The 55,649-nt window shown below is 41.7% G+C and carries 59 protein-coding genes and 1 pseudogene (1 of these 60 running past the window's edge); 47 read left to right on the forward strand and 13 right to left on the reverse strand.

Translation table 11 applies throughout. The annotated features are described in order from the left end of the window. Window positions 1-239 precede the first annotated feature (239 nt). The 18 genes from GMD4S_RS02305 to GMD4S_RS02390 all read left to right on the forward strand — a co-directional run bounded on the left by GMD4S_RS02305 (window position 240) and on the right by GMD4S_RS02390 (window position 14,628). The gene (locus GMD4S_RS02305) at window positions 240-1,475 is read left to right on the forward strand and encodes a carbohydrate-binding domain-containing protein (RefSeq protein ID WP_000837416.1); all 1,236 of its coding nucleotides are present in this window, start codon (window positions 240-242) and stop codon (window positions 1,473-1,475) included. 419 nt (window positions 1,476-1,894) lie between these two features. Beyond that, window positions 1,895-2,611 carry an ABC transporter ATP-binding protein gene (locus GMD4S_RS02310; RefSeq protein WP_000854375.1) on the forward strand — a complete coding sequence of 239 codons (717 nt, stop codon included), beginning with the start codon at window positions 1,895-1,897 and terminating at the stop codon, window positions 2,609-2,611. A gap of 1 nt (window position 2,612) precedes the next feature. Then, window positions 2,613-3,695 carry an ABC transporter permease gene (locus tag GMD4S_RS02315; protein ID WP_001259044.1) on the forward strand — a complete coding sequence of 361 codons (1,083 nt, stop codon included), beginning with the start codon at window positions 2,613-2,615 and terminating at the stop codon, window positions 3,693-3,695. Window positions 3,696-3,734: 39 nt separating this feature from the next. After that, window positions 3,735-4,358 (forward strand): TetR/AcrR family transcriptional regulator, encoded by a 624-nt coding sequence (locus GMD4S_RS02320; RefSeq protein WP_000361926.1) that lies wholly within the window; start codon window positions 3,735-3,737, stop codon window positions 4,356-4,358. Window positions 4,359-4,391: 33 nt separating this feature from the next. Further along, on the forward strand, window positions 4,392-4,619 hold the full coding sequence (locus GMD4S_RS02325) for a hypothetical protein (protein WP_000262211.1): 228 nt from the start codon (window positions 4,392-4,394) through the stop codon (window positions 4,617-4,619). Window positions 4,620-4,642: 23 nt separating this feature from the next. Next, window positions 4,643-5,407, forward strand: coding sequence for a nucleoside phosphorylase (locus GMD4S_RS02330; RefSeq protein WP_000615020.1), 765 nt, complete (start codon window positions 4,643-4,645; stop codon window positions 5,405-5,407). A 33-nt stretch (window positions 5,408-5,440) separates the two neighbouring features. Further along, on the forward strand, window positions 5,441-6,820 hold the full coding sequence (locus GMD4S_RS02335) for a TrkH family potassium uptake protein (protein WP_000897922.1): 1,380 nt from the start codon (window positions 5,441-5,443) through the stop codon (window positions 6,818-6,820). A 13-nt stretch (window positions 6,821-6,833) separates the two neighbouring features. Further along, complete coding sequence (locus GMD4S_RS02340; RefSeq protein WP_001283881.1) at window positions 6,834-7,499, forward strand: potassium channel family protein; 666 nt, start codon at window positions 6,834-6,836, stop codon at window positions 7,497-7,499. A 155-nt stretch (window positions 7,500-7,654) separates the two neighbouring features. Continuing rightward, window positions 7,655-9,742, forward strand: coding sequence for a YSIRK signal domain/LPXTG anchor domain surface protein (locus tag GMD4S_RS02345; protein WP_000671339.1), 2,088 nt, complete (start codon window positions 7,655-7,657; stop codon window positions 9,740-9,742). A gap of 80 nt (window positions 9,743-9,822) precedes the next feature. Further along, window positions 9,823-10,521, forward strand: coding sequence for a response regulator transcription factor (locus GMD4S_RS02350; RefSeq protein WP_000751224.1), 699 nt, complete (start codon window positions 9,823-9,825; stop codon window positions 10,519-10,521). Then, window positions 10,518-11,552, forward strand: a complete 1,035-nt coding sequence (locus GMD4S_RS02355; protein WP_000769387.1) for a sensor histidine kinase — start codon at window positions 10,518-10,520, stop codon at window positions 11,550-11,552. The genes GMD4S_RS02350 and GMD4S_RS02355 overlap by 4 nt, the downstream gene beginning before the upstream one ends. Window positions 11,553-11,753: 201 nt before the next feature. After that, window positions 11,754-12,365 (forward strand): 30S ribosomal protein S4, encoded by a 612-nt coding sequence (gene rpsD, locus GMD4S_RS02360; protein WP_000092756.1) that lies wholly within the window; start codon window positions 11,754-11,756, stop codon window positions 12,363-12,365. 617 nt (window positions 12,366-12,982) lie between these two features. Continuing rightward, window positions 12,983-13,165 carry a hypothetical protein gene (locus GMD4S_RS02365; protein WP_000780387.1) on the forward strand — a complete coding sequence of 61 codons (183 nt, stop codon included), beginning with the start codon at window positions 12,983-12,985 and terminating at the stop codon, window positions 13,163-13,165. Between the two features lie 75 nt (window positions 13,166-13,240). Beyond that, entirely contained in the window at window positions 13,241-13,456 is a 216-nt protein-coding gene (locus tag GMD4S_RS02370; RefSeq protein ID WP_000043341.1) for a hypothetical protein, read from the forward strand. Window positions 13,457-13,528: 72 nt separating this feature from the next. After that, the gene (locus GMD4S_RS02375) at window positions 13,529-13,756 is read left to right on the forward strand and encodes a hypothetical protein (protein WP_009013763.1); all 228 of its coding nucleotides are present in this window, start codon (window positions 13,529-13,531) and stop codon (window positions 13,754-13,756) included. Between the two features lie 113 nt (window positions 13,757-13,869). Beyond that, complete coding sequence (locus tag GMD4S_RS02380; RefSeq protein ID WP_000542381.1) at window positions 13,870-14,157, forward strand: hypothetical protein; 288 nt, start codon at window positions 13,870-13,872, stop codon at window positions 14,155-14,157. After that, complete coding sequence (locus tag GMD4S_RS02385) at window positions 14,158-14,349, forward strand: hypothetical protein (protein WP_000177340.1); 192 nt, start codon at window positions 14,158-14,160, stop codon at window positions 14,347-14,349. 66 nt (window positions 14,350-14,415) lie between these two features. After that, window positions 14,416-14,628, forward strand: coding sequence for a hypothetical protein (locus GMD4S_RS02390; protein ID WP_000710706.1), 213 nt, complete (start codon window positions 14,416-14,418; stop codon window positions 14,626-14,628). Between the two features lie 286 nt (window positions 14,629-14,914). On the opposite strand, the gene GMD4S_RS13905 is transcribed toward GMD4S_RS02390, so the two are convergent. After that, window positions 14,915-15,100 carry a hypothetical protein gene (locus GMD4S_RS13905; RefSeq protein ID WP_009013804.1) on the reverse strand — a complete coding sequence of 62 codons (186 nt, stop codon included), beginning with the start codon at window positions 15,098-15,100 and terminating at the stop codon, window positions 14,915-14,917. A 28-nt stretch (window positions 15,101-15,128) separates the two neighbouring features. Here GMD4S_RS13905 and GMD4S_RS02395 point away from each other — a divergent pair, with 28 nt between their 5' ends. From GMD4S_RS02395 to GMD4S_RS02415, 6 genes and pseudogenes are all read left to right on the forward strand, one after another. Then, entirely contained in the window at window positions 15,129-15,743 is a 615-nt protein-coding gene (locus tag GMD4S_RS02395) for a CadD family cadmium resistance transporter (RefSeq protein WP_000250556.1), read from the forward strand. Between the two features lie 11 nt (window positions 15,744-15,754). Then, complete coding sequence (cadX, locus tag GMD4S_RS02400) at window positions 15,755-16,093, forward strand: Cd(II)/Zn(II)-sensing metalloregulatory transcriptional regulator CadX (protein ID WP_000711083.1); 339 nt, start codon at window positions 15,755-15,757, stop codon at window positions 16,091-16,093. A gap of 398 nt (window positions 16,094-16,491) precedes the next feature. Next, window positions 16,492-16,737, forward strand: a pseudogene (locus GMD4S_RS12775) (TMEM175 family protein); the annotation flags it as partial. Then, complete coding sequence (locus tag GMD4S_RS02405; protein WP_000397556.1) at window positions 16,719-17,060, forward strand: hypothetical protein; 342 nt, start codon at window positions 16,719-16,721, stop codon at window positions 17,058-17,060. The pseudogene GMD4S_RS12775 and the gene GMD4S_RS02405, both read left to right, overlap by 19 nt. Before the next feature lie 13 nt (window positions 17,061-17,073). Further along, window positions 17,074-17,397 carry a potassium channel family protein gene (locus tag GMD4S_RS02410; protein WP_001253404.1) on the forward strand — a complete coding sequence of 108 codons (324 nt, stop codon included), beginning with the start codon at window positions 17,074-17,076 and terminating at the stop codon, window positions 17,395-17,397. Continuing rightward, complete coding sequence (locus tag GMD4S_RS02415) at window positions 17,394-18,443, forward strand: DUF389 domain-containing protein (protein WP_000126416.1); 1,050 nt, start codon at window positions 17,394-17,396, stop codon at window positions 18,441-18,443. Before GMD4S_RS02410 ends, GMD4S_RS02415 begins: the two co-directional genes overlap by 4 nt. Window positions 18,444-18,891: 448 nt before the next feature. Here the strand turns inward: GMD4S_RS02415 and rpmG are convergent, their stop codons facing one another. Together rpmG and rpmF are read right to left on the reverse strand one after the other, a co-directional pair. Continuing rightward, complete coding sequence (rpmG, locus tag GMD4S_RS02420) at window positions 18,892-19,041, reverse strand: 50S ribosomal protein L33 (RefSeq protein ID WP_001265622.1); 150 nt, start codon at window positions 19,039-19,041, stop codon at window positions 18,892-18,894. A gap of 15 nt (window positions 19,042-19,056) precedes the next feature. Next, window positions 19,057-19,239, reverse strand: coding sequence for a 50S ribosomal protein L32 (gene rpmF / locus GMD4S_RS02425; RefSeq protein ID WP_000290417.1), 183 nt, complete (start codon window positions 19,237-19,239; stop codon window positions 19,057-19,059). Window positions 19,240-19,459: 220 nt separating this feature from the next. Here rpmF and ilvD point away from each other — a divergent pair, with 220 nt between their 5' ends. Continuing rightward, on the forward strand, window positions 19,460-21,163 hold the full coding sequence (gene ilvD / locus GMD4S_RS02430) for a dihydroxy-acid dehydratase (protein ID WP_000137380.1): 1,704 nt from the start codon (window positions 19,460-19,462) through the stop codon (window positions 21,161-21,163). A gap of 176 nt (window positions 21,164-21,339) precedes the next feature. Here the strand turns inward: ilvD and GMD4S_RS02435 are convergent, their stop codons facing one another. After that, window positions 21,340-21,681: a metal-sulfur cluster assembly factor gene (locus GMD4S_RS02435; protein WP_001204052.1), complete on the reverse strand. Its 342-nt coding sequence runs from the start codon at window positions 21,679-21,681 to the stop codon at window positions 21,340-21,342. 167 nt (window positions 21,682-21,848) lie between these two features. On the opposite strand from GMD4S_RS02435, the gene hisS reads away from it, so the two are divergent. The 9 genes from hisS (at window position 21,849) to GMD4S_RS02480 (ending at window position 28,495) form a co-directional block, all read left to right on the forward strand. Next, window positions 21,849-23,129, forward strand: coding sequence for a histidine--tRNA ligase (gene hisS, locus GMD4S_RS02440; RefSeq protein ID WP_000775880.1), 1,281 nt, complete (start codon window positions 21,849-21,851; stop codon window positions 23,127-23,129). Window positions 23,130-23,272: 143 nt separating this feature from the next. Next, on the forward strand, window positions 23,273-23,479 hold the full coding sequence (locus GMD4S_RS02445) for a helix-turn-helix transcriptional regulator (RefSeq protein WP_000916943.1): 207 nt from the start codon (window positions 23,273-23,275) through the stop codon (window positions 23,477-23,479). Beyond that, window positions 23,476-23,673, forward strand: coding sequence for a hypothetical protein (locus tag GMD4S_RS02450; protein WP_001046146.1), 198 nt, complete (start codon window positions 23,476-23,478; stop codon window positions 23,671-23,673). Before GMD4S_RS02445 ends, GMD4S_RS02450 begins: the two co-directional genes overlap by 4 nt. Before the next feature lie 2 nt (window positions 23,674-23,675). Further along, window positions 23,676-24,026: a PspC domain-containing protein gene (locus GMD4S_RS02455; protein ID WP_000657658.1), complete on the forward strand. Its 351-nt coding sequence runs from the start codon at window positions 23,676-23,678 to the stop codon at window positions 24,024-24,026. Between the two features lie 13 nt (window positions 24,027-24,039). After that, window positions 24,040-24,774, forward strand: coding sequence for a DUF3169 family protein (locus tag GMD4S_RS02460; protein WP_000730198.1), 735 nt, complete (start codon window positions 24,040-24,042; stop codon window positions 24,772-24,774). Window positions 24,775-24,783: 9 nt separating this feature from the next. Further along, window positions 24,784-25,425 (forward strand): CPBP family intramembrane glutamic endopeptidase, encoded by a 642-nt coding sequence (locus tag GMD4S_RS02465; protein ID WP_000771227.1) that lies wholly within the window; start codon window positions 24,784-24,786, stop codon window positions 25,423-25,425. A 17-nt stretch (window positions 25,426-25,442) separates the two neighbouring features. Further along, a complete protein-coding gene (locus GMD4S_RS02470) occupies window positions 25,443-25,661 on the forward strand; it encodes a hypothetical protein (protein ID WP_000832178.1) in 219 nt (72 codons plus the stop codon). Window positions 25,662-25,812: 151 nt separating this feature from the next. Next, on the forward strand, window positions 25,813-27,576 hold the full coding sequence (aspS, locus tag GMD4S_RS02475) for an aspartate--tRNA ligase (RefSeq protein ID WP_000830905.1): 1,764 nt from the start codon (window positions 25,813-25,815) through the stop codon (window positions 27,574-27,576). Beyond that, the gene (locus GMD4S_RS02480) at window positions 27,554-28,495 is read left to right on the forward strand and encodes a YitT family protein (protein WP_000806300.1); all 942 of its coding nucleotides are present in this window, start codon (window positions 27,554-27,556) and stop codon (window positions 28,493-28,495) included. Before aspS ends, GMD4S_RS02480 begins: the two co-directional genes overlap by 23 nt. Before the next feature lie 33 nt (window positions 28,496-28,528). On the opposite strand, the gene GMD4S_RS02485 is transcribed toward GMD4S_RS02480, so the two are convergent. From GMD4S_RS02485 to GMD4S_RS02510, 5 genes are all read right to left on the reverse strand, one after another. Then, the gene (locus tag GMD4S_RS02485; RefSeq protein WP_001145416.1) at window positions 28,529-29,515 is read right to left on the reverse strand and encodes a LacI family DNA-binding transcriptional regulator; all 987 of its coding nucleotides are present in this window, start codon (window positions 29,513-29,515) and stop codon (window positions 28,529-28,531) included. A gap of 9 nt (window positions 29,516-29,524) precedes the next feature. After that, window positions 29,525-30,325: a DUF1189 domain-containing protein gene (locus GMD4S_RS02490; protein WP_000938240.1), complete on the reverse strand. Its 801-nt coding sequence runs from the start codon at window positions 30,323-30,325 to the stop codon at window positions 29,525-29,527. 298 nt (window positions 30,326-30,623) lie between these two features. Next, on the reverse strand, window positions 30,624-31,466 hold the full coding sequence (locus GMD4S_RS02500) for a sugar ABC transporter permease (protein ID WP_001065656.1): 843 nt from the start codon (window positions 31,464-31,466) through the stop codon (window positions 30,624-30,626). Window position 31,467: 1 nt separating this feature from the next. After that, window positions 31,468-32,760, reverse strand: coding sequence for a carbohydrate ABC transporter permease (locus tag GMD4S_RS02505; RefSeq protein ID WP_000431414.1), 1,293 nt, complete (start codon window positions 32,758-32,760; stop codon window positions 31,468-31,470). 126 nt (window positions 32,761-32,886) lie between these two features. Next, the gene (locus GMD4S_RS02510; RefSeq protein ID WP_000095461.1) at window positions 32,887-34,158 is read right to left on the reverse strand and encodes an extracellular solute-binding protein; all 1,272 of its coding nucleotides are present in this window, start codon (window positions 34,156-34,158) and stop codon (window positions 32,887-32,889) included. A 474-nt stretch (window positions 34,159-34,632) separates the two neighbouring features. Between GMD4S_RS02510 and malQ the strand changes: the two genes are divergently transcribed. The 3 genes from malQ to GMD4S_RS13720 all read left to right on the forward strand — a co-directional run bounded on the left by malQ (window position 34,633) and on the right by GMD4S_RS13720 (window position 38,890). Beyond that, the gene (gene malQ, locus GMD4S_RS02515) at window positions 34,633-36,150 is read left to right on the forward strand and encodes a 4-alpha-glucanotransferase (protein WP_000747317.1); all 1,518 of its coding nucleotides are present in this window, start codon (window positions 34,633-34,635) and stop codon (window positions 36,148-36,150) included. A 24-nt stretch (window positions 36,151-36,174) separates the two neighbouring features. Beyond that, window positions 36,175-38,433, forward strand: a complete 2,259-nt coding sequence (gene glgP / locus GMD4S_RS02520; protein WP_000937158.1) for a glycogen/starch/alpha-glucan family phosphorylase — start codon at window positions 36,175-36,177, stop codon at window positions 38,431-38,433. A 250-nt stretch (window positions 38,434-38,683) separates the two neighbouring features. Continuing rightward, complete coding sequence (locus tag GMD4S_RS13720; protein WP_009013759.1) at window positions 38,684-38,890, forward strand: hypothetical protein; 207 nt, start codon at window positions 38,684-38,686, stop codon at window positions 38,888-38,890. A 110-nt stretch (window positions 38,891-39,000) separates the two neighbouring features. Here GMD4S_RS13720 and GMD4S_RS02530 read toward each other — a convergent pair whose 3' ends face one another. Beyond that, the gene (locus tag GMD4S_RS02530) at window positions 39,001-39,849 is read right to left on the reverse strand and encodes a putative RNA methyltransferase (protein WP_001095535.1); all 849 of its coding nucleotides are present in this window, start codon (window positions 39,847-39,849) and stop codon (window positions 39,001-39,003) included. A 151-nt stretch (window positions 39,850-40,000) separates the two neighbouring features. Here GMD4S_RS02530 and GMD4S_RS02535 point away from each other — a divergent pair, with 151 nt between their 5' ends. Together GMD4S_RS02535 and GMD4S_RS02540 are read left to right on the forward strand one after the other, a co-directional pair. Next, on the forward strand, window positions 40,001-40,279 hold the full coding sequence (locus tag GMD4S_RS02535) for a DUF6110 family protein (protein WP_000910910.1): 279 nt from the start codon (window positions 40,001-40,003) through the stop codon (window positions 40,277-40,279). A gap of 1 nt (window position 40,280) precedes the next feature. Beyond that, window positions 40,281-42,341: a heavy metal translocating P-type ATPase gene (locus GMD4S_RS02540; RefSeq protein WP_000008775.1), complete on the forward strand. Its 2,061-nt coding sequence runs from the start codon at window positions 40,281-40,283 to the stop codon at window positions 42,339-42,341. Between the two features lie 77 nt (window positions 42,342-42,418). Here GMD4S_RS02540 and tyrS read toward each other — a convergent pair whose 3' ends face one another. Next, window positions 42,419-43,675 carry a tyrosine--tRNA ligase gene (gene tyrS, locus GMD4S_RS02545; protein ID WP_000546903.1) on the reverse strand — a complete coding sequence of 419 codons (1,257 nt, stop codon included), beginning with the start codon at window positions 43,673-43,675 and terminating at the stop codon, window positions 42,419-42,421. Between the two features lie 140 nt (window positions 43,676-43,815). On the opposite strand from tyrS, the gene pbp1b reads away from it, so the two are divergent. The 6 genes from pbp1b (at window position 43,816) to GMD4S_RS02575 (ending at window position 50,502) form a co-directional block, all read left to right on the forward strand. Next, window positions 43,816-46,323 (forward strand): penicillin-binding protein PBP1B, encoded by a 2,508-nt coding sequence (gene pbp1b, locus GMD4S_RS02550; protein WP_000664444.1) that lies wholly within the window; start codon window positions 43,816-43,818, stop codon window positions 46,321-46,323. 77 nt (window positions 46,324-46,400) lie between these two features. After that, complete coding sequence (locus GMD4S_RS02555) at window positions 46,401-47,312, forward strand: DMT family transporter (RefSeq protein WP_008284424.1); 912 nt, start codon at window positions 46,401-46,403, stop codon at window positions 47,310-47,312. 84 nt (window positions 47,313-47,396) lie between these two features. After that, window positions 47,397-48,095 carry a 2,3,4,5-tetrahydropyridine-2,6-dicarboxylate N-acetyltransferase gene (gene dapD / locus GMD4S_RS02560; protein WP_000127448.1) on the forward strand — a complete coding sequence of 233 codons (699 nt, stop codon included), beginning with the start codon at window positions 47,397-47,399 and terminating at the stop codon, window positions 48,093-48,095. Window positions 48,096-48,156: 61 nt separating this feature from the next. Beyond that, window positions 48,157-49,287, forward strand: coding sequence for an N-acetyldiaminopimelate deacetylase (locus tag GMD4S_RS02565; RefSeq protein ID WP_000885096.1), 1,131 nt, complete (start codon window positions 48,157-48,159; stop codon window positions 49,285-49,287). An 11-nt stretch (window positions 49,288-49,298) separates the two neighbouring features. Further along, entirely contained in the window at window positions 49,299-49,838 is a 540-nt protein-coding gene (locus GMD4S_RS02570) for a 5-formyltetrahydrofolate cyclo-ligase (protein WP_000642760.1), read from the forward strand. Further along, on the forward strand, window positions 49,822-50,502 hold the full coding sequence (locus tag GMD4S_RS02575) for a rhomboid family intramembrane serine protease (protein ID WP_000658477.1): 681 nt from the start codon (window positions 49,822-49,824) through the stop codon (window positions 50,500-50,502). The genes GMD4S_RS02570 and GMD4S_RS02575 overlap by 17 nt, the downstream gene beginning before the upstream one ends. A gap of 118 nt (window positions 50,503-50,620) precedes the next feature. Here the strand turns inward: GMD4S_RS02575 and galU are convergent, their stop codons facing one another. After that, a complete protein-coding gene (galU, locus tag GMD4S_RS02580) occupies window positions 50,621-51,520 on the reverse strand; it encodes a UTP--glucose-1-phosphate uridylyltransferase GalU (protein WP_000811022.1) in 900 nt (299 codons plus the stop codon). Between the two features lie 21 nt (window positions 51,521-51,541). Next, window positions 51,542-52,558, reverse strand: coding sequence for an NAD(P)H-dependent glycerol-3-phosphate dehydrogenase (locus GMD4S_RS02585; RefSeq protein ID WP_000745029.1), 1,017 nt, complete (start codon window positions 52,556-52,558; stop codon window positions 51,542-51,544). A 206-nt stretch (window positions 52,559-52,764) separates the two neighbouring features. Between GMD4S_RS02585 and GMD4S_RS02590 the strand changes: the two genes are divergently transcribed. Both GMD4S_RS02590 and GMD4S_RS02595 read left to right on the forward strand, forming a co-directional pair. Continuing rightward, window positions 52,765-54,471 (forward strand): ABC transporter ATP-binding protein, encoded by a 1,707-nt coding sequence (locus tag GMD4S_RS02590; protein ID WP_000905730.1) that lies wholly within the window; start codon window positions 52,765-52,767, stop codon window positions 54,469-54,471. Window position 54,472: 1 nt separating this feature from the next. Continuing rightward, on the forward strand, window positions 54,473-55,649 hold the 5' portion of the coding sequence (locus GMD4S_RS02595; protein ID WP_000859993.1) for an ABC transporter ATP-binding protein. It continues 590 nt past the right edge of the window; the window shows 1,177 of its 1,767 coding nt (coding positions 1-1,177); the start codon lies at window positions 54,473-54,475; its stop codon lies beyond the right edge, outside the window.

Genomic DNA, 55,649 nt, shown 5'->3' on the forward strand with positions numbered 1-55,649 from the left:
TTAGTCTTATAGATTTTTCTTCTTTTTGGCTTTTTGGGTTAGAGTGATATCGCACTTGGGAATGTTGCTTTTAAAAACTATTAAATGCATTTTAGTACTCTCAAATTGTTTCTAGTAGCCCTTTCAAAAGAATACTGAGCGAAACTGAATTTAAGGAAACTTTCAGAAAAGTTTTAGTTTTGTTTCAGGAATCTTCTGTAGACTGTCTAGCTATATCATACGAAGGAGAGGAAAAAGCTATGAAATCAAAAAAATGGACCCTACTCGCAACGAGTTTAACGGCAATAGTGCTGATGGCAGCATGTGCCCAGTCAACAACTACATCCAATACCAATGCAACGACAAATAGTGCCACAACAACTGCAACAAAGACAAACCAATCATCCTATTTTACAGAGAAGGACAATGATACTTCTTATGACGAAAGCACAGCTTCTAAGATTGAGTTATCTGGCTCATCAGCAAACGTCTTTGGGGATGGCGTGACAGTCTCTGAATCAACAGTGACCATCACAAAATCTGGGACCTATGTGATTTCAGGTCAGTCTGACGGAGTGCAGATCAAGATCGAGGCAGATAAGTCTGCAGATGTTCATCTAGTCCTAAAAGGCGCGACCATGACCAATACCAATGCAGCGATATCTGCGACATCAGCTGGTCATGTCTACTTGACTCTAGCAGAGGGAACCACCAACAGTCTCTCTGACTCAAGCTCTAACAGTGACGAAAAAGCAGACGCAGCTCTCTTTTCTAAGGTGGATTTGACCATCAACGGGAAAGGAACTCTCAATGTAGATGGCAAGAAGAACAATGGTATCAAGGCCAACGACACCCTCCACATCACGGGTGGAACCTATAACATCACAGCAGTTGGCGATGCCTTCAATGTCAATGATGAACTCAACATCACTGGTACGACCATGACCATCGATGCCAAAGAGGATGGGGTCAAGGTGGACAATGACGAGGATACTTCAGTTGGGACCATGTACCTATCCAACAACAACATCACCGTCACAGCAGGAGATGATGGCATCCACGCATCTGGAGACCTCGTCATCGATAGTGGTACCTACACCGTCAAGAATTCGACAGAAGGACTTGAAGGTAAGTCAATCACTATCAACGGTGGGGATATTAGCATCTACTCAACAGATGATGGAGTCAACGCAGCTAACAAAAACGCCCAACAGAATGAAATCTTCTTCACTATGAACGGCGGGAATCTGACTGTAGAAGTCGGCCAAGGAGACACAGACCCAATCGACTCAAACGGCAATATTACGGTCACAGGTGGGACCATTAAAATGACTGGTCAAACAGGTTTTGACTTTGATGGAACAGCGACCTACACAGGTGGAGATATCTATCTCAACGGTGAAAAACAAACGGAAATCGTCAATTCTATACCTGGAGGCGGTGGACCAAATGGAGGCCCTCAAGGCGACGGTCCAGCCCCTGGCGGACAAGGATAAAAAAGAATCTCCTTTCTCGAAAGAGAAGGGAGAGTTTTATGTAGGAAGGATTTTCTAGAATAAATACCAATCCGGAGTTGAGAACTTCTTGGTCTGTTTCATATAAAAACGGATAAAGTGAATTTCCATAGCTAAGGTTATCAAGGTTGCTATTGTGATGACAGTAGTAGGATTGGCTGAGAAAAGTAGAGGAAGAATAGGCCTTTAAAAAGTGGACAGGAAAGACCATTTCGGAGTATCGTGAAGAGATTTAGAAACAGCTCTAAAAGCAATAGCTATCCATTATAAACATCAGATACGAATCTGGTGTTTTATTTTTTTAAAGAATTTAACCCTTTCTCTTGACAAGTGAGTGATTACTCACTATAATAGCTTCGGTGATTTAAAAAGTGAGTATTAACTCACCAAGGAGGAAGTAAATGAAAACATTACTACATTTACAAGATTTAGTAAAATCTTTTGACCATCAAATAGTTCTGAATCATGTCAGCTTTGAATTGCAGCCAGGAGAAATTATAGGATTAATTGGTCCGTCTGGTGCTGGTAAATCAACTATGATTAAGACTACGTTAGGAATGGAAAAGGCTGATGGAGGCGTAGCTTTAGTGTTAAATCACACTATGCCCAATCGCCATATTTTAGGAGATATTGGCTATATGGCCCAATCAGATGCTTTATACGAGTCCTTGTCAGGCCAAGAAAATCTGGAATTTTTTGGTCAGCTAAAGGGGCTTTCTAAAAAAGACCTAAAGGCGGAAATTGCTTATATAGCTCAAGTAGTAGATCTGACAGACTACTTAAACAAGGCGGTATCTGGTTATTCTGGAGGAATGAAACGGCGTTTGTCACTGGCTATCGCGCTTTTAGGAAATCCTCAACTCTTGATTTTGGACGAACCGACAGTTGGAATCGACCCTTCTCTTCGAAAGAAAATCTGGAAAGAATTATTCGCGCTTAGAGACAATGGGGTTGGGATATTAGTTACTACCCATGTTATGGATGAAGCAGAGTTGACGGATAAGGTCGGCTTATTATTAGGCGGAAAAATCATTGCTTTTGATACACCGCAACACTTAAAAGAAAGTTATCAAGTTTCAAGTATTGAAGAAGTATTTTTAAAAGCAGAAGGTGAGTAAAATGAGAACAATAGCGATTGCAAAAAAAGTCATCAAAGAATTACTTCGCGACAAACGAACTCTAGCTCTGATGTTTATAGCACCTGTTTTTATCATGTGGTTGATGAACCTCATGTTTTCAGCTAGTACAACCGTGGATGTCAAGTTAGCAACACAGGATCTACCAACTGGTTTGGTAACGAAAATGGATGAGCTCGATCATGTGGACGTCGAGACTTATCAAGACTTAGATCAAGCCAAAGAAGCGCTAGCAAATGAAAAAGTCGATGCTGTGATTTCTTATAAAGACGGTGAGTACCAGGTCGACTACGCAAATACGGATGCTTCTAAAACAACTATGACACGACAAGTGTTACGAACGAGTATCGCCAGTGAAGGCACCGATCAGTTAGTATCTCGTGTTAAACAAGCTCTTCCACAATTGGACTCGGACGCAAAAACACCAGAAATCAAGGAGTCTTACCAGTATGGAGATGAAAATACAAGCTTCTTTACCAGCATGATTCCGGTTTTGATAGGTTTTGTAGTTTTCTTCTTTGTCTTTTTGATTTCAGGTATGGCGCTTTTGAAAGAGCGCACCAGTGGAACACTAGAACGTTTGTTAGCAACACCAGTGAAACGATCTGAAATCGTCTATGGCTATATGTTGTCTTACGGTATTATTGCGATTTTTCAAACGGCAGTTGTCGTTTTAGCAGCAATTTGGCTACTAGATGTAGAAGTTGTAGGAAGTATTTTAAATGTTATAATAGTTAATGTGGTACTGGCTCTTGTAGCACTAGCTTTTGGAATTCTCTTGTCTACTCTAGCAAAATCAGAATTCCAAATGATGCAATTTATTCCTCTCGTGATTATGCCCCAACTTTTTTTCTCAGGAATTATTCCATTGTCATCCATGGGAGAATGGGCTCCAACTGTGGGGAAATTTTTGCCATTAACCTATTCTGGTGATGCAATAAGCCAGATTATTCTTTACGGGCACAATCTTGGTGATATTTTGTCAAATCTTGGTGTTTTAATGGTTTTCTTGATCATTTTAACAATTCTTAATATTGTTGGATTGCGTCGTTATCGTAAAGTTTAGAAATCAACATAAATAATGCTAAAAAGGTGTGAAGATTAGATGGATAAGACTGTTTTTGAATCGTTTGAAGATTACTTAGAAGAAGCGAATTACCCTCAAGGAAAGAAAAAAATCATGCAGGCAGCAGTGGATCTCATATCAACCAGGAGTTACCATGGGACCTCAACTCTTCACATAGCTGAGCGTGCTGGACTAAGCCAAGCAACTTTGTTTAAGTATTTTAAGACGAAGGATGATTTACTGACGGCTATTTTACATCCTGTAGTCCCAGGCATTTTCGGCAGTTTTTTTGAGGAACTCTTAGCTTTTGAAACGACAGAAGAGAGGGTTCGTTATCTCGTCCATGATCGTATGAGCTATCTCAAAAAAAATCGTGCTTTGATGAAAATCATTCTGCAGGAGAGTTTTTCAAATAAAAAACTAAAAAATGAACAGATTTTTATCTGGAGTGCTATTCAAGATAAACTTCGAGTGCTTCATAAGGAATTGCTAGCAGATCCACGTGTAAATCCAGAGTTAACGATTCCTCAAATGGTTCGTATTTGTGTTGGTCCATTGTTGGCTTACTTCGCTCAGCTTTATATCGTTAGTGACAACGGAGAAATAAAGGAAGAAGACCTAGACTTATTAGAAAAACAGATTTTAGGTGGTTTGTGGAAATAGAGTAGGCCTAGACAAAATGGAGGCTAGATTCTATTGGTTTGGCTTCTTGTACAAGATAATATAAAAGGGTATACATTACCTGATGCAGATTTGTGCTTTTTTATTGTTGAATTTGGTATTTTGGTGATAGTCCTCAATCACTTTACTAAAACAGAAACCGACTTCTCCAGCGGTGCAACGATTTCTCAGGTGTATGGAAGAGGAGATTTCTGGCTTGCTAAAGACAACTCCTTGACACTCCGTCAGTTTTTGATACAATAGTACAAAATTAGAGGAGGTGGGCGATGATTCAGAAGCATGCGATTCCCATTTTAGAGTTTGATGATAACCCCCAAGCGGTCCTTATGCCAACACATGAGGGGTTAGACTTGAAGTTGCCAAAGAAGTGTATCTATGCATTTTTGGAGGAGGAGATTGACCGCTATGCTCAGGAAGTAGGGGCGGACTGTGTTGGTGAGTTCGTTTCTGCCACCAAAACCTATCCAGTATATGTCATCAACTACAAGGACGAGGAGATCTGTCTAGCCCAGGCGCCCGTGGGCTCTGCCCCAGCGGCCCAGTTTATGGATTGGTTGATTGGCTATGGTGTGGAGCAAATCATTTCCACTGGAACCTGTGGCGTCCTAGCCGATATAGAGGAAAATGCCTTTCTCGTCCCTGTTCGCGCTCTGCGAGATGAGGGGACCAGCTACCATTATGTAGCGCCTTCTCGTTATATGGAGATGCAGATTGAGGCTGTCTCTGCCATTGAGCAAGTTTTGGAGCAAAGAGGCATTCCTTATGAGGAAGTTATGACCTGGACGACAGATGGTTTTTACCGAGAGACGGCTGAAAAGGTTGCCTATCGCAAGGAAGAAGGCTGCGCTGTTGTGGAAATGGAGTGCTCGGCTCTTGCGGCAGTGGCTCAGCTACGTGGTGTTGTCTGGGGAGAATTGCTCTTTACTGCAGATTCCTTAGCGGATCTGGACAACTACGACAGTCGTGACTGGGGCTCAGAAGCTTTTGATAAGGCACTCGAACTCTGTCTTGCCATTGTGCACCACATGTGAGTGTTCTGACTGTTTTTATGGTAGAATGTAGTTATGTTATTCAAATCTTTTTTGGAAAAAATCAAGACGATACTGGGACGCTTGTCGCCAGCCCGTCGCATCTTTTTAAGTTTTGCCCTAGTAATCTTCTTGGGTTCTCTCCTTTTAAGTCTCCCCTTTGTGCAAGCAGAAACGTCACAAGCGACCTACTTTGACCATCTCTTTACGACCGTGTCCATGGTCTGTGTGACAGGGCTTTTCACTCTGCCAGTGGCTTCGACTTATAATATCTGGGGCCAGTTGATCTGTATGATTTTGATCCAGATTGGTGGTTTGGGGCTCATGACCTTTATCGGAATCTTTTATATCCAAGGCAAGCAAAAGCTCAGCCTTCGTGGTCGTGAGACTATTCAAGAAAGTTTCAGTTATGGAGAAACCCAGTCTCTAAAGGACTTCATCCGCTCAATCTTTCTGACGACTTTTTTGGTGGAAGGGATCGGTGCCTTTCTCTTGAGTTTCCGCTTTATTCCTGAATTTGGCTGGGGGCGAGGGATTCTAACCTCTATCTTTTTGGCTGTTTCAGCTTTCTGCAATGCTGGATTTGATAATTTTGGAAGTACGAGTTTGGTAGCCTTTCAAACGGATCCCTTGATCAATCTAGTGATCGCAGGATTGATTATCACGGGGGGGCTAGGATTTATGGTCTGGTTTGACCTAGCGACCCAGTTTGGGAAAAAGAAAAAACGCCGTCTGCGTTTCCATACCAAGTTGGTTCTCTTTTTAACGGCGGGAATTCTGCTCTTTGGAACCGTATCGACTTTGTTCATTGAGTGGAACAATCCTGGAACGATTGGAAATCTCAGCGCTCCAGAGAAATTGCTGGTTAGTTTCTTTCAGACCGTCAGCATGAGAACGGCAGGTTTTGCTTCCATTGACTACACCCAGGCTCGACCAGTTACCTTGTTCATCTATATCCTACAGATGTTTCTAGGAGGGGCGCCTGGAGGGACAGCAGGGGGGCTCAAGATTACGACCTTCTTTGTCTTGTTGGTCTTCGCTCGTAGCGAACTATTGGGCTTGCCTCATGCCAATGTGGCTCGGAGGACTATTGAACCCCGAACCGTGCAAAAATCTTTCAGTGTCTTTATTATCTTCTTGCTAACATTCTTGCTGGGCTTGATTCTGCTAGGGGTAACCGCAGAAGGAAATCCGCGCTTTATCTACCTCATGTTTGAGACCATTTCAGCCCTTGCGACAGTTGGGGTGACGGCAAATTTAACACCAGAGCTAGGCAAGATAGCCCTCAGTATCGTTATGTTGTTGATGTTTATCGGCCGTATTGGTCCCTTGACACTACTGGTCAGTGTAGCGGAATACCAGCCAGACAAGAAAGATACGATTCACTATATGAAAGCAGATATCACTATTGGATAAGAAAGGAAGAACGATGTCAGATCGGACAATTGGAATTTTAGGCTTGGGAATTTTTGGGAGCAGTGTTTTGGCTGCTCTAGCCAAGCATGACATGAATATCATTGCTATTGATGACCACGAGGAACGCATTAATCAATTTGAACCTGTGCTGGCGCGTGGGGTAGTTGGAGATATCACGGATGAAGAACTCCTTCTATCAGCGGGGATTGACACCTGTGATACCGTAGTTGTCGCAACGGGTGAAAATCTAGAATCCAGTGTTCTCGCGGTCATGCACTGCAAGAGTCTAGGGGTGCCGACCGTTATTGCCAAGGTCAAAAGTCATACAGCTAAAAAGGTGTTAGAAAAAATTGGCGCGGACGCAGTCATCTCACCAGAGTTTGAAATGGGGCGCTCATTGGCACAGACCATCCTCTTTCATAACAGTGTAGACGTCTTTCAGCTGGACAAGAATGTATCGATTGTCGAGATGAAAATCCCCCAATCATGGGTAGATAAAAGCCTCAGTCAGTTGGATTTGCGTGGGCGATACAACCTCAACGTACTTGGCTTTCGTGCCTACGAAAATGCTCCTCTGGATGTCCAATTCGGACCCAATGACCTCTTGCAGGCAGATGCCTACATCATGGCCGTCATTAATAACCAACATCTGGACACCCTAGCTGAACTGAGTGAGTAGGAGAGGAAGGGTACTCTCTTTCCAAATAATTAACGAGTCAATATAAGTATTTTATAAGAGGGATTTAAGAAAAATTTTAACTTTTTCTTAATCCTTTTTAATTTTAGGAGATTATACTAGAGTCATCAAAAAAAGAAAACTCTAAGGAGAATCCTATGAAATTCAATCCAAATCAGAGATATACTCGTTGGTCTATTCGCCGTCTCAGTGTCGGTGTTGCTTCAGTTGTTGTGGCTAGTGGCTTCTTTGTCCTAGTTGGTCAACCAAGTTCTGCACGCGCTGATGTCGTCAATCCGACTCCTGCCCAAGTCGTGCCAGACGCTGCTTCGGTGAGTGAAAAAAGCGACTTACCAGCAGAGGTTCTCAAAAAAGCAGTCGATGTAGCTCTTCCTTCAGAACAAGCAGACTCAGCACCTAAAGCAAGCTTGGATACTACAAGCTCTTCAGAAAAAGCGGATGCAACTGCTAAAGAGCCTGCAGTAGCGCCAAAAGAAGAAGTACAAGCACAACCTGACTCTAAGAAACAAACAGAAGATGCAGTTAAACCTGTGGAAAGTCCTGCGTCTACAGTTTCTGGACAAGACCGTGAAGCCAGTGAAGCGCAACCAGCGACCACCCCAGCTGAAGTGCAAAAAGGCGTGGCTGACAACACCAAAGATACAGTAGATGTTCCGGCTAGCTACCTTGACAAAGCCAATTTCCCAGGTCCATTTACAGCTGGTGTCAACCAAGTCATTCCATACGAATTCTTCGCTGGTGACGGCATGTTGACTCGTCTTATCTTGAAAGCATCCGACAAGGCTCCATGGTCAGACAACGGAACAGCTAAAAATCCCGCTCTCCCACCGGTAGAGAAATTGGGCAAAGGCCTTTACTTCTACGAAGTAGACTTGGCCGGAACCCAAGGCAAATCTGACAAAGAGTTGCTTGATCTCTTGAAACAAAATGGTACTCAAAGCTATAAAGCTACTATCAAGGTGTACGGTGCGAAAGACGGCAAGCCTGACTTAACTAACCTCGTAGCAACTAAAGATTTGACTGTTAATTTGAATGGCTTGACCACTCCAGCTGAAGTCCAAAAAGGTGTGGCTGACAATACCAAAGATACAGTAGATGTCCCAGCCACTTACTTGGACAAGGCTAACTTCCCAGGACCATTTACAGCTGGTGTCAATCAAGTCATTCCATATGAATTCTTCGCTGGAGACGGCATGTTAACTCGTCTTATCTTGAAAGCATCCGATAAGGCTCCATGGTCAGACAACGGAACAGCTAAAAATCCTGCTCTCCCACCAGTAGAGAAATTGGGCAAAGGTCTTTACTTCTATGAAGTAGACTTGGCAGGCACCCAAGGAAAATCAGATAAAGAGCTGCTTGACCTCTTGAAACAAAATGGTACTCAAAGCTATAAAGCTACTATCAAGGTGTACGGTGCGAAAGACGGCAAGCCTGACTTGACTAATCTGGTAGCGACTAAAGATTTGACTGTTAATTTGAATGGTTTGACCACACCAAATCAGGTTAAAGAGTCTGTTGTTAACAATGTCAAAGACATGATTGATGTTCCAGCTAGCTACCTTGATAAGGCTAAGGTTCCTGGACCTTTCTTGGCTGGTGTCAACCAAGTTATTCCGTATGAAGCTTTTGGTGGAGATGGTATGTTGACTCGCCTCTTGTTAAAAGCTTCAGACAAAGCTCCATGGTCAGACAACGGAACAGCTAAAAATCCTGCCCTATTGCCACTTGAAGGCTTGGCTAAAGGTCAATATTTCTACGAAGTGGATTTGAATGGCAATACGGTTGGCAAAGATGGTCAGGCCTTGCTGGATCAACTTCGAGCTAACGGAACCCATACATATCTAGCTACTGTTAAAGTCTATGGATCTAAAGATGGCAAACCTGATTTGACCAATCTGATTGCTACTCGTCAAGTAACGATTCAGCTTCGTGGAAAAGAAATGGCGACAATACCATCTCAACAAGGTCAGATGAATACGAAGCCTTCTGAAACAGGCTCTACAGGTACGACTAAGGGTATGATGGGTACAAATCACCATATGTCAGATATGAAAGTAGATCAACCAGCTTCTAGCCCAATGGCTAATATGATGAAAAAAGATGATAAAGCGATGTTACCAAATACTGGGGAAGCTCAAACAGCTACAGCTGGCCTTGGTATAGTTGGTCTAGCCTTGGCAGGGCTTGTTGGACTTTTGGGTTTGACAACCAAACGAGAAGATTAAGATTCAAATCACTTAAACATTAGAGAAAATAGTGTTATACTAAAGCAAGTATAACACTGTTTTTATCGAAGGAGTGTCAGATGAAAAAGACAATTTTGCTGGTTGATGATGAAATAGATATTCTAGATATTCAAAACCGCTATCTTATACAGGCAGGTTACGATGTTTTGGTCGCCCATGATGGTAAGGAGGGATTAGAGCTTTTCAGAAAAAAATCTATCGACCTCATTATCACAGATATCATGATGCCCAATATGGACGGGTATGATTTTATCAGTGAAGTTCAGTATATCGCTCCGGATCAACCCTTCCTCTTTACAACTGCTAAGACAAGCGAACAGGATAAGATTTATGGATTAAGTTTGGGGGCAGATGATTTTATAGTCAAACCCTTTAGCCCACGCGAATTGGTTTTAAGAGTGAATAATATCTTGCGTCGCCTTAGCCGTGGAGGAGAGACAGAACAGATCGAGTTTGGTGACTTGGTAATCAACCATGTGACTCATGAGGTTCGCATTGGGGAGCAACCTTTGGAATTGACAGTAAAATCCTTTGAACTTCTATGGATATTAGCCAGCAATCCCGAGAGAGTCTTTTCAAAGACGGAACTTTACGAGAAGGTATGGCAAGAGGACTATGTAGATGATACCAATACACTCAATGTTCATATCCATGCTTTGAGGCAAGAGTTGACCAAGTATACAAATTCAAATGCTCCTGCTATCAAAACTGTCTGGGGTTTGGGTTATAAGATGGAAAGACCAAGAGGTAGAACATGAAATTAAAAAACTATATTTTAGTGGGGTATCTAGTGTCGACTCTACTAACGATTTTGGTCGTTTTCTGGGCAGTCCAACGGATGTTGATCGAGAAAAGTGAAGTTTACTTTCTCGTTGGAATGACCTTGATTGCTAGTTTCATTGGCGCTGCAGTGAGCATCTTTCTTTTGTCGCCAGTGTTCTCTTCTCTGAAACATTTGAAAAAACAAGCTCAGGATATAGCAAGCAAGGATTTCAGCACAGAAATTGAAACCAAGGGACCATTAGAATTTCAAGAGCTGGGCCAGGCTTTTAATGACATGTCCCACAATTTGCAAGCCACCTTTCAATCACTTGATGAGAGCGAGCAAGAAAAGAGAATGATGATTGCGCAGCTCTCTCACGATATTAAAACTCCCATTACCTCCATTCAGGTTACTGTGGAGGGAATTCTAGATGGAGTGATTAAGGAAGAGGAGCGACTCCACTACTTAGCCACGATTGGTCGGCAAACCGAGCGTCTAAACAAGCTAGTGGAGGAATTGGATGTTCTGACTCTTAACACCCAACCTCAAGATACTGCTGATGAAGAAGTCGAAGAGGTCTTTTTAGATCAGCTGTTGATTGAGTCAATGAGTGAATTTCAACTCCAGATTGAACAAGAGGAGCGAGATGTTTACATTCAAGTATCACCTGAGTCGGCGAAAATCAAGAGCCATTCTGACAAACTTTCTCGCATTCTGGTCAATTTGTTAAACAATGCCTTTAAATATTCAGAACCAGGAACCAGAATCGAGGTTCTTGCCCAATTAACAGAACAAGAGCTGAGAATCAGTGTGAAAGACGAGGGTCAGGGAATCCTTCCTGAGGATTTGGAAAAGATCTTTAAACGACTTTATCGTGTAGAAACTTCGCGCAATATGAAGACAGGTGGACATGGATTAGGACTTGCGATTGCACGCGAACTAGCCCATCAGCTTGGTGGCGAAATCACAGCAGAAAGTCAATATGGCTTAGGAAGCAAATTTACATTCAGCCTCAATTTGAAATAAAGCTGTAAAATCCCTTTACATATCTAGCTTTTCATGGTATAATAGCCTTTGTGTGAAATAGCAGCAGGAAAGCATGAAGCTCGTCAACAGGTGTCTTATGACAAGTAACCTTGGCTGTTTAGGCGAAGGGCATCTGCACGAATCAGGGCTTTCTAAGTGACTATTTCCGCCAAATATTATTTATATCAGGAGGACATACATATGTCACGTTATACAGGACCATCTTGGAAACAAGCTCGTCGCCTTGGCCTTTCACTTACAGGTACAGGTAAAGAATTGGCACGTCGTAACTACGTACCAGGACAACACGGACCAAACAACCGTTCTAAATTGTCAGAATACGGTTTGCAATTGGCTGAAAAACAAAAACTTCGTTTCACTTACGGTGTAGGTGAAAAACAATTCCGTAACTTGTTCGTACAAGCTACAAAAATCAAAGGCGGAATCCTAGGTTTCAACTTCATGCTTCTTTTGGAACGTCGTTTGGATAACGTTGTTTACCGTCTTGGTCTTGCGACTACTCGTCGTCAAGCTCGTCAATTCGTAAACCACGGTCACATCCTTGTTGACGGAAAACGCGTTGATATCCCATCATACCGTGTAACTCCAGGTCAAGTAATCTCAGTTCGTGAAAAATCATTGAAAGTTCCAGCAATCCTTGAAGCAGTAGAAGCTACTCTTGGACGTCCAGCATTCGTATCATTCGATGCTGAAAAATTGGAAGGTTCATTGACTCGCTTGCCAGAACGCGACGAAATCAACCCAGAAATCAACGAAGCACTTGTCGTTGAATTCTACAACAAGATGCTTTAATTTTAAGAAATATCTTACAGAAAGCCTACAACAGTGGGCTTTTTGCTTTGTCTTAAAAGGTTGATTTCTGGGTTTGCTTAGATATTTGCTAGATTGATTTCATTGCTGCTTCAAAGAATGAGACGGCTTTTTTTGCGTTCTCTTTTGAGAGGTAAAAAGAAGCGTGACCCTCCCACAGCTATAGAGCTTTTAGGCGGGAAAACCACACTTCTTTCTTGAATTAATTTTACATCATTTTGACTTAAAAAACAAATAGAGGCGTCCCACCTCCTACCGCAGAAAGATCTGTTTCAAGGGGAGATGGAAAACCTCTATTCGTTAATTTAATTATAGCCTAAAAAACTTTTAAATACAAGGCTATTGAGATAGTAAGGGGGAAAAAAGAAGTAACCATCATTCCGACCACATAGTAGACAGGGGGGAACAAGATTACTTCCTTTATTTACTTAAGTATACAACATTTTTACAAGAAAGCAAAGTAGCAGGTTAGTCTAATGGGGTGCTTGTTGTACTTTAGCAAGTAAGGTGTGCTATAATGCTTTTAACAGGAACTAAAAGCCATTAGTAAATAACTAATATTGGGTCATATTGTTCCGATGTTAGAGAGAAGGAACTTAATGAAATTATGGGAATATGTTGATAAAAATGTTCGCCTTATTTTAGAAGATGGGACCTCCATCAAGGGTAGGGTGGTTGATTGGTTTGACGGTTATGATTTAGATGGTCCTGACGAAATAGTTATAGGTGATCGCTCATATCCTGAAGATATTATCAAGAAAATCAAAATTATTAGTGCTTAGTTCAACCTAGGCGATTTTATCGACTAACTATAAAAAGTATAAGAACTATCGAAAAAATAGCAGAGAGGAAAATAAATGAGTAAACAGCTTTGGAAGTATCTTCGATCAAGGGTTCAGATAGTCACTAATTGCGATAAGATAATCAAGGGACGTGTCATAGACTTTGTTGACGAAATGGACAATGATGAGCAAGATGAAATCACTATTCTCATTGCTAATCCTAGTCCAGATGAAGCTACTGAAATTTCTCTCTTTGAGAGTGAGATTGTCTCGATTAAAACAATCTCATAGGACTTAGAACAATCTAGGTGCTTTTACCTGCCTTATTTGAAAGAAAACACTATGGAAAAGGATTTAGTTTATATGGCAATATTAGATGATTTACAAGAGTTATATGACAATGGTTGGGATGCCTCTTTTGATTATAATGGTCAAGTATGTGGGATTTTTCCTAATTCTGTTCATGATATTGTAGTGGTGATTGGAGATAAGGAATACCAGGTATCATCATTCATTGATCTGATTTCTCTAAAAATTGACGATAACACTTTAGTAGAAATTATGGATGGAATTGAAGTGCAGTATTATTAAAATAAAAATCATCTTTGATGAATGAACTGCACCCCAAAAATTAGATTTTGTCTGTTAAATTTTTGGAACGTAGCTCAATATGCTACAACGTTCTTATTAGGAGGGGAAGGGTAATGGGTTATAGTCAACAAGTATTAGACATGCTCCAGCAAACAGTCAGTGGTCAGATTGATAATTTTTGGGATTTTTCCTTTACGTTTAACGCTCTTTTTGGAGAAGATGCGGAATTTTCCGAGGCTTGGGATAATGAAAACTCTGAAATGTTTGACGCTCTCAATGACTTTGAGTTGATGATATTTTTAGAGGAACATGATCCAAGCGACAAACAAGGTTTTATCGATTTCTTAACACCTTACTACGAAAAAGCAAAGCAATTAGCCAATATTGAAAGGAATATTTAAATGACACTCTGGAAATTTAACCGTACAGATGTAATTATCACGTTAAAAAATGGCGCGGTAGTTAGAGGATTTGTAGAAGACTATTGTGACGCCTCTGACAATGACGAGGAGATTGACTCCTTGCTGGTAGATGTTGATGGAACTCTTTATGAATATTTTGAAGATGAAATCGTCAGCATCATAGAAAGCTAGTAGTGGGAATAGAATCTAAGGAAAAAATCTTGTTTGTTGAGATTGTTTTAGTTGGGATGGTCCTATATGAAAAAGGATGAAATTAAAAAATATTTAGACAAAGATCTTGAATTTAATTATAATAGCCGAGGTGCTTGCTTTTTATCGAGTATATGTGTAGTTGGTTATGATTATGAAGGTCAGCAGTTTGATACAATTGATGAAGCTATGGAAGCTAAAGTATTTGACGGGAAAAGCTTAGTAGATATATGGGATGAAGTTTTTCCACAAGTTTTTTAAAATGAAAAGCACCTTTGATGAACTGCACCCCAAAAGTTAGATTTTTTCTGTCTAACTTTTGGGGTGCAGTTCAAATGTATGAGATATTTTTAGTTTTGATTTAATTTCGATATTTTTCCGGAAAATACTTATTTTTCGGAAAGTCAAGATTTTGTTATTATTTATGATATACTGGTACCGTAATTATATCCTTACAGAGGTTAAGTAAGGGTTTCAGTACACGTCAATAGATGTCAAAATATTGATTTTAAGCGATTTTTGATTTTTGGAAACTCATTATATCGCACTACAAATCAATAAAAACTCTACCTTTTACTCTACCTTTTTTAGATAAATATATCATCTGGATATTGAAGTTAAGCCCTGCTATCATTTCGATGGCAGGGCTTTTTAATGTTTGGGACACTACCTTCTTATCTATATTTTGATGGAGCTGAAGTTGACATCTACAAAGTTTAATGTTAAAATACATTCAAAAATATATTTGAATGAGGTGCTTTATGGTTCAAAATGTTGTTACTTCAATAATCCTGTATTCTGGGACAGCCGTAGACTTACTTATTATCCTAATGTTATTTTTTGCCAAAAGAAAAAGCAGAAAAGACATCATTAACATCTATTTAGGACAATTTCTAGGCTCTGTTAGTCTAATATTGCTAAGTTTACTTTTTGCATTTGTCTTAAATTATATTCCTAGTAAAGAGATTTTAGGTTTGCTCGGTTTGATTCCAATTTTCCTAGGACTCAAAGTTTTGCTTTTAGGAGATTCTGATGGAGAAGCTATTGCAAAAGATGGTTTGCGCAAAGATAATAAAAACCTGATTTTTCTAGTCGCTATGATTACTTTTGCAAGTTGTGGTGCTGACAATATTGGTGTTTTTGTCCCATATTTTATTACCTTAAATTTAGCGAATTTGATAGTGGCTTTACTTACCTTTCTAGTCATGATTTATCTCTTGGTTTTTTCTGCCCAAAAATTGGCACAAGTCCCTTCTGTTGGAGAAACTTTGGAAAAATATAGCAGATGGTTTATTGCCGTTGTTTATTTAGGACTGGGGATGTATATCCTGATTGAAAACAACAGCTTTAACATGCTAAGGACTGTGTTCGGCTAGGAGAAAAAATTATGAAAAAAGATAGTATCTGCCAAGTGAATATTATAAATCAGCAAAATGTTACAACCGCAACGAACTACCTTGAAAAGGAAAAAGTCCAAAAATCACTTCGTATTTTATCAAAGTTTACCGATAATAAACAGATAAATATCATCTTTTATCTCCTTGCTGTTGAAGAACTCTGTGTCTGTGATATAGCCTGTTTACTAAATCTCAGTATGGCATCTGCCTCCCACCATCTTCGTAAACTAGCCAATCAAAACATCTTGGATACTAGAAGAGAGGGGAAAATTATATATTATTTTATAAAAGATGAGGAAATCAAAGACTTTTTTAATCAACTAGGATAACAACTATTTTTACTACTTTATCATGATTATATATAGGACTTATCTATGAAATTTTTTGATAAAAATTACTCACATGAAAGACTACTCGTAGCAAATCTTTAAGAAAAAAGTATAATTTAAAGCAAAGCGACCTAGGTAATGCAGGTCAAGTTAGCCAAGTTTAAAAGGGAGAAATCTGAAAGAAAATGTATCTTTGATAGTAGTCATTTATTGTGAAATATGATATATTTATTGATTAGATGGATGAATATTTCTAAAGTTAAATAAAATATGACAGATACATGCTTTTTAGTGTATCTTGTTTGTACTCAAAATATGAAGTGACTATCCAATATTTAAGATTAATAAATATTATACGATGAGATAGAATACTACAAAATGAAAGGCAACGTAATCTGATGAAGAAAGATAGATTAATTGCATTGACAGATGCTGTTCTAGCAATTATTATGACCATTTTGATTTTAGAGTTAGAAAAACCAACGACACCAAGTCTTCAAGCTTTTTGGGATTTACGGCAAAATTTCTTTGCTTATTTTCTTTCCTTTTTCTGGTTGGGATCGTTATGGATGGCACTAAACACATTATGGGAAAAGGTTGAGAAAATTTCCTCAGAAATTATTTGGTGGAATTTGTTTCTACTCTTGGAGCGGCAGGAGTTCTCTTTGGAGAATTTCATGCCATCCAAGATACCAGTCTGAATGATGTGGTGGACCGGATCTATATAAATGTCAAGGATTTACCGTTTCAGTCCTTGGGAGCTTTAGCTAATATCCTGTCTGATGTTAAGAAGGGACTGATTCAAGACAGTCATATCTGGTCTTTCTTCCAGTCATTTTTCAAACAATATCAGTTGATAATCAGCTTAAATCAGATCTATCAGTTTGTCTATCTTTCTCTGATGGAGATCATGTCCTATCTTCACTTTGATTATTGGAAAAAACGGCTCGGTCAGGAGCTAGTATGAATAAGGAGAACAAATGAGACGTTTAAAAATGTTATGGCATATTATACAGGTTACGGGTTTTACTCGGTTTGCTCTGAGTTTTGTGACCTTTGTTTTTGGGTCAGGAGGCGTGCTTTTCCTAGTTGAACCTGCTATCACAAATTACGGAGACGGTCTTTGGTATGCTTTTGTGACTTCGACGACTGTCGGCTACGGGGATCTCCTAGCTGTGACCTTGATTGGAAGGATTACCAGTGTCTTCTTGACGATTTATGGGCTCATATTTTTTGGCTGTTTATCAGCTGTTATTATTAATTATTATACCGATTTAAATAAGGAAAGAGGAGAGGACAAATGACTGCCAATTATTCAACACGGGAATACCGTGAGAAATTATACGATGACCTTCATGTTCGATTGAGAGATACAGCGATTTTGATGTGTGCAATTTTTATTGCCTCTATCGGTCTAAATATGAATTCAACAGCTGTTATTATTGGAGCCATGTTAATTTCACCTCTCATGACACCGATTGTTGGACTGGGATTCGGTTTAGCTATTTTTGATACGCGTTTAATCAAGCAATCTCTAGAGGTTTTATTGACTCAAGTGTTGGTCAGTTTGCTTGTCTCGACTCTGTATTTCTGGATTTCTCCCTTGTCTTATGCAAGTAGCGAGTTGATCGCACGAACCTCTCCAACCATTTGGGATGTTCTCATTGCTATTGCTGGTGGGATTGCTGGTGTGATCGGTTCAAGGAAAAAAGAAGCAAACAATATCGTGCCAGGAGTAGCCATTGCTACAGCTTTGATGCCGCCTATCTGTACTGCTGGCTATGGTTTAGCTAATGGGAATGTACGATTTTTATTGGGGGCTCTCTATCTTTTCTTGATCAACTGTGTCTTTATCATGCTAGCCAACATTGTTGGAACAAGAATTTTGATGAGAAAATCTCCTTTAACTTCATTTAAAGAGCTGAGCATTAAAATGAGAATTGGCTTGATTTCTTTGATTGTATTGTTGATTCTTCCAGCTAGCTATTCGGCAGTTACTCTGACAATAGAACAAGCGCGCAAAGAAGGGATCAAACAGTTTGTAGGAAAAGAGTTCGCCAATTATACGGTTATTAATCAAGTCTACAAGTCAAGTAACAATGAATTGGTCTTGACGGTTGTTGGAGATCCGATTTCAGAAGAAGAATTAGAAACACTCCACCAAAAACAAGCCTCTTACGGTATTCAATCTGTTCAATTGAAAGTGAATCAAGTTCAGAACTCGCCAACATTAGATAGTGAAGCGACCAAGGAATTTTATGAAAACATTGACAAGTATATTGATCAAAAACTCTCTGAAAAAGATTCACAAAACGATCTCGTAAAAGAAAATGAAGCAGACAAGGATTGAGGACAATGAACTGAATCGGTTTTTACGCCGTGTTTTTCTTGTATCTTCCTCTTTCTTACTTATAGCAGGTTGTTTTTGCTTGAATAAGAAATAAATTAGAAGTTCTATCATCTAAGAAAAATGATGAAAAAAATCATTTAACTAATGGTGTGAACGTTTAGTGTTTATCAGCTCCATTCTCTGTAATTTTGGGGGTAAAATCCACACCATTTAGATAAAATTAGTTGAATTTGATTGGAAAAACGCTTTTATAAAAGCGGAGAAAAGTCTTGATATTACGCTGTTTTTAGTCCAACTGAAATTCATACTTTCCAAACCAGGTCTTAAGAAAAAAGGTAGAGAAAAAGGTAGAGTTTGGATTGAAATACAGTGCAATATATCGCATTTGGCAAAAAGAAAAAACGCTTTAAATCAGCGTTTTTCTTATGTATTGATTCGTATTGAACCCCTACTTAACTTCTGTAAACACTACGTGCTTGCGAAGTTTTGGTGAGTATTTCTTCAATTGAAGACGGTCTGGAGTGTTACGTTTGTTTTTAGAAGTAAGGTACAAGCGTTCACCAGATTCTTTGTGTTCAAGTGTGATATTTACGCGCATGGTATCTCCCTTCTATTATTCAGCTGATGCAGCTTTAGCGATTTTACGTCCTTTGTAGTATCCTTTAAGTGATACGCGGTGAGAACGTGAGTAATCTCCAGTAGTTTCGTCAAAGTTTACAGATGGAGCTGTTACTTTGTAGTGTGTACGACGTTTGTTTTTCTTCGCTTTTGAGGTGCGACGTGCAGGTACTGCCATTTTCTTTTCTCCTTTAGGTATTTAAATTCGATTCAATCTAGTGATTTTCATCAACCATACTAGGATAACACATTTTTTTTGTAAAGTAAAGTTACTTGACAAAAAAAGATAAAAAAATTAGAAGCTAGTAATCGAAATTTTCTGAAAATTCAAGAATTTTATTCTGTTCTTCATGCGGAAATTGTGCTATAATGGTAAAAACTGAAATGGGAGGGAACAAATGACAGAATTAGATACACGTCACCGCAGTAGCGTTTATGACAGTATGGTGAAATCACCAAACCGTGCCATGCTTCGTGCCACTGGAATGACAGATAAGGACTTTGAAACACCGATTGTGGGAGTGATTTCAACTTGGGCGGAAAATACACCATGTAACATTCACTTGCATGATTTTGGGAAATTGGCTAAAGAAGGTGTCAAATCTGCGGGCGCTTGGCCTGTTCAGTTTGGAACCATTACCGTAGCAGACGGGATCGCCATGGGAACGCCTGGTATGCGTTTCTCTCTAACATCTCGTGACATCATCGCGGACTCTATTGAGGCTGCGATGGGTGGTCACAACGTGGATGCCTTTGTCGCTATCGGTGGCTGTGACAAGAACATGCCTGGTTCTATGATTGCCATTGCCAATATGGATATTCCAGCTATTTTCGCCTATGGTGGTACTATTGCACCGGGAAATCTTGATGGCAAAGACATTGACTTGGTTTCTGTCTTTGAGGGTATCGGAAAATGGAACCATGGTGACATGACAGCTGAGGACGTGAAACGTCTCGAATGTAATGCCTGCCCTGGCCCTGGTGGCTGTGGTGGTATGTATACAGCTAATACCATGGCAACTGCTATCGAAGTTCTCGGTATGAGTTTGCCAGGATCTTCATCTCATCCAGCTGAATCAGCTGACAAGAAAGAAGATATCGAAGCAGCAGGACGTGCTGTTGTCAAGATGCTGGAGCTTGGTCTCAAACCATCAGATATCTTGACTCGTGAAGCTTTTGAAGATGCCATCACTGTAACTATGGCTCTCGGTGGTTCTACAAATGCCACTCTTCACTTGCTTGCCATTGCCCATGCGGCTAATGTTGACTTGTCACTTGAGGACTTCAATACGATCCAAGAGCGCGTGCCTCACTTGGCTGACTTGAAACCATCTGGTCAGTATGTCTTTCAAGACCTCTACGAAGTCGGTGGTGTCCCTGCGGTTATGAAATACCTCTTGGCAAATGGTTTCCTTCATGGCGACCGCATCACATGTACTGGTAAGACAGTCGCTGAAAACTTGGCTGACTTTGCAGACCTTACACCAGGCCAAAAAGTCATTATGCCACTTGAAAATCCAAAACGTGCAGACGGTCCGCTTATCATCTTGAATGGGAACCTTGCCCCTGATGGTGCGGTTGCTAAAGTATCAGGTGTGAAAGTGCGTCGCCACGTTGGACCAGCTAAGGTCTTTGACTCAGAAGAAGATGCTATCCAGGCTGTTCTGACAGATGAAATCGTTGATGGCGATGTAGTTGTTGTCCGTTTCGTTGGGCCTAAGGGTGGTCCTGGTATGCCTGAGATGCTATCCCTTTCATCCATGATCGTTGGTAAAGGTCAAGGAGACAAGGTTGCCCTCTTGACGGATGGACGCTTCTCTGGTGGTACTTATGGTCTGGTTGTCGGACATATCGCTCCTGAAGCTCAGGATGGTGGACCGATTGCTTACCTCCGTACAGGTGATATCGTTACGGTTGACCAAGATACCAAAGAAATTTCCATGGCCGTATCAGAAGAAGAACTTGAAAAACGCAAGGCAGAAACAACATTGCCACCTCTTTACAGCCGTGGTGTTCTCGGTAAATATGCCCATATCGTATCATCTGCTTCACGCGGAGCCGTGACAGACTTCTGGAATATGGACAAGTCAGGTAAAAAGTAAACTCAAAAAGCAAGCCATTTTGGCTTGCTTTTTTTCATCTTCTTCAAAAATGATTTGCCTGCTTATACTCAATAAAAATCAAAGAGCAAACTAGAAAGCTAGGCGCAGGTTGCTCAAAGCACAGCTTTGAGGTTGGAGATAAAGCTGACGTGGTTTGAAGAGATTTTTGAAGAGTATTAACGAGGTGGCAGTCCAAGGGCAATACGGCCGTAGCGACTGATTCGTGTAATCTTCCAGGCAGGCGACCAGGTAACTTCAACCTTGACATCTTCGATACCCTCTATTTGTTTCAGACCTGCCACGATTTCGATAGGCAGGCTTTCAGCGCAATCACAGGCAGTATCGGTGAAGGTCATGACAATCTTACAGAGACCCGTTTCATCCAGATTGATTTCATAAATCAGTCCTAGATTGTAAACATCCAATTCCACATCTGTATCAAAAACCTTCTCTAGTTTTTCGATAATTTGGTCTTGTAAGGCCAAAGCGCGGTCATTGATTTTGATATCGTCTCTCATAACAGTCCCTCCACCTGATAAATATCCTCTATTTTCTCATAATTCTGACAATTTGGCAAGTTTTTGATGAATTTTCTGAAAAGACTCTCTTGAGATTTTCTGCTCTCACTGTTTTAATCCCTCTATTTGTGGTAAAATAAGACTATTAAGTTTAAAGAGGATTCCCTATGAAATTACAAAAACCAAAAGGAACGCAGGATATTTTACCTGCTGAGTCTGCCAAGTGGCAGTACGTTGAGGGCTTTGCCCGTGAAATTTTCAAGCGCTATAACTATGCAGAAGTGCGCACGCCTATTTTTGAGCATTACGAGGTCATCAGTCGCTCTGTCGGAGACACAACAGATATCGTAACCAAGGAAATGTATGATTTCTATGACAAGGGTGATCGTCATATCACCCTTCGTCCAGAAGGAACTGCGCCCGTTGTCCGTTCCTATGTGGAAAATAAACTCTTCGCACCAGAAGTGCAAAAGCCAAGCAAGTTCTACTATATGGGCCCTATGTTCCGTTATGAGCGTCCACAAGCAGGTCGTTTACGCCAGTTCCACCAGATTGGTGTCGAGTGTTTTGGCTCTAGCAATCCAGCTACCGATGTGGAAACTATCGCGATGGCAGCTTATTTCTTGAAAGAAATCGGCATCCAAGGTGTGAAATTGCACCTTAACACTCTGGGAAATCCTGAGAGCCGTGCGGCTTATCGTCAAGCCTTGATCGACTATTTAACACCGCTCAAGGAGACCTTGTCGAAGGATAGCCAACGTCGTTTGGAGGAAAATCCTCTCCGTGTCTTGGACTCTAAGGAAAAAGAAGACAAGGTAGCAGTAGAGAATGCGCCGTCTATCTTGGATTTCCTTGATGAGGAAAGCCAAGCTCATTTTGATGCCGTCCGTCAGATGTTGGAAAATCTGGGTGTAGACTATATCATCGATACCAATATGGTGCGCGGTCTGGACTATTACAACCACACGATTTTCGAGTTCATTACTGAGATTGAGGGCAATGACTTGACGGTCTGTGCGGGTGGTCGCTACGATGGTTTGGTTGCTTACTTTGGTGGTCCTGAAACTGCTGGATTTGGATTTGGCCTTGGTGTAGAGCGCCTGCTTCTCATTCTTGAAAAGCAAGGTGTGGCCCTCCCTATCGAAAACGCTCTAGATGTTTATATCGCAGTCTTGGGTGAAGGAGCAAATGTTAAGGCCTTGGAATTGGTACAAGCCCTTCGCCAACAAGGATTCAAAGCAGAGCGTGACTACCTCAACCGGAAGCTTAAAGCTCAGTTCAAGTCAGCCGATGTCTTTGCGGCTAAGACTCTCATCACGCTAGGGGAGAGCGAAGTCGAAAGCGGACAAGTGACGGTTAAGAACAACCAAACACGAGAAGAAGTTCAAGTGTCACTTGATGCTATCAATCAAAATTTCTCAGAAATCTTTGAAAAATTAGGCTTTTAATAGTAGAAAAACCGGTCAGGACCTTACTCCTGACCGTTTTCTTTTGCAAAATGACAAAAATCATAAACTTTTTGACAAATATACTTGTCAAAAAGAAAAAGATGTGTTACAATATAAGTAAGTTAAGAGTAAAGGAGAAAGGAATGCTTAAAAATCGTTTAAAAGAGCTTCGGGCTCGCGATGGTCTCAATCAGACCGAACTTGCCAAGCTAGCAGGAGTTTCCAGACAGACCATCAGTTTGTTAGAACGGGATGAGTACACCCCATCCATCGTTATTGCCCTGAAGATTGCTCAGATATTCCATGAGCCAGTCGAGTCAGTCTTTCGTATAGAGGAGGATGAGGAATGAATAAGTATAAAGTAATGTATTATGTAGTTGCCATAGCTCTATTAGTCAGCGTATTTCTACTGATTGGGATGGACCTAGGCTGGTTTAATCCATATCAAAGCGACCAATTTGTTTGGGCCTACTTTGCTCTCATCCCAGTAGTTGACTGGATTGAAAAGAAATTCAAAAATCTAGCAAGTGAAAAAGGAGAATGAATATGAAAGAGTTTTTAGCGGGTTTTCAAGTCGATACTGAGCACAAAGAACTTGCGGGTGTTTGTGCAGGTTTAGGAAATTATTTTAACATTCAAGCCAATATCGTTCGTTTGGTGACAGTCTTCTTGTTTCTCTCTTCTACGGAGATTGGTATTATAACAGTAACTCTCTATGCCTATCTAGCAGGTTGGCTTGGCAATGAACCCTTGGGGGATGGAGCAAAAAAAGCTAGAAACCAAGCTATTCTCTTACTTGCTGTTTGTTTGATTTTGGTGTCACTTGGAACAGAAGGCTTGACCGCTATCTTTGAGTCAGGTAAGGACTTTGGTCAGTGGTTGGTTGGATTAGTTTAGAAAGAGGATGAATATGAAAAAGAAACGTGGATTGTTATTTTTAATGGCTTTGATCTTGGGAGGCTTCTTGGGCATGTTTGCAGGGATGTTTAAGGCCTATACCGAAAACTATGGAACCATTTTAGATGTCAAAATCGTGATTCCATGGATATCATCTATTTGTTTACTGTTAGGTTTCATTAGTATGTTTTTGACTTTCGATTTCTTAAAGAAAAGCAGAAAATTTCACTCCTTGTATCAAGAGGAAATGGATGATGATCTGAATGAAACCTATTATGTACAAATGTATCGTAATCTCGAGTTTGGAACTATTGCTTTTAATAGTGCAGGCGTAGCGATTTTTTTGGCTCTTTTCATCTCAGGTAGTGAAGTAATTGTACTAAATATCAGCTCTATAACCTTATCTCTTTCTTTTTTGGCATTAGTGATGATTTTCAGTGCTCAAAAATATCTCTATAAGACCATTGCGATCGTTCGTCAGTTTGATTTGGAATTCTTCTCTACACCAAAAGATGTCTTGGGCTATATAAACTCTTACGATGAAGGGGAGCGCAAGGCTAATTTAGAACAGAGTTTTCGAATTTTATTCCAATTAAACCAGTATGTCTTGCCAACTCTCTATTTTCTAATCGTTCTCTTTTCCTTACTGACAGGAGAGATTCAGTTACTAGCCTTCTTGCTTGTAGGAGCGATCCATATTTATATCAATGTGATGCAATTACCTATGGTAAAACGTTATTTCAAATAGGAGTCTTTTATGAAATTACTTAAAAATCTTGGCTGGTTTCTTCTAGCTGTCCTATCCTTTTACTTTGGCTATGGTCTGATTCAGAGTATGGCTTTATCAGCGCTTGACCTAGGGGCTTCGATCTTTGGAGTCTTGCCACTCTATATCGCTCTGTCAGGGGCCTATGTTTATGGAGTTTACAGATGGTATCAGACAGAAAAGGTTAGCATCCAGACGACAGCTTTTAATCGTTATATCTGGTTGCCTACTCTGGTTTTGCTAGTGGCGATTACAGCTCAGTTCTTTTTGCCAGAAGATCCGTCAGTCAATCAACAAATCGTATCACAATTGACAGTTGCTCAGCCTGTATTTGGTTTCTTTATGGTGGTAGTCTTTGCTCCTCTGACGGAAGAACTCATTTTTAGAGGGATGCTGGCGCGCTATCTCTTTCCTAAGCAGAACAACAGCAAACAGACAGCTCTGTTTCTCCTCGTATCAAGTGTGCTTTTTGCCTTGATTCATTTTCCAGGGGCTTTGCAACAGTTTTTAGTTTATGCTAGTCTGGGATTGAGTTTGGGACTGGCTTATGTAAGCCGAAAAGGTCTTCTTTACAGCATTTCTCTCCACGCTTTGAATAATTTAATCGGCTTTTTGATGATACTCATGCTATAATAGAGTCAGGAGGTCACATGAAACGAGTAATTTTATTAGCAGTGATACAGGCGGTCGTTCTCTTCTTTATCATCGGGGCACTTGCCTATGCCTTTAAAGGCGACTTCTTTTACAACTATCTAGCGGTTGTCTTTGCGCCTATTGCAGGTGTCTTGCGTTTTGCGACAGCTTATGCGACGGAGATTGTTCTACCTAAAAAGGCAGCTGAGATTGCTGAAAAGCGTAAAAAAGGTTAAGAATCATAATCAGAGAATCCGATGACGTTTTCATCGGATTTTTTGTCTGTTCGTTTTGATTTCTAAAGACAATCAAACTTTTCTGCTGATTTTCATGAAGAGCCTGCGCTTTTATGGTAAAATAGTAACAGAATAAAAGAGGAGAGAAAACATGAAACGTAGTATGTATGCTGGTCGTGTTCGTGAGGAACATATCGGACAAGAGATTACTTTGAAAGGATGGGTTGGCCGTCGTCGTGACTTGGGTGGTTTAATCTTTATCGACCTTCGTGACCGTGAAGGAATCATGCAGTTGGTTATCAACCCTGAAAAAGTATCTGCAGAGGTCATGGCAACAGCTGAAAGTCTTCGCAGTGAGTTTGTCATCGAGGTGACTGGACAAGTCGTTGCGCGTGAGCAAGCTAATGATAAATTGCCGACTGGTGCAGTTGAGTTGAACGTGACAGCTTTGACGGTGCTTAATACAGCCAAAACAACACCTTTTGAGATTAAAGATGGGATTGAGGCCAATGACGATACACGTTTGCGTTACCGTTACCTTGACCTTCGTCGTCCAGAAATGCTAGAAAACCTTAAGCTTCGTGCCAAGGTGACCCACTCTATCCGTAATTACTTGGATGAGTTGGAGTTTATCGATGTGGAGACGCCATTCCTTTCGAAGTCAACGCCAGAAGGGGCGCGTGACTATTTGGTGCCATCTCGTGTCAATAAAGGGCATTTCTACGCTCTTCCTCAAAGTCCACAAATCACTAAGCAATTGTTGATGAATGCTGGTTTCGACCGCTATTACCAAATCGTCAAATGTTTCCGTGATGAGGACTTGCGTGGTGATCGTCAGCCTGAGTTCACCCAGGTCGACTTGGAAACATCCTTCCTTACGGAGCAAGAAATCCAAGATATTACAGAAGGATTGATTGCGCGCGTGATGAAAGAAACCAAAGGCATCGAAGTAACTCTTCCATTTCCTCGTATGAAGTATGATGATGCTATGGCCTTTTACGGTTCTGATAAGCCAGATACTCGTTTTGATATGTTGCTTCAGGACTTGACAGAAGTGGTTAGAGGTGTTGATTTCAAAGTCTTTTCAGAAGCACCTGCCGTTAAAGCTATTGTGGTCAAAGGAGCTGCGGATAACTACTCACGTAAAGACATCGACAAGATGACCGAAGTAGCCAAACAGTACGGTGCCAAAGGTCTTGCTTGGGTCAAGGTAGTTGAGGGAGAATTAAATGGACCAGTTGCCAAGTTCTTGACTGGGATGCAAGCAGAATTGACTGCAGCGCTTGGTCTTGAAGACAAGGATTTGGTTCTCTTTGTGGCGGATACGCTTGAAGTAGCAAATGCAACCCTTGGTGCCCTTCGTGGACGTATTGCCAAAGAGCTTGGCTTGATTGATAACGATAAATTCAACTTCCTTTGGGTGGTTGATTGGCCAATGTTTGAATGGTCTGAAGAAGAAGGTCGCTACATGAGCGCCCACCACCCATTTACCCTTCCACAGGAAGAAACAGCTCACGAATTAGAAGGTGATTTGGCTAAGGTTCGTGCCATTGCTTACGATATCGTCTTGAACGGTTATGAGCTTGGTGGTGGTAGTCTTCGTATCAACCAAAAAGACCTTCAAGAACGCATGTTTAAGGCTCTTGGTTTCTCATCTGAAGAAGCAAATGACCAGTTTGGCTTCCTTCTTGAAGCCATGGACTATGGTTTCCCACCACATGGTGGTTTGGCTATTGGACTTGACCGTTTTGTGATGCTCTTAGCAGGAGAAGAAAATATTCGTGAAGTCATTGCCTTTCCTAAGAACAATAAGGCAACAGACCCAATGACTCAAGCTCCATCAACAGTCGCTCTCAAACAACTAGAGGAACTCAGCTTACAAGTAGAAGAAGATGAAACAAGCAAAACGAATTAAGCGGTGGCGCTATTATCTGCGCCGCTTTGCTTATCAGATAAAAATCTTACGAGTTTTACAAAGTATCTCTCGGGAAAAATATGATGAGAAAGTATCGGCTTCTCTGGTTTATGGCTTTCTGTCAGCAGTAGCAGTCAATTTCTTTTTTCAACCAGGGCACGTTTACTCCAGTGGCGCGACGGGTCTGGCACAGATTATCTCTGCCTTGAGTAATCACTGGTTTGGTTTTTACATTCCGATATCGCTAACCTTTTATGCTATCAATTTTCCGTTGATGATTTTGGCTTGGTATCAGATTGGGCATAAGTTTACAATCTTTACCTTCATCACAGTATCCATGAGTTCTCTCTTTATCCAGCTTGTACCAGTTGTGACCTTGACAGAGGATCCCATTATCAACGCCCTTTTTGGGGGTGTTGTCATGGGCTTGGGGATTGGTTTTGCGCTCCGTAACAATATTTCTAGCGGAGGTACAGATATCGTCAGTCTGACCATTCGAAAGAAAACAGGGAGAAATGTCGGTAGTATTTCTTTCTTAGTGAATGGGACGATTATGCTGATAGCAGGATTGACCTTTGGTTGGAAATACGCCCTCTACTCCATGATTACCATCTTTGTATCGAGCCGTGTGACGGATGCGGTCTTTACCAAGCAAAAACGTATGCAGGCCATGATTGTGACCAATAATCCTGACAAGGTAATCGCAAAAATCCATAAAAAATTGCACCGCGGAGCAACCATGATCCACGATGCAGAAGGGACCTATAATCATGAGAGAAAAGCAGTCTTGATTACGGTTATCACACGAGCAGAGTTTAATGATTTTAAACACATCATGAAACAGGTCGATCCGACAGCCTTTGTCTCTGTATCCGAAAATGTCCACATCCTCGGACGATTCGTAGAAACAGACAATTAATAATACTCAAAAGACCAGCCTTGGGGCTGGTCTTTATTTTTCGATAATTTTGTGTCCAATCAACTGGCGGTAACAAATCTGTTTATTGTTTTTAGCATCGTTGATGATCTGGAGAATGGTTTCAAAGGAAACGCGCCCAAGTTCTAGACTATTGATATCCACATAAGCTACGAGGTCAAGTCGAGGATTGACTGAGTCGAAGCTGAGGACAGGAACATCCAGTTTGTGCTTAGCGATATAGTCACAGGCTCCTTCGGCTAGGAGACTGTCGGTTGTGATGATAGCATCAATCTGCGGATCGTGATTGAATAGGAGTTCACTGAACTGATACCCTTTTTCTTCTAGAAATTCGGTTGCAAAGTAGATTAAGTTGGTATCAATCGGAAGTTGGTGTTGTTTGAGTGCGGACTCATAGCCAGTTAGACGATCTTGCGTTACGAAGAGTCGCTTTGTCCCCCCGATGAAGGCAATTCGTTTGCATCCTTTTTTGATGAAATACTCTGTCGCATCAAAGCCCGCCTGTACATTGTCATTATCAACAAGAGGGATAAAGGGTGAAGTAGATTTTCCGAGAATGAGGAAAGGGAACTGCTCATCGGCTACTAGCTTGACCAGAGGATCTTCTTCTTCAGCATAGAGGAAAATCAAACCATCTACACGCTTACCATAGACCATCTGAGAAATAGCTTTGAGCCGCTCTTTTGCATCTTTCCCCGTTGCAATCTGGATAGCGTAGTGGTTTTCAGACGCGACTTGGGCAATCCCTCGTAGGACAGATGGGAAGAAAGGATTTTGGTAAAAGGCATCCGAGTCATCAGGAAGCACCAGACCGATAACCTGAGTATAGCTACTTACCAAGCTACGAGCATTGAGGTTGGGATGGTAGTTGAGCTCCTTCATCGCCTTGCGAACTCGTTTTTTGGTTTCATCACTAATCGTTGATTTATTTTGGATGACGCGGGTAACAGTTGAAGGTGAGACACCTGCTGCTTTAGCCACATCTTTAATCGTCACGGGCATAAAAATCTCCTATTTATGATAATCTGGATCACGGAAATGTGTCTTGTAAAAAATAGTGACCAGATAAAGAACAAAAAGAATGTTTTGTACAGTGATAAGCGTTGTCATATTTTGGCCAAAAAGTCCCAAAATAAGCGTAATCAGAGTGGGTAATCCTAAACAGTTTAAGATAAAGTGGTAGCACTCTTTAAAGGTCCTAAATGAAAAGAGGCGTGATTTTTTGGTGATATAAAGGAGGAGACTAGCTCCAAGAGAGACAATGAAGAAATTCAATCCAAAGAGGAAGCTTGCACCAAGAACGAGAAAGAGACTGATATAGACCCGATTTTGTTGGTACCAATCTTTAGAAATGGCTTGGGTTAGATCTTCCTTACTCTGGAAACTCTCCGTTTGAATCGCGTGGTAGCGAATGCGAGTTAGTTCCTTACTTTCCTTACTGATGACGAGTTCTTCCGTATCAAAATGAAGTTGCAAGTCCTTTGGCAATTCTTTGTTTTGGCTTGGGCCAATTAAAAGAGAAGGCTGCTGATTTTTAGTTCCAGCATAGCTCAGTTTTCCATCTATTATCTGCGCATTCTCCGACAAATCCATGATCGCTTCATCTGTCAGGGGTGTGTAGACATTATCGATAAACGTATCCAGTGGATACGTTTCCTGTGAGCTGTTTTGAATGGCAATTGGAACCATAGACAAGCTGATGAGGAAAATGCTAGTAAAGAGGAGTTGAAACCAGTTGAGTCCAAAACGTTTTGACAGGGGCTTACGAAATCCCCAAATACTTGAAAAATATGAAAATGGATATGGAAGCATAGGCATCTTTCTAAAAGTGTTTTCTATATGAGTATTATTATATAGAGAAATGTGCTTTATTTCAAGTCTAGGAGACAAATTGCTTGCTTCAAGAATAGTTTTATAGTCACAAGCTCTAATACTCAATGAAAATCAAAGAGCAAACTAGGAAGCTAGCCGCAGGTTGCTCAAAGCACTGCTTTGAGGTTGTAGATAAGACTGACGAAGTCAGTTACATATATCTACGGCAAGGCGAAGCTGACGTGGTTTGAATTTGATTTTCGAAGAGTATAAAATGAAAAAGGGTGGCGGGGATAAATTATCCCTTGTCGCCACCACTTGTAAGTCCTGAAACAAAGTTCTTTTGTAGGAAGAAGAAGAGAATACAGATTGGAAGGGCGATGAGGATAGCACCTGCTGAGAAGTAGGCAATCTTCAAGTTTTTCACATTGCTGACAAAGGTCTGTAGACCAACGGCAACTGTAAAGTATTCTTTCTCACGAAGCAAGAAACTAGAGAGGATATAGTCTCCGAAAGGTCCCATGAAGGCCCAGAGCGCTTGTACTGCAACCATTGGGCGAACGAGTGGGAGAACAATTTGCCAGAAGCGACGGAAGTGTCCTGCACCATCTAGTTTTGCTGATTCATCAAGAGACATCGGTACTGTGTCGAAGTAGCCTTTCATCAACCAAGCATTCATCGGGATACCACCACCGACATATAGGAAGATGAGGAACCAGCTTTGGTTAAGGGCATTCAACATAAGGGCCATAACGAAGAAGGCTGTCAAAGCGGCCATAGTTGGCACCATTTGGATAATCAAGAAGAAGACCAAACTTTGTTTACGAGCCAAGAAGTTGTAACGGCTGTAGGCATAACCAGCAAGTACGATGATACTTGTTTGAACAGCCATTGTAATCAAGGCGATAATCAAAGTGTTGAGGTACCAAGTGCCGTACAAGGTTTCAGTGAAGAGCCCTTGGAAGTTGGCAAAGCTAAAGTCGACGTTAGCATCTAGTTTAAAAGCTACGACGTTACCAGTCTTGAAGGCTGACATAATAGTAATCAAAAGTGGATAGATAATCACGATTGAAAGACCAATCAAGTAGAGGTAAGTGAGGGTTTGAGTCAGTCTACGTTTGAGTTTGATTGAGTTATTCATCTTAGACGTCCTCCATATCAAATGCGTGTAGTTTCTTGAATGCGATCATAGAGATAGAGATGACAATGATAGAGATGATCAAGGTAACAGCTGCCGCCATAGAGTATTGAGGAGATGTACCTGTTGTCAAGCGATAAATCCATGAGATCAAGATATCAGTTGAACCGGCTCCACCACCAACGCTACCAGGACCTCCGCCGTTGAAGAGGTACATGATAGAGAAGTTGTTAAAGTTGAAGGTGTATTGGCTGATCAATGTTGGTGCTGCAACAGCCAAAATCATAGGGAAAGTGATGTTGCGGAATTTTTGCCAAGCATTGGCACCATCGATATAAGCCGCTTCGTAGAGGTCGTTAGGAATTGACTGCAAGATACCCAAAGTCAAAACGTAGATGTATGGGAATCCTAGCCAACCTTGCATCATAATCAAGGCAATCTTCGTCCAAGTTGGGTCTGTTTTCCAAGGGATAAGAGCACCGTCAAGGAAAGGAAGAACCTTAGCCAAGATAGGCAATACTTGAGTGTTGATCGCTCCGACACTATCGTTAAACATGTTTGAGAATGTCAAGATAGTGATGAAGGCTGGAACAGCCCAAGGAAGAAGGAAAATAACACCAAAGATACGTTTTCCTTTGATAAATGGTTGGTTAGCAATGATAGCAGTGAAGATACCAATCACAATCTGCAAAGTAGAAGCAGACAAGGCCCAGATGATGGTCCAAGAAAGAACCGCACCGAAGGCTGAACGGAAGGTACTTAAGCTCCAGATGTTTGTAAAGTTAGTCAAACCAACCCAGTCCAACAATTTGTTTGGTGGCAAGTGTTGGAAGTCATAGTTGGTAAAGGCAATCATCAAGGTTACGATAACTGGGAAGATAATCGCAAATGTCATAGCGACGTAAGATGGGATGATCAAGAGGTAAGGGAAACCATTCTCATAAATACCTTTGATCATATCTTTAAAAGTACGTGGGACAGGAATTCCATTGTTAATACGTTTTGCGATTGTATGTGCATCTTTAATATTTGAGAAATAAAAGAGCACATAAACGACTACAAAGATTAAATGGAAGGCACCACGAATCAGCATAAAGAGGGAATTATCACGACCTGGCTTGTCACCAAGAGTGATCAAATTGTGCAATTCAGGGGCTGCAAGTGCTAGGAAATAAAGAACAAATACGATAGTTACACCAAGGAAGATAAAACCTTTGGCCTTTTGTTTATTGTAAATCTGTCCTAACCCAGGAATCACTGAAAGCAAGGCTGCTTTGCTAGGTTGTTGGTTTTCCATGAATACTCCTTTCATAGGATACGAGATTGAAGTTTGTCTCCAATCACTAGATAGGCAACTGCAATCATTCGTAAATTTATAAAATCAAAGGGGGATTTGTATTCTCCCCCCTTGTAACGAATTCAATTATTCACCAAATTTTTGTTTGATTGTTTCTTTGATCAATGTTACAGCATCGTTAGCAGCTGTCTTAGCATCTTTTTTACCACTTACAGCGTCAAAGAGCATTGTTTTAGCTGGATCCCAAACAGCTGACATTTGAGAAATGTTTGGCATTGGTTGAGCGTTCTTGAACTGTTTGATAACAGCTGTTGTCAACTCATCGTTTTTACCTTCAGCGTATGAACGAGCTTCAGTGTTAGCTGGGATTTCGTTAGTTGCATCGTAGAATGCTTTTTGTTGTTCAGTTGAAACAAGGAAGTCTACAAATTTTTGTGCAGCTTCAAGGTTCTTAGTGCTTGATGGGATGATCCAAGCTTTACCACCACCGAATGGTGTGTATTCTTTACCATTTGGAAGAGTTGGAATAGTAGCAACACCGTAGTTTACTTTAGCATCTTTGAATGCTTGAGCTTTCCAAGGTCCATCGATGATAGCAGCTGTTTTACCTTCTTGGAATTGAGTTTGGATCAAGTTTGCAGCACCTTCAGTATCTTGCATACCTTTAGGCCATTTTTCATACCAAGATTTAGCGTAGTTGACACCAGTGATAGAACCGTCGTTTGCAAGACCGATGTCTTTAGCGTCTTTACCGTTTTGTCCGAATACGTAACCACCGTTACCAGCAAGGAGTCCGTATGCGTAGTAGAAGTTTGTCCAGTCAGCTAGGAATGCAGTAGTTTTGCCATCTTCACCAGCGAAAGCGTATTTGCTGTCTTTAGCAAGTTCTTCTAATTCAGCAAAAGTTTTTGGAGCTTCTTTAAGCAAGTCTTTGTTGTAGTACATAACAAGTGACTCGATAACGGCAGGAGCACCGTAAACTTTACCGTCAGCAGCTGTTACAAGAGATTTAGTTTTATCATCTGTTTTAGCGCCGTCGCTCAAAGTAACTTCTGAAAGTTGTCCGTCAGTACCAAGGCTACCTACACGGTCGTATGGAGCCATCATAACGTCAGCAGCTTGACCTGATTGGTTGTCAAGTGAAAGTTTGTCAAGTCCACCAAGTTGGTCACCTGATTTGATGTTAACTTTTGTACCTGATTCTTTTTCATAAGCTGCAGCAACTTTTTCAGCGTAGGCTTTGTATTGGTCTTCAACGTAGAAAGTGATTTCTTTTGCTTCAGATGAGCTAGTATCAGCTGCTTTATCAGCAGTTTTGCTTCCGCAAGCTACCAAAAGTAAGCTAGCAAGAGTAGCAGTTCCGAGCACAGCAGCGCTCTTCATGAATTTAGATGACATAGTGTATTCCTCCTAAAGAATAACAAAAATAATTTAATGAGAAAACGCAAACGTTTTCTTTTACGAACTTAGTATAGCACAAACAGAAAACGGTTGCAAGCGTTTTTAGGAAATTTTTTAAAAAAATTTTAAGGTTTCAAACATTTGTTAAAGCCCATATATAGGAAAGAACTTAAAATGTTTGTTTTTTTTGAATTGAAAATATATTAGGAAAACGATTGCGTAAATTCGGCTCGGTTTTTCAGAAAATAGAGCAGATATTGGGAATGAATTATCTTAAATCAGAAAATCTTTAAAATTTTTTCGCTTATTTCATAAAATATCAGTGGCAACAAGTTTTGTTTGATTAAAATAATTCAAAAAAATTTTTTAAAAACGCTTGCATTTGTTTTTGAAATGCGTTATACTTAAATTAACGCAAACGTTTGCGCCTTAATTGCGCAACGTTTTATAACAAACACATGAGGTGCTATTATGAAAAAACGTCAAAGTGGTGTGTTGATGCACATCTCTTCTCTGCCAGGAGCATACGGGATTGGATCATTTGGCCAAACTGCCTATGATTTCGTTGATTTCTTGGTTCGTACGAAGCAACGTTACTGGCAAATCCTCCCTCTCGGGACAACAAGCTATGGAGATTCTCCATACCAATCATTCTCGGCCTTTGCTGGAAATACGCATTTTATCGACCTTGATATCTTGGTAGAGCAAGGCTTGCTCGAAGCCAGTGATCTTAAAGGTGTTGACTTTGGTAGCGATGCATCTGAAGTTGATTATGCGAAGATTTACTACGCACGTCGTCCGCTTTTAGAAAAAGCAGTTAAACGCTTCTTGGAAGTGGGAGATGTCAAAGATTTTGAGAAGTTTGCTAAAGACAACCAATCATGGCTTGAACTCTTTGCTGAGTATATGGCGATCAAAGAGCATTTTGACAATCTTGCTTGGACAGAATGGCCAGATGCAGATGCTCGTGCCCGTAAAGCTTCAGCGCTTGAAAGCTACCGTGAGAAATTGGCAGACAAGTTGGTTTACCACCGTGTGACTCAATACTTCTTCTTCCAACAATGGTTGAAATTGAAAGCTTACGCTAACGATAACCACATCGAAATCGTTGGGGACATGCCTATCTACGTAGCGGAAGATTCAAGCGACATGTGGGCAAATCCACACCTCTTCAAGACAGATGCCAATGGTAAAGCAACTTGCATTGCAGGATGCCCACCAGATGAGTTTTCTGCAACTGGTCAGCTTTGGGGCAACCCAATCTATGACTGGGAAGCAATGGACAAAGACGGTTACAAATGGTGGATTGAACGTTTGCGTGAAAGCTTCAAAATCTACGATATCGTTCGTATCGACCACTTCCGCGGTTTCGAATCTTACTGGGAAATTCCTGCTGGTTCCGATACAGCAGCACCTGGTAAATGGGTGAAAGGTCCAGGGTACAAACTCTTCGCAGCCGTTAAGGAAGAGCTTGGTGAGCTAAACATCATCGCAGAAGACCTTGGTTTCATGACAGATGGAGTGATCGAGTTGCGTGAACGCACTGGCTTCCCAGGAATGAAGATTCTTCAATTCGCCTTCAACCCAGAAGATGAAAGTATCGATAGCCCGCACTTGGCACCTGCCAACTCTGTTATGTACACAGGAACACACGACAACAATACGGTCCTTGGTTGGTACCGTAATGAAATCGATGATGCGACACGTGAGTACATGGCTCGCTACACTAACCGTAAAGAATACGAAACAGTGCCACACGCTATGCTTCGTACAGTATTTTCATCCGTTAGCTTCATGGCTATTGCAACCATGCAAGACTTGCTAGAACTAGATGAGTCAGCTCGTATGAACTTCCCGTCTACTCTTGGCGGAAACTGGTCATGGCGTATGACAGCAGACCAACTCACACCAGCGGTTGAAGAAACTTTGCTTGACTTGACTACAATTTATCGCCGAATCAATGAAAATTTGGTAGAATTAAAGAAATAAGACAATATCAGGAGACACATAAACATGTTACCATTAAACGAATTTGTACAAAAGCGTTACAATAAAACCATTGCAGAATGTAGCAATGAAGAGCTTTACCTTGCTCTTCTTAACTACAGCAAGCTTGCTAGCAGCCAAAAACCAGTCAACACTGGTAAGAAAAAAGTTTACTACATCTCAGCTGAGTTCTTGATCGGTAAACTCTTGTCAAACAACTTGATTAACCTTGGTCTTTACGACGATGTGAAAAAAGAACTTGCTGCTGCAGGTAAAGAGTTGATCGAAATCGAAGAAGTAGAATTGGAACCATCACTTGGTAACGGTGGTTTGGGACGTTTGGCAGCCTGCTTTATCGACTCAATCGCTACACTTGGTTTGAATGGTGACGGTGTTGGATTGAACTACCACTTCGGTCTTTTCCAACAAGTTCTTAAAAACAACCAACAAGAAACAATTCCTAACGCTTGGTTGACAGAGCAAAACTGGTTGGTACGCTCAAGCCGTAGCTACCAAGTGCCATTTGCACACTTCACATTGACATCTACCCTTTATGATATTGATGTACCTGGTTACAAGACAGCTACTAAAAACCGCTTGCGTTTGTTTGACTTGGATTCAGTTGATTCTTCTATCATCGAAGATGGTATCAACTTTGACAAGACAGATATCGCTCGCAACTTGACTCTCTTCCTTTACCCAGACGATAGCGACAAGCAAGGTGAATTGCTCCGTATCTTCCAACAATACTTCATGGTTTCAAACGGTGCGCAATTGATCATCGACGAAGCAATCGAAAAAGGAAGCAACTTGCATGACCTTGCAGACTACGCTGTTGTACAAATCAACGATACTCACCCATCAATGGTGATTCCTGAATTGATCCGTCTCTTGACTGCGCGAGGTATCGAGCTTGATGAAGCAATCTCAATCGTACGTAGCATGACTGCCTACACTAACCACACAATCCTTGCTGAAGCCCTTGAAAAATGGCCTCTTGAATTCTTGGAAGAAGTGGTTCCTCACTTGGTACCAATCATCGAAGAATTGGACCGTCGTGTGAAGGCAGAATACAAAGACCCAGCTGTTCAAATCATCGATGAGAGCGAACGTGTTCACATGGCTCACATGGATATCCACTACGGATACAGCGTAAACGGGGTTGCAGCTCTTCACACTGAAATCTTGAAGAACTCAGAGTTGAAAGCTTTCTACGACATCTACCCAGAAAAATTCAACAACAAAACAAACGGTATCACATTCCGTCGTTGGCTCATGCATGCTAACCCAAGCTTGTCTCACTACTTGGATGAGATTCTTGGACATGGTTGGCACCATGAAGCAGATGAACTTGAAAAACTCTTGTCATACGAAGACAAGGCTGCTGTCAAAGAAAAATTGGAAAGCATCAAAGCTCACAACAAACGTAAATTGGCTCGTCACTTGAAAGAGCACCAAGGTGTGGAAATCAATACAAACTCTATCTTTGATATCCAAATCAAACGTCTTCACGAGTACAAACGCCAACAAATGAACGCTTTGTATGTCATCCACAAATACCTTGATATCAAGGCTGGTAACATCCCTGCTCGTCCAATTACAGTCTTCTTTGGTGGTAAAGCAGCTCCTGCCTACACAATCGCTCAAGACATCATTCACTTGATCCTTTGCTTGTCAGAAGTGATTGCTAACGATCCAGCAGTAGCTCCACACTTGCAAGTTGTAATGGTTGAAAACTACAACGTTACTGCAGCAAGCTTCCTTATCCCAGCATGTGACATCTCAGAACAAATCTCACTTGCTTCTAAAGAAGCTTCAGGTACTGGTAACATGAAATTCATGTTGAACGGAGCTTTGACTCTTGGTACTATGGACGGAGCTAACGTGGAAATCGCTGAATTGGTTGGCGACGAAAACATCTACATCTTCGGTGAAGATTCAGAAACTGTTATCGACCTTTACGCAAAAGCAGCATACAAATCAAGCGAATTCTATGCTCGTGAAGCCATCAAACCATTGGTTGACTTCATCGTGAGCGACGCTGTTCTTGCAGTAGGTAAGAAAGAACGCTTGGAACGTCTTTACAACGAATTGATCAACAAAGACTGGTTCATGACTCTCCTTGACTTGGAAGACTACATCAAAGTCAAAGAGCAAATGCTTGCTGACTACGAAGACCGTGACGCATGGTTGGATAAAGTCATCGTTAACATTGCCAAAGCAGGATTCTTCTCATCTGACCGTACAATCGCTCAGTACAACGAAGATATCTGGCACTTGAACTAAGATACAAAATTTATACTAATCACTTTGTAAAAAAAGCGAATTTCAATTGAAATTCGCTTTTTTGAATGATGTGGATTTTAGCCAATCAGGTCTAAAAAGAGATAAATCATAGATACGTTGAAGTTTTAGAAATACTGCTTTTTACTGTATTTCAGTCTCATGATTCTTCGTAGTTGATGGCCTCGTATTTCTTGTATCCGCTTATAATTTGTATTATAATAGCATTGTGGTGAAGAAAGAAGGTGTTTTTATGTGGAAAAAATATTTTTCAAAATATAAATGGACTGATTTATTTTGGATACTATTTGTGGTTTTGTCATCACTCTCGATGGGGAATCGTACTCTTTTTCCACTTACCCATCAAGAAATCTCTTATCATGGGTGCTATTTGGGGATTACACTTGCCTCATTTCACTTATTATTCATTGATAAATTTGTCATTTCGAATCGAAAATAAATGGAGAGGTTAAAATTTTTTCCACTTTTCGGATAGACAGTTGAAAAATCGCGATTTAAACCCACACCTCAAGAAGAGGTGCGGGTTTTTGTCTTATCTGAAAGATTTGTTTACCGTACTTTCCCAACTAGAATCTCTGCTTCAATGGTAATCTCTGTCAGTTGGCTCCAGTCAATCTTGGTATGGTCAACGTGAAAGAGTAAGGGCGTCATGGCAAGCAGGGCTTGGCGTTGCTCAGCCGAGATAGGTTTTGTTAAGGAAGCAATCTGACTAGATTGGATGCTGAAATGTTCCTGGAAATGTTCTTTGATATCTTGGTTGGAATAATCCTTCTTTGTCAGCTGGTCCTGCACCATTTGACGGATTTCTTTGAGGTGATTTTCAGTTGGGATGACCTTGATCAAAATACCGTCTTTGGATAAAACGCGACGGAATTCCCCATAGTTGGCAGGCGAGAAGATATCAAGCAGGATATCCATGCTGGCGTCTTTTATAGGAAGACGAGCCAGGTCGCCGACAAACCAGTTGACCGCCCAGTTTGGTTCGCTCTTGGCAGCGATTTGAACGGAATCTTTTGAAATATCAAAGGCGTAAAAGGTTTTGTCAGAGTGACTTTCTTGGAGTTTACGAGAGTAGAAACCTTCGCCACAACCGATATCCAAGACTGTTTTTGCGGATGGATTAGTTGTTAGTAAGTCCGAGATACCTTCTAAAATAGCCTGATAAAAACCAGCTTCAAGAATTTGCTGGCGGTTTTGGAAGTTTTCCTTGTCGTAGTTGGCAGATTGCTTGATTTGCGGAGCCAAGTTGACATAGCCGAATTTTGCCAGATCAAAAGAATGGCGGTTGCTACACTTGAGGCTAGACTCTACCAAGGCCAGATTTTCTTGGCAGATAGGGCAGGAAAAGGCAGTCGCAGAAGCAAAACGCTGAAGTTTGGGTTTGAGGTTTGTATTCATAGTTTAAGTGTATCAAAAGAGGCAAATGAAAGCAACTTTAGAAATAAGTAGATGGGAGATTCAGTAGAAATAAAACTAATTCTCCAATTTATAGAATAAAATTGCTTTTATATCTAAATTTCTATATAATAATGATAAGGAGGAAATAAGTATGTTAAAAGAAGTATTAACCGTTGCAAAAGTTGCGAAAAAATCATCACTCTTTTTGGGTGGTGTCGCATTTGGTACCCTTGGTTTGAAAATCTTGGCAAGTAAGGAAGCTAAAAAAGGTTATTCTAAAGCTTTGGCTAAGGCTTACAAGTTGAAAGACGGGCTAGATGCATCTGTTTCTGTTGTGAAACAACATGGAGACGATGTCTTGCAAGATGCCAAATATTTGTACGAGCAAGAGAAAAAAGAAGAGCAATTAGATAGCCTTATAGGAGAATAATATGTCTTTTAAAGTGCTACATAGAGGATACCAACATATCCGACTATCATCTTCTTTTTCACTCACCTTGGATATTCAAGACTATCTTCGTTCCTTGGCGAGAGATGAAAAGGGGATTGAGTCTATCCAGTTTTACATGGATCAACAGCACTTTACTCTACGCATAAAAGAAGGCTTTTCTGTATTAGATAATGCAGAAGCCTTTTTAAAAAGAATTGATAAAGGGAAAGTTTCTGAGTTGATGACTCTTCCCATTCGTAGAGAAGAGAGTGCTTATTCTATTGTTTCAGGTGCAGCGATTAAGCGTGTACTTTTTCGTAGTTTTGTGCCGTATCCTATTCGCTATATATGGACTTGTTATCAGGCTTTGGGTTATATTAGAGAAGCCTATCAAACACTAGCGCGTAAGGAACTAACGATGGAAGTCTTGGACTGTTCGGCGATTTTATTGTCCTTGTTTATGAACCAATCCAAGACAGCTAGCAATATCATGTTTATGCTTGATTTGGGGAATCATTTAGATCAGTGGTCTTTGAAAAAAACTGCAACAGATTTAGAACAAAGCCTTCTTGCAAAAGAGAGCGACGTATTCTTAGTACAGGGCGATACGGTTGTTAGTATCAAGAGTTCCGATGTTCAAATAGGAGATGTCTTGGTCCTATCTCAAGGAAATGAAATTCTGTTTGATGGACAAGTAGTTTCAGGTTTAGGTATGGTCAACGAAAGTTCCTTGACGGGAGAGAGTTTTCCAGTTGAAAAAAGAGAGTCTGATTTGGTTTGTGCAAATACAGTATTAGAAACTGGAGAGTTACGCATTCGTGTAACCGATAATCAGATGAACAGCCGGATTTTACAACTGATTGAGTTAATGAAGAAATCTGAAGAAAACAAGAAAACGAAACAACGCTATTTCATCAAGATGGCGGATAAGGTCGTCAAATATAATTTCTTGGGGGCTGGGCTAACTTACCTATTAACAGGTTCTTTTTCTAAGGCTATTTCTTTCCTATTAGTCGATTTCTCCTGCGCTTTGAAAATCTCTACTCCTGTAGCTTATTTGACAGCTATCAAGGAGGGGTTGAACCGTGAAATGGTGATTAAGGATGGGGATGTTCTGGAGAAATATCTGGAAGTTGATACTTTCTTGTTTGATAAGACGGGAACAATCACAACTAGTTATCCTATAGTTGAAAAGGTGTTACCTTTTGGGGACTATAGTGAGGAAGATATTCTCAGAATCAGTGCCTGTCTTGAGGAACACATTTATCATCCTATTGCTAATGCCATCGTCAAGCAAGCTGAGATAGAGGGAATTGAACATGAGGAAATGCATGGGAAACTCCAATATATTGCAAGCAAGGGGATCAAATCTCATATAGATGGCCAACCAGTTCTTATTGGGAATTATGTCTTGATGCAGGATGAGCAGATTCATATCAGTTCAGAACAAAATGCTTTAATTGAAGAGTACAAGAGTCACTACAATCTCTTATTCTTGGCTTATCAGAATGAATTGATTGGAATGTTCTGCATTCATACTCCTTTGAGAAAAGAAGCAAAAGCAGCCTTGGAGAAACTTAAGGCACAAGGGAAAAAATTGATTCTGGCAACAGGGGACACCTTGGTTAGGACAGAGGAATTAGTCAAAGATTTGCCCTTTGATCAGGTCTATACAGACTTGAAACCTGATGGGAAATTTGAGTTAGTAGAGGAACTGCAGAAAGCAGGTCACACGATTTTGATGGTTGGAGATGGATTGAATGACTCAGCGGCTCTAACCCTATCAGATATCGGTGTGGTGATGAATGAGAGTGCAGATATTTCTAAGCAGATGAGCGATATCTTATTGTTAGATAATCGTTTGGATTTCTTCCAAGAGTTGGATTGGCTATCATCATCTTTGCAAACACTCATCAAGAAGAATATTCAAGATACCGTTGTCGTAAATAGTAGTTTGATTGGCTTTGGCTTGTTTAATTGGCTCAGTCCTTCAAACCTCTCTATCCTACATAATCTAACAACCTTACGCATAGTCCTGCGTAGCCTGTCTATTAAGGGATAGGTGGGGACTATTCACAGCAAAAAGGAGTTACCTTTCTCGAGGGTAACTCCTTTGTTTATAGGTAAATGTTTAACAATTTAGTAAGTCAACACAAAGTATTTCTTCTTCCCGCGGCGGATAACAGTGAGTTCGTTTTCTAACTTATCTGCGTCACTCAAGACATAGTCAAGGTCTTGGATACGGTCGCCGTTGACGTAGATAGCTCCGTTTTGGACGTCTTCACGGGCTTGGCGTTTTGAATTCACCACACCAGATGACACGAGGAGTTCCACGATATTGTGGTTTTCGTCTGCTTTTACTTGGTAGTTTGGCACTCCACGAAGTCCTTGTTTGAGTTCTTTGACAGAAAGGTTTTTGATGTTTCCGGCAAAGAGTTGCTCAGTGATGTTAAGGGCTTCTTTGTAAGCTTCTTCTCCGTGAACAAGAGTCACGACTTCACGAGCGAGGACTTTTTGTGCCAAGCGTTCGTGTGGAGCCGCTTCAAACTCTTTGCGGATGTCTTCAATCTCGTCCAGTGACAAGAAGGTAAAGATTTTTAAGAAACGAACAGCGTCGGCATCCATGACATTCATCCAGAATTGGTACATTTCGTATGGAGAAGTCTTTTCAGGGTTAAGCCAAACTGCGTTTCCTTCTGATTTACCAAATTTCTTACCAGTTGCGTCTGTGATGAGTGGAACAGTGATCACGTGACCAGTCTTGTCAGCCTTACGACGAAGCAATTCGGTACCAGCTGTCATATTTCCCCACTGGTCAGAACCACCGATTTGTAGGGTTACGTTGTGCTCTTGGTTAAGGACAAAGAAGTCGTAACCTTGCATGATTTGGTAAGCAAACTCAGTGTAAGAAATCCCTGTCTCGATCCGTTTCTTCACAGACTCCTTACTCATCATGTAGTTGACAGTGAAGTATTTTCCGACGTCACGGAGGAAGTCAATGAAGCTGATGCTGCCAAACCAGTCGTAGTTGTTGACCATGACAGCTTTATTTTCCCCATTTTCAAAGTCAAGAAAACGAGAAAGTTGTCCTTGGATAGACTTGACCCAGCCCTCTACTGTGTCTTTTGTTTGGAGACTACGCTCAGCATCTTTGAAGGACGGATCTCCGATGAGACCTGTAGCACCGCCAACGAGCGCATAAGGTTTGTGACCTGCTAGTTGCAAACGACGACTTGTCAAGATTGCGACAAGGTGACCTAGGTGAAGGCTGTCAGCAGTTGGATCGTAGCCAGTATAATAAGAGACTTGACCTTCTTCTAGGGCTTTACGCAAAGCTTCTTCATCAGTCGTTTGAAAAATCAAACCACGCTCTTTTAGCTCATCAAAAATGTGCATGTGTCTTTTCTCCTTTATAAAATATTGTTTCTACCTATTGTATCACAAACTTGATTAATAGCCTAGTGGAATAGGGAAGAAAGTGGCTATTTTATTGAAAGTTTCCCTTTTATGGTATAATAGAGAAAGCGAGGACATTCATGAAAGAAAGAATTAATGAATTAAAAACAAAAATGCTGCATTTTTTCCAGCAGCTAATGCAACGAATTGTAAAATGGAAGAAAAGACTAGCAGAAAAACTGGCTAATAAGAAAACCGGTAAAAAGGGGGCCTCTTCTGACAAAGTTAGAAAGGCTGGGTCTATTTTTGCTAAAGTTTTGAGTGGGTTTAAAATAGTTTTTAACACTCTCTTTATCCTAGGCTTTATCGGTGGACTGTTTGGCGCTGGTGTAGCTATGGGTTATGGAGTCGCTCTATTTGACAAGGCCCAGGTCCCTCAAGCAGAAGAGTTGGTCAAGCAAGTGAAGGATATTGCCTCCATCTCAGAAATCACTTATTCTGACGGCAGTACCATTGCCTCGATCGAGGGCGATTTATTGCGCACTTCAGTCGCTTCAGATGCTATCTCAGACAACCTTAAGAAAGCCATTGTTGCGACAGAGGACGAGCATTTCAATGAGCACAAGGGAGTTGTGCCTAAGGCCGTTATTCGTGCGACCTTGGGAACCTTTGTCGGTCTAGGCTCGTCTAGTGGTGGTTCGACCTTGACCCAGCAGGTCATCAAGCAGCAAGTGGTGGGGGATGCTCCAACTCTAGCTCGTAAGGCTAAAGAGATTATTGATGCTCTAGCTTTAGAACGGGCTATGGGTAAGGATGAGATTTTGACAACCTACCTTAACATAGCTCCTTTTGGTCGCAATCATAAAGGTCAAAATATTGCAGGTGCCCAGCAGGCTGCAGAAGGAATCTTTGGGGTCAATGCTTCGGATTTAACGATCCCTCAAGCTGCCTTTATCGCAGGGTTGCCACAGAGTCCAATCAGTTATTCTCCTTATGAATCTGATGGTAGTATGAAGAGTGATGAGGACATGGCTTTGGGAATTAAGCGTGCCAAGGATGTCCTCTACAATATGTACCGGACAGGGGCTCTAAGTCAGGAAGACTACGATAAGTACAAAGATTATGACTTTAAGAAAGATTTCCTACCATCAGGTAGTGTTAGCGGTACTTCGCGTGACTATCTCTACTATGCAACCTTGGCAGAAGCTACTGATCGCATGTACGACTACCTCGTCCAACGAGATAATGTTTCTGCGCAAGAATTAAAGAATGAGTCCATTCAGAAATCCTATCGTGATCTAGCCGCTAAGGAAATTGAAAATGGTGGATATAAGATTACGACAACTATCAATAAAAATGTTCATGCTGCGATGCAAAATGCGGTTGCGACCTACGGCTATTTGCTAGATGATTCGACAGGCCAGCCTGAGGTGGGGAATGTCCTCATGGACAACCAAACGGGAGCTATCCTTGGATTTGTTGGTGGTCGTAATTATCAAGAAAATCAGAACAATCACGCTATTGATACCAAGCGTTCTCCAGCTTCAACCACAAAACCTATATTGGCCTATGGTATCGCTATTGACCAAGGTTTGATGGGAAGTGCAAGTATCTTGTCAAACTATCCTACCAACTTCTCAAATGGGAATCCCATCATGTATGTCAATAGTCCTGGTACGGGCATGATGACATTGGGAGAAGCCCTTAACTACTCATGGAATATCCCAGCCTACTGGACGTATCGTACGCTTCGAGAGAAGGGTGTTGATGTCAAAGGCTATATGGAAAAAATGGGTTACGAAATCCCAGAATATGGTATTGAAAGTTTACCGATGGGTGGGGGGATTGACGTTACAGTTGCCCAGCATACCAACGGGTATCAAACTCTGGCCAACAATGGAGTTTACCATAAGAAACATATGATCGCGAAGATCGAGTCAACGGATGGCCGATTGGTATACGAGCACAAGGATGAGCCTGTCCAAGTTTATTCAAAAGCGACAGCAACCATTATGCAAAGTCTCCTTCGGGATGTTATCTCGTCTCGGATTACCTCGAGTTTCCAGACGGACTTGACGACTATCAATCCATCCCTCGCTCGTGCTGACTGGATCGGAAAAACTGGTACGACCAATGAAGATGAAAATATGTGGCTCATGCTTTCTACACCTCGCTTGACTTTGGGTGGCTGGTTAGGTCACGACGACAACCGACCACTAGCCAAAGGAGCAGGTCACTACCGCAATGCCAACTATATGGCCCACTTGGTCAATGCCATTCAGCAAGCTGAACCTGGAATATGGGGGAATGAACGCTTTAATCTGGATCCAAGTGTGACCAAGTCGCAAGTTCTCCGATCTACAGGACAAAAACCAGGCAAGGTTTCCATCAATGGAAAAGAAATAGAAGTTTCTGGATCAACAGTAACGAGCTACTGGGCGACTAAAGAAGGCGCGCCAGTGACCACCTATCGCTTTGCTATTGGAGGAAGCGATGCAGATTATCTGAACGCATGGAAGAATATTCTAGGAAGCATTCCAGCAGTGACTCCTCCAAGCTCAAGTTCAAGCAGTAGCTCTGGAAGTTCAAGTTCGAGTGGCAATACTCAAAGTGGTTCTTCAGGACGTTCACGTCTATTTAATCGTTAGGAAAGAGTAGTAGCAAGGTTAGTAATTTCTCCTTGTTGCTACTTTTTTCTTTGTTGGTTTCGTGTTACAATAATAATATGAATCATTATCAGAAAAAGATTGTTAAGGGAACAGTATATTCGCTACTCTCAGGCCTAATCTGGGGGATTTGTGGGATTTTAGGAGAGTATTTTTTCACTCATTATCCAGTGTCTTCTGGATGGATTACTTCTATGCGTTTACTAGTGGCGGGGAGTTTGGTTTTAGGTCTATCTGCCTTTCAGTTGCGTAGCCGCTTGTTGGACATCTGGCGTGATAAGAAAAATTATCTACCTTTTTTAGCCTATGCTATTCTAGGTATTTTTTCTGTGCAGTTTTTCTTCTATCTCTGCGTTGAGTATTCCAATGCGACGACGGCGACCATTTTGCAATTTATCAGCCCTGTTTTTATCCTGTTTTACAATCGAATCATTTACCAGAAGAAGGCTTCTATTACAGCTGTGTTCTATGTTTTGATTGCCATGCTAGGTGTTTTTTTGATGGCTACAAAAGGGGATTTGTCCCAGTTATCCATGACACCTTTGGCTCTAGTGACAGGTTTGCTCAGTGCAGTAGGGGTCATGTTTAATGTTATCCTTCCCCAACGCTTTGCACGGCGCTACGGATTTGTTCCGACTGTTGGTTGGGGGATGATTCTGGCAGGTCTCTTTAGTAATTTCCTCTACCCTATTTATCGGATAAGTTTTCAAGTGGATCTGGTAAGTGTGCTGATTTGTCTGACGATTGCCGTGTTTGGTACAGCTTTTGCCTTCTTCCTATCTATGAAGGCTGTGTCACTCGTTTCCCCGCTGGTTGTATCAGTGGTGAGTGCTAGCGAACCGCTCTCTTCAGCTTTATTAAGTGTTCTTTTTCTGGGAATGGTCATGGATGGTTTTTTGGCCTTAGCTATGGTGTTGATTATCGTTCCGATGATTTTTTTATCTGTAGAGGAAGCAAAACAAGCCCAGTAAAGATGATTATTTGATAGTTGAGGCTTCAAATTTGAAGCCTTTTTTGGTAGAATAGGTATCATTATAACGAACCAGGAGGCACCTATGACTGCTACAAAAATGAACGCTCAAGAAATTATCCAATTTATCGCCAATGCTGAAAAGAAAACCAGTGTCAAAGTAACCTTTGAAGGAGAACTTGCAACTGCTGTACCTAGCTCTGTTGTCAAACTAGGAAATGTTTTATTCGGAGACTGGAAGGATGTTGCTCCGCTTCTTGAAGGTTTGGTAGAAAATCAAGATTATGTTGTCGAGCAAGATGCTCGTAATTCTGCAGTTCCTTTGCTAGACAAACGTGCGATCAATGCTCGTATCGAGCCAGGTGCTATTATCCGTGACCAGGTTGAAATTGGTGACAATGCTGTTATCATGATGGGAGCTGTTGTCAATATCGGTGCTGAAATCGGTGCTGGAACCATGATTGACATGGGTGCCATCCTTGGAGGTCGTGCTATCGTTGGGAAAAACAGTCACGTTGGTGCAGGTGCAGTTTTGGCGGGTGTGATTGAGCCAGCTAGCGCTGAACCAGTCCGTGTCGGAGATAATGTTCTTATCGGTGCCAATGCAGTGGTGATCGAAGGGGTCCAAATCGGCAGTGGTTCAGTTGTTGCAGCAGGAGCTATTGTTACCCAAGATGTTCCAGAAAACGTGGTAGTGGCAGGTGTTCCAGCTCGTATCATCAAAGAAATTGATGCCCAAACCCAACAAAAAACAGCGCTAGAGGATGCGCTTCGTACCTTGTAAAAATAAAAAGAGGCGGATACTTCTTCCAGCCTCTTTCTTCTATCAAAAGGAGGATCGATAGATGTTAGATTTGATTCAGACTAGACGAGATTTACACCAGATTCCAGAGATTGGCTTGGAAGAGTTCAAGACTCAGGCTTATTTGCTGGATGTGATTGAGAAATTGACTACGGGCAAGGATTTTGTTCAAATTCGTATTTGGCGAACAGGGGTTTTGGTCTATTTGCAGGGAAGCCAGCCAAAGAAGACTATTGGCTGGCGAACAGATATTGATGGCCTGCCTATCGTCGAACAAACAGGACTGCCTTTCGCCTCTCAGCACCAAGGTCGCATGCATGCTTGTGGCCATGATTTTCATATGACTATTGCCTTAGGCTGTCTCGAACGCGCCCTGGAGGAACAACCCAAGAATAATTTGCTCTTTCTATTTCAGCCTGCTGAAGAAAATGAAGCTGGTGGCATGCTCATGTATGAGGACGGTGCTTTTGGAGACTGGCTACCAGACCAGTTTTATGGACTCCATGTTCGTCCGGATCTAAAGGTTGGACAGATTGCGACCAATACCCATACGCTCTTTGCAGGGACTTGTGAGGTGAAGATTCGTTTCAAAGGAAAAGGGGGACATGCAGCCTTTCCGCATGAAGCCAATGACGCCTTGGTGGCTGCTAGTTACTTTGTAACCCAAGTACAGTCAGTTGTCAGCCGCAATGTCAATCCCATCGAGGGAGCGGTGGTGACCTTTGGCCTTTTCCAAGCTGGAACAACCAATAATGTCATTACAGACACAGCCTTTTTGCATGGAACCATTCGCGCCTTGACTCAGGAAATGAGCCTCTTGGTACAAAAAAGAGTCAAGACAGTCGCAGAAGGGGTTGCAGCAGCCTTTGATATGGAAGTCGAAGTAGAACTCAAGCAAGGAGGCTACCTACCTGTTGAGAACAATCCAGCCTTGGCGCGTGAACTGATGGACTTTTTTGAAGAGAAAGATGGAATCGAGTTGATTGATATCGAGCCTGCTATGACAGGCGAGGACTTTGGTTATCTCCTTTCGAAGGTAGATGGCGTTATGTTCTGGCTAGGTATCGATAGTCCCTACGCTCTTCATCACCCTCAGATGAGTCCTAAGGAAGAAGCCATAGCCATTGGGGTAGATGCAGTCTCTAGTTTCTTAAAAAAGAAGGCAGCAGAGTAGAGGAATTGTCTATGAAAGCAGAACTACGCAAGAAAATTTTGCAAGAAATGAAGGCTTTATCTCAGGAGCAAAAACGGGCTATGGATCGAGCTTTAACCGAGCGTTTCTTACATCATCCCTTTTACCAAGAAGCTAAGAACATCGCAACCTATCTCTCTTTCCCTCATGAATTTCAAACGCAAGAACTGATTGAGCAGGCGCTGAAGGACGGCAAGAAGGTTTTGATACCCAAAACCTATCCCAAGGGGCGCATGGAGTTTGTGGTCTATCATCCGCAGCAGTTGGTAAAAACTTCCTTTGGTTTACTGGAACCGCAAGGAGACTTGGAAGTGGTGGAACTGTCTCAGATTGATTTGATTCATGTTCCAGGGCTAGCTTTTACGACAGAAGGCTATCGAATCGGATATGGTGGAGGATACTACGACCGCTATCTAGAACATTTTACTGGTCATACTTTGAGTACGGTTTATCCTTGTCAAATTCAGGAGTTTAACTTGGAAGACCATGATATTCCCGTCCAGGAGGTGCTAATCTATGAAGGAAATCTTTGATAAACGTTATCCTGTGACTAGTTTCTTCCTCCTAGTAACCGCATTGGTCTTTCTCTTGATGTTGGTTCTTACAGGTTTAAATTTTGAACGAGCAGATACCTTGCTTCAGTTTGGAGCCATGTATGGACCGATCATTCGCCTGTTCCCTGAGCAGATTTGGCGCCTTTTTTCGGCTATATTTGTGCATATTGGATGGGAGCATTTCATTGTCAATATGATTTCGCTCTACTTTCTTGGACGACAGGTTGAGGAGATTTTCGGCTCCAAGCAGTTCTTCCTTCTCTATCTCTTATCAGGAATGATGGGCAATCTCTTTGTGTTTGCATTTACACCGAAAGTTGTCGCAGCTGGAGCATCCACTTCTCTCTACGGGTTATTTGCTGCGATTATCGTCCTGCGTTACGCAACTCGCAACCCCTATATTCAGCAGTTGGGGCAATCCTATCTGACACTTTTCGTGATAAATATCATTGGAAGTGTTCTGATTCCAGGAATCAGCCTAGCAGGCCATATCGGAGGTGCAGTAGGCGGTGCCTTTCTAGCAGTCATCTTTCCAGTCAAATGGGAGAGAAGGATGTACAGTACCAGCCAGCGAATCGGAGCAACTGTACTTTTTATCGCACTAGCCATTTTCCTTTGCTATAAGGGAATGACCTATGTGTAGGGGGGATAGTTAAATGCGAGCACCGATTCGGTTGCTAATAAGTCATCTGCAAAGATGGCTTTTTTGTTGCAATCGTCAACAAAAAACAAAGCCCTTATTTAAGAGCTTTGTTTTTCTTCTATTCTCCCTCAGCTAACTCTTTTCCGAGTTGGATGAGGTAGTCTTTCAAGTCATCTTTAACTTGGGGGTGTTTGAGAGCGTAGTCGATGGAGGTTTTCATAAAGCCAAACTTATCTCCGACATCGTAACGAGCCCCTTTGAACTCACGAGCAAATACACGTTGTGTTTTATTGAGGGTATCGATTGCATCTGTCAGCTGAATTTCATTTCCTGCACCTGGAGCTTGGTTTTCGAGGATTTGGAAAATTTCAGGAGTGAGGAGGTAGCGTCCGATGATAGCAAGGTCGCTAGGAGCATCCTCTGGTGCAGGTTTTTCAACGAAGGTTTCAACGCTATAAAGGCCGTCTTTTCCTTCGCCTTGTGGAGCAATAACCCCGTAAGCAGAGACTTCGTCGTGAGGGACTGGCATAACAGCGATAGTAGACGCGTGGGTACGCTCGTAGTCATCCATGAGTTGTTTGGTAAGTGGAACAGCCTTTTCGTCCGTGATATCCATCAAATCATCACCAAGCATAACGACAAAAGGTTCATTTCCAACGAAAGCTTTGGCTTGCAAAACAGCATCGCCGAGACCACGTGGATGTGTTTGGCGGATAAAATGCAGGCGCATGCCGGTTGTCTCATCAACCAGCTTCAAAAGATCGGTTTTCCCTTTTTCTTTAAGGTTATATTCCAATTCGAAGTTTGAATCGAAGTGGTCCTCGATGGAACGTTTTGACTTACCAGTAACAACCAAGATGTCTTCGATTCCAGATTTGAGGGCTTCTTCAACGATAAACTGGATAGTTGGCTTGTCTACGATTGGCAACATTTCCTTGGCCAAGGCCTTAGTTGCTGGGAGGAAGCGAGTTCCCAATCCAGCTGCAGGGATGACTGCTTTTCTGACTTTTTGTTTCATGATGTTCCTTTCTATAAGGGTCTACGACCATTCGTTTTCTGCTTTAAATTCATTGCTCATGATGTCAGTGATTGCTTCTTTGATGTTGACACCTTCGTAGATGACTCGGTAAATAGCCTGTGTGATTGGCATGTAGACACCCAATTCCTGAGCCAGCTCGTAAGCTGCTCGAGTTGTTGAAATGCCTTCGATGACCATGCCCATGTTTGCTTCGATGTCTGCGAGGGATTCTCCACGACCGAGAGCATCACCGGCCCTCCAGTTACGAGAGTGGACAGATGTCCCCGTTACGATCAAATCCCCAACTCCAGAAAGCCCGCTATAAGTCAGAGGATTGGCTCCAAGAGCGACCCCTAGACGGGTGATTTCAGCCAAGCCACGGGCAATGATAGCCGCCTTGGCATTGTCGCCAAATCCTAGACCATGTAGTGCTCCAGCGCCAACTGCGATGATGTTTTTGAGAGCACCAGCGGTTTCAACTCCGATAACATCCGTATTAGTATAGAGACGGAAGTAGTGATTGCTAAAGAGATTTTGGACGTACTGGGCAGTTTCAAGATCTTTGGAGGCTGCGGTAATCAAAGTAATATCGCGTACAATCGTTTCCTCAGCATGGCTAGGTCCTGAAACAACAACGACTTCACTACGAAGGTCAGCTGGAATTTCCTCTTCAAGAATAGTTGATAGACGTTTGTGGCTATCTGGTTCCAATCCTTTGGAGGCATGCATGATGACAACCTTGTGATTGAGCACCTTTGCTACTTGTTGGGCAACCAGTCTCGTTACTTTTGTTGGGACTACAAATAAAACAGCATCCACATCCTTGAGTGTTTCTTCCAAGTCATGATAGGCTTTGATTTTTTCGTCGAGTAGGATATCTTTGAAGTAGCGTTTGTTTGTATGTTGGTTATTGATTTCATCAATTTGGTCAGAAATATTTCCCCAAATTCGAACCTCGTGTCCATTGTCGTTTAGGACCTGCGAAAGGGCAGTTCCCCAAGAACCAGGACCCAAGACAGCGATGGTTTGTTTCTTCATCTTTTCCTCCTTGTAAGAGTTCTTCCTTTCATTTTACCATAAAAAGCCTTTTCATGCATCACCTGTAGATGAAAGCGCACTAATTTATAATAAGGAGACTTCTTTGACAAGATGTCTCTTTTTTGCTAGAATAGCATCAATATGAACGAATGAGAAGGAGCTGACGCAGGATGTCGCTCCCTTTATCTATTTTATTAGGAGGAAATATGCTCATTAAAAAAATAAAAACCTATAAATGGCAAGCCTTGGCATCCTTAATGATGACAGGCTTGATGGTTGCGAGTTCGCTCTTGCAACCGCGCTATTTGCAAGAGGTGTTAGAGGCTTTGTTGGCCGGACAAAATGAGGCTATTTATAGTATTGGCGCTTGGTTGATAGGAGTAGCCCTAGTCGGTCTGGTTGCAGGTGGGGTCAATGTAACGCTTGCAGCCTACATTGCTCAAGGAGTGTCTTCGGACCTTCGTGAAGACGCTTTTCGCAAGATCCAGACTTTTTCTTATGCCAATATCGAGCAATTCAATGCGGGTAACCTTGTCGTCCGTATGACCAATGATATCAACCAAATTCAGAACGTGGTGATGATGGCTTTTCAAATTCTTTTCCGTCTCCCTCTTCTCTTTATCGGTTCCTTTATCTTGGCGGTTCACACTCTTCCGTCGCTTTGGTGGGTGATTGTCCTCATGGTGCTCCTAATCTTTGCACTAACTGCCATCATGATGGGGATGATGGGGCCACGATTTGCCAAATTTCAAACCCTTCTTGAACGGATCAATGCTATCGCTAAGGAAAATCTACGTGGTGTGCGCGTAGTCAAATCCTTTGTACAAGAAAAAGCACAATTTGACAAATTTACCGAGGTTTCTGATGAACTTCTCGGCCAAAATCTTTATATCGGTTATGCCTTCTCAGTTATAGAACCCGTTATGATGCTAGTCGGCTATGGAGCGGTCTTTCTCTCTATCTGGTTGGTAGCAGGCATGGCTCAGTCAGATCCGTCTGTAGTGGGCTCGATTGCTTCCTTTATCAACTATCTCAGCCAGATTATCTTTACTATTATCATGGTTGGATTTTTAGGAAATTCTGTCAGCCGTGCCATGATTTCTTTGCGTCGTATCCGTGAGATTCTAGATACCGAGCCAGCGATGACCTTTAAAGATCTCCCAGATGAAGAGTTAGAAGGAAGTCTCTCTTTTGAAAATGTGACCTTCACCTATCCCAATGATGACGAACCTATGCTGAAGAATGTAACCTTTGATGTTGCGCCTGGTCAGATGGTCGGTGTGGTTGGAGCGACTGGAGCAGGGAAGTCCACTCTAGCTCAGTTAATTCCACGACTGTTTGATCCACAGGAGGGATCTATTAAGATTGGTGGCAAGGATATTCGAGACGTCAGCGAGGGAACCTTACGTAAAACAGTTTCCATTGTCTTGCAACGTGCTATTCTCTTTAGTGGGACCATTGCAGATAATCTTCGTCAAGGGAAAGGCAATGCCAGCGTGTCAGAAATGGAACGTGCAGCACGAATTGCCCAAGCCAGCGAATTTATCGGACGCATGGAAAACAAATTTGAGAGTCAGGTCGAAGAGCGAGGCACCAATTTTTCTGGTGGACAAAAACAACGGATGTCCATTGCCCGTGGGATTGTCAGCAATCCCCGTATCCTGATTTTTGACGATTCGACTTCAGCCTTGGATGCTAAGTCAGAGAGACTCGTACAGGAAGCTTTGAATAAAGACCTGAAAGGGACGACAACCATTATCATCGCTCAAAAGATTAGTTCAGTCGTCCATGCAGACAAGATTTTGGTCTTGGACCAAGGACGCTTGATTGGAGAAGGACGGCATGCAGACTTGGTAGCTAACAATGCCGTCTACCGCGAAATCTACGAAACACAAAAGGGAAAGGAGGAATAAAATGAAAACCGTTCGATTTTTCTGGAATTATTTTAAAGTTTACAAGTTCTCCTTTGTCATTGTGGTTCTGATGGTTGCAGTTGCGACGATTGCCCAAGCCCTCTTTCCAGTTTTTTCAGGTCAAGCAGTGACGGAGCTCGCTAACCTAGTTCTGGCTTATCAAAATGGAACTTCCGAACTAGCCTGGCAGAGTTTGTCAGCTCTGATGCTGAATCTAGCTCTGGTTGTTCTCGCCCTAGTGGTATCCAGTTTGATTTACATGACCTTGATGACCCGTGTGATTGCTGAGTCAACAAATGAGATGCGTAAGGGCCTCTTTGGCAAACTCTCTCGTTTGACGGTTTCTTTCTTTGACCGCCATCAGGATGGCGACATCCTTTCTCGCTTCACGAGTGACTTGGATAACATCCTTCAAGCCTTCAATGAAAGCCTAGTTCAGGTCATGAGCAATATTGCTCTTTACATCGGTTTGATTTTTGTCATGTTTTCAAGAAATGTGACGCTAGCCCTGATAACAGTAGCCAGCACCCCAGTGGCCTTTCTCATGTTGGTTTTCATCGTGAAGATGGCCCGCAAGTACACCAATCTCCAGCAAAAAGAGGTTGGGAAACTCAACGCCTACATGGATGAGAGTATTTCTGGACAGAAAGCTGTTATCGTACAAGGAATTCAAGACGACATCGTAGCAGGCTTTGTGGAGCAAAATGAGCGCGTGCGCAAGGCAACCTTTAAAGGGAGAATGTTCTCAGGCATCCTCTTTCCTGTTATGAATGGGATGAGCTTGGTCAATACGGCCATCGTTATTTTTGCAGGTTCTGCGGTCTTGCTGAACGATCCAAGTATCGAAACAACGACAGCCCTAGGTTTGATCGTCATGTTTACCCAATTTTCTCAGCAGTACTACCAGCCGATTATCCAGGTGGCTGCGAGTTGGGGGAGCCTCCAGTTGGCCTTTACTGGGGCGGATCGTATCCAAGAAATGTTCGATGCAGAAGAAGAGATTCGTCCGCAAAATGCGCCTGCCTTTACGGAATTGCGAGAAGGCGTTGAAATCAGTCACATTGATTTCTCTTATGTGCCAGACAAGCCGATTTTAAAAGATGTCAGCATTTCAGCTCCTAAGGGGCAGATGATAGCAGTTGTCGGTCCGACTGGTTCGGGAAAAACAACCATCATGA

The organism is Streptococcus sp. GMD4S (assembly GCF_000296955.1).

What these genes read in the sequence shown, in the direction of transcription:
- GMD4S_RS02350 (WP_000751224.1), top strand. Translation starts at nt 9,823, where the DNA reads ATGAAAAAGACAATTTTGCTGGTTGATGATGAAATAGATATTCTAGAT.
- GMD4S_RS02330 (WP_000615020.1), top strand. Translation starts at nt 4,643, where the DNA reads ATGATTCAGAAGCATGCGATTCCCATTTTAGAGTTTGATGATAACCCC.
- GMD4S_RS02530 (WP_001095535.1), bottom strand. Translation starts at nt 39,849, where the DNA reads ATGAATACAAACCTCAAACCCAAACTTCAGCGTTTTGCTTCTGCGACT.
- GMD4S_RS02555 (WP_008284424.1), top strand. Translation starts at nt 46,401, where the DNA reads ATGAATCATTATCAGAAAAAGATTGTTAAGGGAACAGTATATTCGCTA.
- GMD4S_RS02565 (WP_000885096.1), top strand. Translation starts at nt 48,157, where the DNA reads ATGTTAGATTTGATTCAGACTAGACGAGATTTACACCAGATTCCAGAG.
- glgP (WP_000937158.1), top strand. Translation starts at nt 36,175, where the DNA reads ATGTTACCATTAAACGAATTTGTACAAAAGCGTTACAATAAAACCATT.
- GMD4S_RS02370 (WP_000043341.1), top strand. Translation starts at nt 13,241, where the DNA reads ATGAGTAAACAGCTTTGGAAGTATCTTCGATCAAGGGTTCAGATAGTC.
- GMD4S_RS02345 (WP_000671339.1), top strand. Translation starts at nt 7,655, where the DNA reads ATGAAATTCAATCCAAATCAGAGATATACTCGTTGGTCTATTCGCCGT.
- GMD4S_RS02540 (WP_000008775.1), top strand. Translation starts at nt 40,281, where the DNA reads ATGTCTTTTAAAGTGCTACATAGAGGATACCAACATATCCGACTATCA.
- GMD4S_RS02410 (WP_001253404.1), top strand. Translation starts at nt 17,074, where the DNA reads ATGAGACGTTTAAAAATGTTATGGCATATTATACAGGTTACGGGTTTT.
- GMD4S_RS02570 (WP_000642760.1), top strand. Translation starts at nt 49,299, where the DNA reads ATGAAAGCAGAACTACGCAAGAAAATTTTGCAAGAAATGAAGGCTTTA.
- GMD4S_RS02470 (WP_000832178.1), top strand. Translation starts at nt 25,443, where the DNA reads ATGAAACGAGTAATTTTATTAGCAGTGATACAGGCGGTCGTTCTCTTC.
- cadX (WP_000711083.1), top strand. Translation starts at nt 15,755, where the DNA reads ATGAAAAAAGATAGTATCTGCCAAGTGAATATTATAAATCAGCAAAAT.
- GMD4S_RS02435 (WP_001204052.1), bottom strand. Translation starts at nt 21,681, where the DNA reads ATGAGAGACGATATCAAAATCAATGACCGCGCTTTGGCCTTACAAGAC.
- GMD4S_RS02305 (WP_000837416.1), top strand. Translation starts at nt 240, where the DNA reads ATGAAATCAAAAAAATGGACCCTACTCGCAACGAGTTTAACGGCAATA.
- GMD4S_RS02485 (WP_001145416.1), bottom strand. Translation starts at nt 29,515, where the DNA reads ATGCCCGTGACGATTAAAGATGTGGCTAAAGCAGCAGGTGTCTCACCT.
- GMD4S_RS02585 (WP_000745029.1), bottom strand. Translation starts at nt 52,558, where the DNA reads ATGAAGAAACAAACCATCGCTGTCTTGGGTCCTGGTTCTTGGGGAACT.
- GMD4S_RS02465 (WP_000771227.1), top strand. Translation starts at nt 24,784, where the DNA reads ATGAAATTACTTAAAAATCTTGGCTGGTTTCTTCTAGCTGTCCTATCC.
- galU (WP_000811022.1), bottom strand. Translation starts at nt 51,520, where the DNA reads ATGAAACAAAAAGTCAGAAAAGCAGTCATCCCTGCAGCTGGATTGGGA.
- GMD4S_RS13720 (WP_009013759.1), top strand. Translation starts at nt 38,684, where the DNA reads ATGTGGAAAAAATATTTTTCAAAATATAAATGGACTGATTTATTTTGG.
- ilvD (WP_000137380.1), top strand. Translation starts at nt 19,460, where the DNA reads ATGACAGAATTAGATACACGTCACCGCAGTAGCGTTTATGACAGTATG.
- GMD4S_RS02500 (WP_001065656.1), bottom strand. Translation starts at nt 31,466, where the DNA reads ATGAATAACTCAATCAAACTCAAACGTAGACTGACTCAAACCCTCACT.
- GMD4S_RS02590 (WP_000905730.1), top strand. Translation starts at nt 52,765, where the DNA reads ATGCTCATTAAAAAAATAAAAACCTATAAATGGCAAGCCTTGGCATCC.
- GMD4S_RS02535 (WP_000910910.1), top strand. Translation starts at nt 40,001, where the DNA reads ATGTTAAAAGAAGTATTAACCGTTGCAAAAGTTGCGAAAAAATCATCA.
- malQ (WP_000747317.1), top strand. Translation starts at nt 34,633, where the DNA reads ATGAAAAAACGTCAAAGTGGTGTGTTGATGCACATCTCTTCTCTGCCA.
- GMD4S_RS02315 (WP_001259044.1), top strand. Translation starts at nt 2,613, where the DNA reads ATGAGAACAATAGCGATTGCAAAAAAAGTCATCAAAGAATTACTTCGC.
- GMD4S_RS02415 (WP_000126416.1), top strand. Translation starts at nt 17,394, where the DNA reads ATGACTGCCAATTATTCAACACGGGAATACCGTGAGAAATTATACGAT.
- GMD4S_RS02450 (WP_001046146.1), top strand. Translation starts at nt 23,476, where the DNA reads ATGAATAAGTATAAAGTAATGTATTATGTAGTTGCCATAGCTCTATTA.
- rpsD (WP_000092756.1), top strand. Translation starts at nt 11,754, where the DNA reads ATGTCACGTTATACAGGACCATCTTGGAAACAAGCTCGTCGCCTTGGC.
- rpmG (WP_001265622.1), bottom strand. Translation starts at nt 19,041, where the DNA reads ATGCGCGTAAATATCACACTTGAACACAAAGAATCTGGTGAACGCTTG.
- GMD4S_RS02395 (WP_000250556.1), top strand. Translation starts at nt 15,129, where the DNA reads ATGGTTCAAAATGTTGTTACTTCAATAATCCTGTATTCTGGGACAGCC.
- GMD4S_RS02340 (WP_001283881.1), top strand. Translation starts at nt 6,834, where the DNA reads ATGTCAGATCGGACAATTGGAATTTTAGGCTTGGGAATTTTTGGGAGC.
- GMD4S_RS02335 (WP_000897922.1), top strand. Translation starts at nt 5,441, where the DNA reads ATGTTATTCAAATCTTTTTTGGAAAAAATCAAGACGATACTGGGACGC.
- GMD4S_RS02505 (WP_000431414.1), bottom strand. Translation starts at nt 32,760, where the DNA reads ATGGAAAACCAACAACCTAGCAAAGCAGCCTTGCTTTCAGTGATTCCT.
- GMD4S_RS02310 (WP_000854375.1), top strand. Translation starts at nt 1,895, where the DNA reads ATGAAAACATTACTACATTTACAAGATTTAGTAAAATCTTTTGACCAT.
- GMD4S_RS02380 (WP_000542381.1), top strand. Translation starts at nt 13,870, where the DNA reads ATGGGTTATAGTCAACAAGTATTAGACATGCTCCAGCAAACAGTCAGT.
- GMD4S_RS02355 (WP_000769387.1), top strand. Translation starts at nt 10,518, where the DNA reads ATGAAATTAAAAAACTATATTTTAGTGGGGTATCTAGTGTCGACTCTA.
- aspS (WP_000830905.1), top strand. Translation starts at nt 25,813, where the DNA reads ATGAAACGTAGTATGTATGCTGGTCGTGTTCGTGAGGAACATATCGGA.
- GMD4S_RS02445 (WP_000916943.1), top strand. Translation starts at nt 23,273, where the DNA reads ATGCTTAAAAATCGTTTAAAAGAGCTTCGGGCTCGCGATGGTCTCAAT.
- GMD4S_RS02320 (WP_000361926.1), top strand. Translation starts at nt 3,735, where the DNA reads ATGGATAAGACTGTTTTTGAATCGTTTGAAGATTACTTAGAAGAAGCG.
- GMD4S_RS02455 (WP_000657658.1), top strand. Translation starts at nt 23,676, where the DNA reads ATGAAAGAGTTTTTAGCGGGTTTTCAAGTCGATACTGAGCACAAAGAA.
- GMD4S_RS02510 (WP_000095461.1), bottom strand. Translation starts at nt 34,158, where the DNA reads ATGTCATCTAAATTCATGAAGAGCGCTGCTGTGCTCGGAACTGCTACT.
- GMD4S_RS02460 (WP_000730198.1), top strand. Translation starts at nt 24,040, where the DNA reads ATGAAAAAGAAACGTGGATTGTTATTTTTAATGGCTTTGATCTTGGGA.
- GMD4S_RS13905 (WP_009013804.1), bottom strand. Translation starts at nt 15,100, where the DNA reads ATGTATTTTAACATTAAACTTTGTAGATGTCAACTTCAGCTCCATCAA.
- rpmF (WP_000290417.1), bottom strand. Translation starts at nt 19,239, where the DNA reads ATGGCAGTACCTGCACGTCGCACCTCAAAAGCGAAGAAAAACAAACGT.
- tyrS (WP_000546903.1), bottom strand. Translation starts at nt 43,675, where the DNA reads ATGCACATTTTTGATGAGCTAAAAGAGCGTGGTTTGATTTTTCAAACG.
- pbp1b (WP_000664444.1), top strand. Translation starts at nt 43,816, where the DNA reads ATGAAAGAAAGAATTAATGAATTAAAAACAAAAATGCTGCATTTTTTC.
- hisS (WP_000775880.1), top strand. Translation starts at nt 21,849, where the DNA reads ATGAAATTACAAAAACCAAAAGGAACGCAGGATATTTTACCTGCTGAG.
- GMD4S_RS02365 (WP_000780387.1), top strand. Translation starts at nt 12,983, where the DNA reads ATGAAATTATGGGAATATGTTGATAAAAATGTTCGCCTTATTTTAGAA.
- GMD4S_RS02390 (WP_000710706.1), top strand. Translation starts at nt 14,416, where the DNA reads ATGAAAAAGGATGAAATTAAAAAATATTTAGACAAAGATCTTGAATTT.
- GMD4S_RS02575 (WP_000658477.1), top strand. Translation starts at nt 49,822, where the DNA reads ATGAAGGAAATCTTTGATAAACGTTATCCTGTGACTAGTTTCTTCCTC.
- GMD4S_RS02480 (WP_000806300.1), top strand. Translation starts at nt 27,554, where the DNA reads ATGAAACAAGCAAAACGAATTAAGCGGTGGCGCTATTATCTGCGCCGC.
- GMD4S_RS02375 (WP_009013763.1), top strand. Translation starts at nt 13,529, where the DNA reads ATGGCAATATTAGATGATTTACAAGAGTTATATGACAATGGTTGGGAT.
- GMD4S_RS02385 (WP_000177340.1), top strand. Translation starts at nt 14,158, where the DNA reads ATGACACTCTGGAAATTTAACCGTACAGATGTAATTATCACGTTAAAA.
- GMD4S_RS02490 (WP_000938240.1), bottom strand. Translation starts at nt 30,325, where the DNA reads ATGCTTCCATATCCATTTTCATATTTTTCAAGTATTTGGGGATTTCGT.
- dapD (WP_000127448.1), top strand. Translation starts at nt 47,397, where the DNA reads ATGACTGCTACAAAAATGAACGCTCAAGAAATTATCCAATTTATCGCC.